General features: G+C 66.4%; 50 protein-coding genes (2 of these 50 only partly in view). 29 read left to right on the plus strand and 21 right to left on the minus strand.

Annotated elements, in window-relative coordinates; genetic code table 11:
* The 3 genes from QZM67_RS20995 to QZM67_RS21005 form a co-directional block, all read right to left on the minus strand.
* Window positions 1-1,320, minus strand: partial view of a DUF3300 domain-containing protein gene (locus QZM67_RS20995; protein ID WP_301806311.1) — the 5' portion only. Its footprint begins 381 nt before the window's first position; only the first 1,320 of its 1,701 coding nucleotides appear in the window; its start codon is at window positions 1,318-1,320; the stop codon falls past the left edge of the window.
* 450 nt (window positions 1,321-1,770) lie between these two features.
* Entirely contained in the window at window positions 1,771-3,603 is a 1,833-nt protein-coding gene (locus tag QZM67_RS21000; protein ID WP_301806314.1) for a protease pro-enzyme activation domain-containing protein, read from the minus strand.
* Between the two features lie 63 nt (window positions 3,604-3,666).
* Entirely contained in the window at window positions 3,667-4,338 is a 672-nt protein-coding gene (locus tag QZM67_RS21005; RefSeq protein WP_301806316.1) for a hypothetical protein, read from the minus strand.
* Between the two features lie 38 nt (window positions 4,339-4,376).
* Between QZM67_RS21005 and QZM67_RS21010 the strand changes: the two genes are divergently transcribed.
* Entirely contained in the window at window positions 4,377-5,171 is a 795-nt protein-coding gene (locus QZM67_RS21010) for an APH(3')-II family aminoglycoside O-phosphotransferase (protein ID WP_301806319.1), read from the plus strand.
* 79 nt (window positions 5,172-5,250) lie between these two features.
* On the opposite strand, the gene QZM67_RS21015 is transcribed toward QZM67_RS21010, so the two are convergent.
* The 5 genes from QZM67_RS21015 to QZM67_RS21035 all read right to left on the minus strand — a co-directional run bounded on the left by QZM67_RS21015 (window position 5,251) and on the right by QZM67_RS21035 (window position 12,004).
* Window positions 5,251-5,862, minus strand: a complete 612-nt coding sequence (locus tag QZM67_RS21015; RefSeq protein WP_301806322.1) for an ankyrin repeat domain-containing protein — start codon at window positions 5,860-5,862, stop codon at window positions 5,251-5,253.
* Window positions 5,863-5,939: 77 nt separating this feature from the next.
* On the minus strand, window positions 5,940-7,475 hold the full coding sequence (locus tag QZM67_RS21020) for a catalase (protein WP_301806327.1): 1,536 nt from the start codon (window positions 7,473-7,475) through the stop codon (window positions 5,940-5,942).
* Window positions 7,476-7,802: 327 nt separating this feature from the next.
* Window positions 7,803-9,290 (minus strand): efflux transporter outer membrane subunit, encoded by a 1,488-nt coding sequence (locus QZM67_RS21025; protein WP_301806328.1) that lies wholly within the window; start codon window positions 9,288-9,290, stop codon window positions 7,803-7,805.
* Window positions 9,291-9,303: 13 nt separating this feature from the next.
* Window positions 9,304-10,890, minus strand: a complete 1,587-nt coding sequence (locus QZM67_RS21030; RefSeq protein ID WP_175023014.1) for an MDR family MFS transporter — start codon at window positions 10,888-10,890, stop codon at window positions 9,304-9,306.
* Window positions 10,883-12,004 (minus strand): HlyD family secretion protein, encoded by a 1,122-nt coding sequence (locus QZM67_RS21035; RefSeq protein ID WP_301806331.1) that lies wholly within the window; start codon window positions 12,002-12,004, stop codon window positions 10,883-10,885. Before QZM67_RS21035 ends, QZM67_RS21030 begins: the two co-directional genes overlap by 8 nt.
* Before the next feature lie 92 nt (window positions 12,005-12,096).
* On the opposite strand from QZM67_RS21035, the gene QZM67_RS21040 reads away from it, so the two are divergent.
* Window positions 12,097-12,930, plus strand: coding sequence for a CerR family C-terminal domain-containing protein (locus QZM67_RS21040; protein WP_301806332.1), 834 nt, complete (start codon window positions 12,097-12,099; stop codon window positions 12,928-12,930).
* Between the two features lie 27 nt (window positions 12,931-12,957).
* Here the strand turns inward: QZM67_RS21040 and QZM67_RS21045 are convergent, their stop codons facing one another.
* Window positions 12,958-15,405: a mechanosensitive ion channel domain-containing protein gene (locus QZM67_RS21045; RefSeq protein WP_301806335.1), complete on the minus strand. Its 2,448-nt coding sequence runs from the start codon at window positions 15,403-15,405 to the stop codon at window positions 12,958-12,960.
* 303 nt (window positions 15,406-15,708) lie between these two features.
* On the minus strand, window positions 15,709-16,668 hold the full coding sequence (locus QZM67_RS21050; RefSeq protein WP_301806339.1) for an LLM class oxidoreductase: 960 nt from the start codon (window positions 16,666-16,668) through the stop codon (window positions 15,709-15,711).
* A 211-nt stretch (window positions 16,669-16,879) separates the two neighbouring features.
* On the opposite strand from QZM67_RS21050, the gene QZM67_RS21055 reads away from it, so the two are divergent.
* On the plus strand, window positions 16,880-17,248 hold the full coding sequence (locus QZM67_RS21055; RefSeq protein WP_301806341.1) for a lysozyme inhibitor LprI family protein: 369 nt from the start codon (window positions 16,880-16,882) through the stop codon (window positions 17,246-17,248).
* A 31-nt stretch (window positions 17,249-17,279) separates the two neighbouring features.
* Here QZM67_RS21055 and QZM67_RS21060 read toward each other — a convergent pair whose 3' ends face one another.
* Window positions 17,280-18,011 (minus strand): GNAT family N-acetyltransferase, encoded by a 732-nt coding sequence (locus QZM67_RS21060; RefSeq protein WP_301806343.1) that lies wholly within the window; start codon window positions 18,009-18,011, stop codon window positions 17,280-17,282.
* Window positions 18,012-19,048: 1,037 nt separating this feature from the next.
* Here QZM67_RS21060 and QZM67_RS21065 point away from each other — a divergent pair.
* From QZM67_RS21065 to QZM67_RS21080, 4 genes are all read left to right on the plus strand, one after another.
* Entirely contained in the window at window positions 19,049-19,945 is an 897-nt protein-coding gene (locus QZM67_RS21065; RefSeq protein WP_175023026.1) for an NAD-dependent protein deacetylase, read from the plus strand.
* The gene (locus QZM67_RS21070; RefSeq protein WP_122949190.1) at window positions 19,942-20,583 is read left to right on the plus strand and encodes a DUF938 domain-containing protein; all 642 of its coding nucleotides are present in this window, start codon (window positions 19,942-19,944) and stop codon (window positions 20,581-20,583) included. Before QZM67_RS21065 ends, QZM67_RS21070 begins: the two co-directional genes overlap by 4 nt.
* 97 nt (window positions 20,584-20,680) lie before the next feature.
* Window positions 20,681-22,093: an NADP-dependent phosphogluconate dehydrogenase gene (gene gndA, locus QZM67_RS21075; protein WP_175023028.1), complete on the plus strand. Its 1,413-nt coding sequence runs from the start codon at window positions 20,681-20,683 to the stop codon at window positions 22,091-22,093.
* A gap of 200 nt (window positions 22,094-22,293) precedes the next feature.
* Window positions 22,294-22,638: a DUF4148 domain-containing protein gene (locus tag QZM67_RS21080; protein ID WP_043177725.1), complete on the plus strand. Its 345-nt coding sequence runs from the start codon at window positions 22,294-22,296 to the stop codon at window positions 22,636-22,638.
* Window positions 22,639-22,756: 118 nt separating this feature from the next.
* Here QZM67_RS21080 and QZM67_RS21085 read toward each other — a convergent pair whose 3' ends face one another.
* Window positions 22,757-23,077 carry a hypothetical protein gene (locus QZM67_RS21085; protein ID WP_043177723.1) on the minus strand — a complete coding sequence of 107 codons (321 nt, stop codon included), beginning with the start codon at window positions 23,075-23,077 and terminating at the stop codon, window positions 22,757-22,759.
* Between the two features lie 425 nt (window positions 23,078-23,502).
* Here QZM67_RS21085 and QZM67_RS21090 point away from each other — a divergent pair, with 425 nt between their 5' ends.
* Window positions 23,503-24,237 (plus strand): peptidoglycan DD-metalloendopeptidase family protein, encoded by a 735-nt coding sequence (locus tag QZM67_RS21090; protein ID WP_043177721.1) that lies wholly within the window; start codon window positions 23,503-23,505, stop codon window positions 24,235-24,237.
* 48 nt (window positions 24,238-24,285) lie between these two features.
* Here QZM67_RS21090 and QZM67_RS21095 read toward each other — a convergent pair whose 3' ends face one another.
* Entirely contained in the window at window positions 24,286-24,924 is a 639-nt protein-coding gene (locus QZM67_RS21095) for a Pr6Pr family membrane protein (RefSeq protein WP_043179140.1), read from the minus strand.
* A 225-nt stretch (window positions 24,925-25,149) separates the two neighbouring features.
* Between QZM67_RS21095 and QZM67_RS21100 the strand changes: the two genes are divergently transcribed.
* The 5 genes from QZM67_RS21100 (at window position 25,150) to QZM67_RS21120 (ending at window position 30,787) form a co-directional block, all read left to right on the plus strand.
* Window positions 25,150-25,686 (plus strand): cytochrome b, encoded by a 537-nt coding sequence (locus QZM67_RS21100; RefSeq protein ID WP_089453395.1) that lies wholly within the window; start codon window positions 25,150-25,152, stop codon window positions 25,684-25,686.
* A gap of 156 nt (window positions 25,687-25,842) precedes the next feature.
* The gene (locus QZM67_RS21105) at window positions 25,843-26,211 is read left to right on the plus strand and encodes a DUF2946 domain-containing protein (RefSeq protein ID WP_301806351.1); all 369 of its coding nucleotides are present in this window, start codon (window positions 25,843-25,845) and stop codon (window positions 26,209-26,211) included.
* Between the two features lie 82 nt (window positions 26,212-26,293).
* A complete protein-coding gene (locus tag QZM67_RS21110) occupies window positions 26,294-28,426 on the plus strand; it encodes a TonB-dependent copper receptor (protein WP_301806354.1) in 2,133 nt (710 codons plus the stop codon).
* Between the two features lie 228 nt (window positions 28,427-28,654).
* Window positions 28,655-29,749, plus strand: a complete 1,095-nt coding sequence (locus tag QZM67_RS21115) for a triacylglycerol lipase (RefSeq protein WP_301806356.1) — start codon at window positions 28,655-28,657, stop codon at window positions 29,747-29,749.
* A 3-nt stretch (window positions 29,750-29,752) separates the two neighbouring features.
* A complete protein-coding gene (locus tag QZM67_RS21120; RefSeq protein WP_301806357.1) occupies window positions 29,753-30,787 on the plus strand; it encodes a lipase secretion chaperone in 1,035 nt (344 codons plus the stop codon).
* A gap of 45 nt (window positions 30,788-30,832) precedes the next feature.
* Here the strand turns inward: QZM67_RS21120 and QZM67_RS21125 are convergent, their stop codons facing one another.
* On the minus strand, window positions 30,833-32,356 hold the full coding sequence (locus QZM67_RS21125; protein WP_301806360.1) for a PLP-dependent aminotransferase family protein: 1,524 nt from the start codon (window positions 32,354-32,356) through the stop codon (window positions 30,833-30,835).
* Window positions 32,357-32,464: 108 nt separating this feature from the next.
* On the opposite strand from QZM67_RS21125, the gene QZM67_RS21130 reads away from it, so the two are divergent.
* The 6 genes from QZM67_RS21130 (at window position 32,465) to QZM67_RS21155 (ending at window position 39,583) form a co-directional block, all read left to right on the plus strand.
* Window positions 32,465-33,571: an ABC transporter ATP-binding protein gene (locus QZM67_RS21130; protein ID WP_175023039.1), complete on the plus strand. Its 1,107-nt coding sequence runs from the start codon at window positions 32,465-32,467 to the stop codon at window positions 33,569-33,571.
* Window positions 33,572-33,648: 77 nt separating this feature from the next.
* On the plus strand, window positions 33,649-34,695 hold the full coding sequence (locus QZM67_RS21135) for an ABC transporter substrate-binding protein (protein WP_122949200.1): 1,047 nt from the start codon (window positions 33,649-33,651) through the stop codon (window positions 34,693-34,695).
* Between the two features lie 99 nt (window positions 34,696-34,794).
* Window positions 34,795-36,051, plus strand: a complete 1,257-nt coding sequence (locus QZM67_RS21140) for an ABC transporter permease (RefSeq protein ID WP_301806450.1) — start codon at window positions 34,795-34,797, stop codon at window positions 36,049-36,051.
* A 37-nt stretch (window positions 36,052-36,088) separates the two neighbouring features.
* Window positions 36,089-36,925, plus strand: a complete 837-nt coding sequence (locus QZM67_RS21145) for an ABC transporter permease (protein ID WP_043177698.1) — start codon at window positions 36,089-36,091, stop codon at window positions 36,923-36,925.
* Between the two features lie 221 nt (window positions 36,926-37,146).
* Entirely contained in the window at window positions 37,147-38,565 is a 1,419-nt protein-coding gene (locus tag QZM67_RS21150) for an MFS transporter (RefSeq protein ID WP_301806372.1), read from the plus strand.
* Window positions 38,566-38,650: 85 nt separating this feature from the next.
* Window positions 38,651-39,583 (plus strand): LysR family transcriptional regulator, encoded by a 933-nt coding sequence (locus QZM67_RS21155; RefSeq protein WP_301806374.1) that lies wholly within the window; start codon window positions 38,651-38,653, stop codon window positions 39,581-39,583.
* 14 nt (window positions 39,584-39,597) lie between these two features.
* On the opposite strand, the gene QZM67_RS21160 is transcribed toward QZM67_RS21155, so the two are convergent.
* Together QZM67_RS21160 and QZM67_RS21165 are read right to left on the minus strand one after the other, a co-directional pair.
* Window positions 39,598-40,989, minus strand: a complete 1,392-nt coding sequence (locus QZM67_RS21160) for an MFS transporter (RefSeq protein WP_301806451.1) — start codon at window positions 40,987-40,989, stop codon at window positions 39,598-39,600.
* 187 nt (window positions 40,990-41,176) lie between these two features.
* The gene (locus tag QZM67_RS21165) at window positions 41,177-42,910 is read right to left on the minus strand and encodes a protease pro-enzyme activation domain-containing protein (protein ID WP_175023047.1); all 1,734 of its coding nucleotides are present in this window, start codon (window positions 42,908-42,910) and stop codon (window positions 41,177-41,179) included.
* Window positions 42,911-43,553: 643 nt separating this feature from the next.
* Here QZM67_RS21165 and QZM67_RS21170 point away from each other — a divergent pair.
* The 3 genes from QZM67_RS21170 to QZM67_RS21180 are packed head-to-tail and all read left to right on the plus strand — an operon-like array spanning window position 43,554 to window position 44,739.
* Window positions 43,554-43,877, plus strand: coding sequence for a helix-turn-helix transcriptional regulator (locus QZM67_RS21170; RefSeq protein WP_175023049.1), 324 nt, complete (start codon window positions 43,554-43,556; stop codon window positions 43,875-43,877).
* A complete protein-coding gene (locus tag QZM67_RS21175; protein WP_175023051.1) occupies window positions 43,877-44,308 on the plus strand; it encodes an SRPBCC domain-containing protein in 432 nt (143 codons plus the stop codon). Before QZM67_RS21170 ends, QZM67_RS21175 begins: the two co-directional genes overlap by 1 nt.
* The gene (locus QZM67_RS21180) at window positions 44,305-44,739 is read left to right on the plus strand and encodes a DUF1801 domain-containing protein (protein WP_301806384.1); all 435 of its coding nucleotides are present in this window, start codon (window positions 44,305-44,307) and stop codon (window positions 44,737-44,739) included. The genes QZM67_RS21175 and QZM67_RS21180 overlap by 4 nt, the downstream gene beginning before the upstream one ends.
* A gap of 104 nt (window positions 44,740-44,843) precedes the next feature.
* On the opposite strand, the gene acnA is transcribed toward QZM67_RS21180, so the two are convergent.
* From acnA to QZM67_RS21205, 5 genes are all read right to left on the minus strand, one after another.
* On the minus strand, window positions 44,844-47,561 hold the full coding sequence (gene acnA / locus QZM67_RS21185) for an aconitate hydratase AcnA (RefSeq protein WP_043177678.1): 2,718 nt from the start codon (window positions 47,559-47,561) through the stop codon (window positions 44,844-44,846).
* 52 nt (window positions 47,562-47,613) lie between these two features.
* Window positions 47,614-49,065, minus strand: coding sequence for a bifunctional 2-methylcitrate dehydratase/aconitate hydratase (locus QZM67_RS21190; protein WP_301806388.1), 1,452 nt, complete (start codon window positions 49,063-49,065; stop codon window positions 47,614-47,616).
* Between the two features lie 22 nt (window positions 49,066-49,087).
* Window positions 49,088-49,603 carry a hypothetical protein gene (locus QZM67_RS21195; RefSeq protein WP_043177672.1) on the minus strand — a complete coding sequence of 172 codons (516 nt, stop codon included), beginning with the start codon at window positions 49,601-49,603 and terminating at the stop codon, window positions 49,088-49,090.
* 230 nt (window positions 49,604-49,833) lie between these two features.
* Window positions 49,834-50,841, minus strand: a complete 1,008-nt coding sequence (locus QZM67_RS21200; protein ID WP_367620449.1) for a CoA ester lyase — start codon at window positions 50,839-50,841, stop codon at window positions 49,834-49,836.
* Window positions 50,842-51,025: 184 nt separating this feature from the next.
* Window positions 51,026-52,012, minus strand: coding sequence for a malate dehydrogenase (locus QZM67_RS21205; protein WP_043177668.1), 987 nt, complete (start codon window positions 52,010-52,012; stop codon window positions 51,026-51,028).
* 288 nt (window positions 52,013-52,300) lie between these two features.
* On the opposite strand from QZM67_RS21205, the gene QZM67_RS21210 reads away from it, so the two are divergent.
* From QZM67_RS21210 to gltA, 7 genes are all read left to right on the plus strand, one after another.
* Window positions 52,301-53,131 carry a GntR family transcriptional regulator gene (locus tag QZM67_RS21210; RefSeq protein ID WP_301806453.1) on the plus strand — a complete coding sequence of 277 codons (831 nt, stop codon included), beginning with the start codon at window positions 52,301-52,303 and terminating at the stop codon, window positions 53,129-53,131.
* 171 nt (window positions 53,132-53,302) lie between these two features.
* Window positions 53,303-53,719 carry a succinate dehydrogenase, cytochrome b556 subunit gene (gene sdhC, locus QZM67_RS21215; RefSeq protein WP_034185792.1) on the plus strand — a complete coding sequence of 139 codons (417 nt, stop codon included), beginning with the start codon at window positions 53,303-53,305 and terminating at the stop codon, window positions 53,717-53,719.
* Between the two features lie 4 nt (window positions 53,720-53,723).
* On the plus strand, window positions 53,724-54,092 hold the full coding sequence (sdhD, locus tag QZM67_RS21220) for a succinate dehydrogenase, hydrophobic membrane anchor protein (protein WP_011355745.1): 369 nt from the start codon (window positions 53,724-53,726) through the stop codon (window positions 54,090-54,092).
* A 3-nt stretch (window positions 54,093-54,095) separates the two neighbouring features.
* Window positions 54,096-55,874: a succinate dehydrogenase flavoprotein subunit gene (sdhA, locus tag QZM67_RS21225; protein ID WP_043177662.1), complete on the plus strand. Its 1,779-nt coding sequence runs from the start codon at window positions 54,096-54,098 to the stop codon at window positions 55,872-55,874.
* Between the two features lie 21 nt (window positions 55,875-55,895).
* Complete coding sequence (locus tag QZM67_RS21230; protein WP_011355743.1) at window positions 55,896-56,597, plus strand: succinate dehydrogenase iron-sulfur subunit; 702 nt, start codon at window positions 55,896-55,898, stop codon at window positions 56,595-56,597.
* Window positions 56,598-56,604: 7 nt separating this feature from the next.
* A complete protein-coding gene (locus QZM67_RS21235) occupies window positions 56,605-56,877 on the plus strand; it encodes a succinate dehydrogenase assembly factor 2 (protein WP_011355742.1) in 273 nt (90 codons plus the stop codon).
* A gap of 53 nt (window positions 56,878-56,930) precedes the next feature.
* On the plus strand, window positions 56,931-57,437 hold the beginning of the coding sequence (gene gltA / locus QZM67_RS21240) for a citrate synthase (RefSeq protein ID WP_301806396.1). 795 nt of this gene lie beyond the right edge of the window; the window shows 507 of its 1,302 coding nt (coding positions 1-507); it begins with the start codon at window positions 56,931-56,933; its stop codon lies beyond the right edge, outside the window.

Raw genomic sequence — 57,437 nt, forward strand, 5'->3', positions numbered from 1 at the left:
TTCCTGCGCGGCGCGCTCCTGCTGCAGCGCTTGCTGATGCTCGTCACGCATCGCGCCGGGCGCATGCGGCGCCGGTGTTTCGGCATGCGGTTCGTTTGCACGGTTCTGCGCGAATGCGTCGGGCGACGGCCGCGCGCCGGGGCGCGTATCGTTCGCGCCGAAGTGCGGCATCGTCATCGGCACGGCGCCCGGGTGCTGCTCCATGGCCTGCCCGCGCATCGGCGTCGCGCCCGGCTGCATCGTGTTGCGTTCGATCGTCGTGTTCGTCGTGTTGTTGGTGACGTTGCCGCCGTAGTTGTTCGTGATGCGCGTGTTGCGGATATTGGTGATGTTGTTGATCACGGTGGTCGACTTCGTCACGTACGTGGTGTGGTTGTACACCACGGCCGGGCGCTGCCAGCCGCCGTTCCAGCCGGGGCCTTCCGGACGCGGCGCGCCCCAGTTCATGCCCCATGCATGCCAGCCCCAGTCGTGGTGCCCGAAGATCGCGGCGCCGACGGCGATGCCGACGCCGAACGTGATCACGCCGGCGGCAACGACTTCACCCGTGCTGTATGAAGGCGGCCGATACACGTAGCCGGGGTAGGACGAGACCGGCTCGCCGTAGACGACCGTCGGGTTGTAAGTCGGGACATAGACGACGTCGGGCTGGGCCGATTCGATCTCGATGGCCTGCGCGGGCGGCGGCACGATCGCCGGCCCGGCGTAGACGACGGGCGCGTCGGTGGCCGGCGTATAGCCGGAGGGTGCGGCCTGCGCGACTTGCGTGACGCGCATCTGGCCGCCCGAGCGGAGATGGCCGGACGTCTGCGCGCGCTGGCGCATCGCCTGGATCGCGTTCATCACGTCGGTCGGATCGTTGTAGTACGCCTGGCCGAGCGACGTGGTCCAGGCCGGGTTCGACGCCATCTGCGACAGCACCGCGGGGAACGCGGTCAAGGCCTTGACGGACGGATCCCACGGCTGCGTATCGGCGGCGGTGGCGAGTGCCTGTCCCTTCAATGACGGATTCTGCGTCACCCAGTTGTTGGCGGCCGTGACCTGGTCCGGGTACGTTGCCCCCGCGAGCACCAGCGCGACGAGCTTGTCGGGGAACAGCGCGATCGGCGCGACCATCTGATAGAGCTGGTCGGCGGTCGGCGGCGTGTAGGCGACGGGCGTCGAAGCGGGCTGGGCCGGCGCGGCCGCGCTCGCGTCGCTGGCCGGCGAAGTGGCGCTGCTGTCGCCGTTCTTGTTGCAGGCCGAGAGGCCGAGCAGCGACACGATGAGGGACGACGCGATCAGCGTTCTGACGGGGCGGTGTGCACGTATGTTGTTCATGTTGTTCGTTCGGTGTTGTGTCGGCGTTGGCAGGCACGCGGGCCGCGCGATCGGCTTGAGCACGGTGCCGCGACCGTCCGCGTCTGCTCCGGGGGTATCGGCCGGTGCAGGTGGCAGGGTCGTGTTCGCATGGTGGTGGTCCCGCGACGAATCGATATATCCAGTTAAACGCGTGACACGCGCGGAAGTTGTCTGGGTGTTGTGTAACAGTGTGTGTGCCTTGCAGTCCGTAAGCAGGCTGGCGCTGCCCGGGTAATGGATCTGAAAGTTGTTCGCGCAACGATTGCAAGGTCGGCGAGTGTGTCGTCGCGCCGGATGCTGCCCCGCGAGATTGCGCGGAACGCAAAAAACCCGCGAGGGCTTGGCAGCCCTCGCGGGTCGTTCAAACGATCACATCCGGTTCGATGCGTGCGCTAGCGCGCACGCGGAACCGGGGCGGTCATCGGTGCATCAGCGCGCGAAATCCGGCGTGCTCTGGATGAACGCGTTCAGCTTCGAGATGTTCACGCTGCCGAAGCCCGTCGTCGCGTCCCAGCCGGCCTTCGCCTTGTAGCCGTAGGTGCCGCTGCCGTTGTTGCCGGACGTGACGTCGTGCAGCAGCGCCGCGTTGGCCGGGAAGTACTTGTAGATGCTCGACGCGGGGAACCCGAGCGCATTGTTGTTCGCGGACTGCAGCCGCGCCCAGATGCCGGTGAAGATCGGCGCGGCAAGGCTCGTGCCGCCTTCGTTGTTCAGGTAGCCCGAGCCCCACAGCGTGTTGGACGTCTGGCCGTTCACGACGAGGATCGCACCGGTGCGCAGGTCCGCATCGAAGCCGACGTCAGGCAGTGCGCGCTTGGTCGATCCGGTGAGGCTCGACGATTGCCACGACGGCGCGGCTTCGTACTTGCTGTACCCGCCGCCCGTCGACCACACGGTGCCCGGCTGCCAGCTCGGATCGTTCCACACGATCTCGCTGTTGTACGCGTGGGTCGACGTATTCGTGAAGAGTGTCGTGCCGCCGACCGCGATCACGTACGGCGCCGTTGCCGGCTCGCTTACCGTGTAGGTCGAGCGCGACGGTGTGCCGCCCGCGCATTCGTACGCACCATGGTCGCCGGCGGATACCGAGAAGGTTTGCCCCTGCGCGATCGCCTGCTTGAAGATGGTGTCGTCGGTGGCCTGCGAGCCGGTGCTGTTCGCGGACGATTCGCACACGCCGAGCGACACGTTGATCACCTTCGCGACGTTGTCGGTCACGGCCTTGTTGTAGGCGGCGGTGATCGCCGTGAGCGTCATCGACGGTGCGACGTAGAACACGACCTGCTTCACGCTGCCGCCGGCCGCGCCGACGATCGACTGGCTGTCGAGGTTCCATTCGACGGTGCCGTCGGTGTCGGTGTACGAGCTGCCGGACGGACCCGTCTGCACGATGCTGCTGCTGATCGTGCCGAGGCTGTTGTTCGCGGCGAACGTATTGAGGTCGCTCACCGTCTGCGACAGGTCGCCTTCGGAGATGATGCCGACGGTGGTCTGCGAGGCCGTCGGCGTGCCGTCGCCGCCGTAGATCGACGAGAATTCGGTCGGGTTGTGCGGCACCGCCGATGCGCCGGCCGGAATCGTCAGGTTGCTGGTGTTGCCTTGCGGCTGGCTGCCCGCGCCCGTGTGCATCAGCTCGACGTTCTGCAGGCCGAGCACCGCGCCCACGACGCCGCCGATCGCGTTCGGCACTTGCGCGGCATCGGTATTCGCATAGACGCTGCGGCCGTTACGCGTGAAACGCTTGAGCGTCGTGCGGAACGCGGACTTGATGGTCGCCGCGGTGCCGGACGCGGATACCAGCAGGCGGTTCGGCGCGACCACGATGTTCACGAAGCCTGCCTTGCGCAGATGCGCGACGACCGAGGCGACCTGCTGGTCGGTCGGCGCATATTGCGCCGCGAACTGCGCCGGCGTGAGGAACTGCCGGTAATGCGGTGAACCAGGCGTATGCAGGTCGTGCAGGTATTGGTCGAGTTGTGCTTCGTTGCGCAGGTTCAACCCGAGCACGATGTCCACCGATTCGCCCGGCGCCAGCTCGACCGCCGCGGCGGCAGCGGCGGCCGTGCTCGCGGCAGGCGCACCGGCCGTGCCGGCTTCGCTCTGCTGCACGAGCGGCAGGAAGCCCTTGGTGCGCGTTTCCGTCCAGCCGGCAGCCGGCGCGGCATGGACCGTCGCCATGCCGAACGATGCGGCAGCAGCGGCGGCGAATGCGAGCTTGACGAAGCGAATGTGCTTTTGTTTCTTGTCTGCAACCTGGTTCATTTGAATTACCCCTCCGGTTGAACATCGAACGGCACGAACAACAACGGTCGACAGCGGTGCGGATCATGCACCGCCGATTTCTGTCGCACGCGTGCGGATGGCGCGGACGCGACAGGGCCTTTCGCCCGATCCGGAAAGGTGTTTTTTCTCCGGAGGCGAAATACGGAAAACGCGGTAACGGGAAGGCTGCGCCGCGAAACGACGCAACTGCGCAGCGAATGGCGCGGGCGGGATTGCTAGAGCAACAGTTTCGGTGTCCTGCTCATTTGATTCGATCCTTAGGCCCGCTGCCGGATGGCAGTTGTCCAATGAGATGCATCGGGATGTTGCATGCACCGGCGCGCGAACGATACGGCCGGCGGCGAGCACTTCGGTGCGGCGGAAGCGAAAAAACGTAGAGCGGAAGCGATTGCGTAGTGAGCAATTCGTCAGATTGCTTGCGTCTGACGGTATCAAGAACGAAAGCGAGGTGTCAAACTTTTTTTGATTATATGAAACTAAATTAAAGCGAATAAGTGCAATGTTTTTGAAAATATTGGCAGTATTTTGTAATATTCGGAGCCAACAAAGAAAGTAATGCTGAATGCGATTTGCCGATCGTTTCTGGTTCGATGCGTAATGGGTGCGATTGACCGATCGTGTTCGACGCGTGCCTCGAATCGTCGGGGCGCGCTGGAGAAAGGCGAGTCCGCGCACGGCAGGAAGCGAGGCATGAAGTCGCGAGGTGTCCGACATGCCGCATGCCGGCCCAGTCAACGAGGATCGAACCTGACGTGATCGATAACGACAAGCTTTGCATCGAAGTGCCCGCGACCTGGAAGGCCGCGCTGGCGGATGCCCGATGGACGCGACAGACGGAAGGGCAGTCGGATGCCGCGGTGTTCCGGCTCGATGCGCGCGATGGATCGCGCCGATTCATCAAGACCGAACCGGCGGGGCCGCTGGGCGAACTGCGCGACGAGGCGGCGCGACTGCACTGGCTGACGACGGCGGGTTTGCCGGGTGCGCAGGTGCTCGACGTGGCGTCGGCGGCGGGGCGCGAGTGGATGCTGCTGAGTGCCGTGCGCGGTGAAAATCTCGAAGTCGCGCAGCTCGCGCCGGCGGCGAAGGTCGCGATCATGGCCGATGCGCTGCGAGAACTACATCGGTTCGATCCGGCAACCTGCCCGTTCGATCACGGCGCCGCCTCTCGCATCGAGCGTGCCCGTGCGCGGATGCACGCGGGGCTCGTTGACGAAGATAACCTCGACGATGCGAATACGGGCGTACCGATCGACGAACTGTTCGCCAGGCTTCATGCGAGCCGGCCGTCGATCGAAGACAAGGTCGTTACGCACGGTGACGCGTGTCTGCCCAACTTCATGGTTGAAGACGGTCGCTTCTCGGGCTTCATCGACTGTGGACGCCTCGGTGTGGCCGATCGCTATCAGGATCTGGCGCTGGCGGCGCGTGATATCGAAGCTGATCTCGGCAGCGAATGGATCGCGCCGTTCTTCGCGCGATACGGGATCGGGCAGCCCGATCCGGATCGGATTGCTTTCTACCGGCTGCTCGACGAATTTTTCTGAGTCCGTTTGATGTTGCGGATGGCGCAGGAGATTGCTGCCTTGTTTCCCGTTTCGCCTGAAATCAGCAGGAATCCTGCTTTTACTGTCGTGCACCAGCATGTCGTAGCGCATCCACAGCTTCCGCGTTGTCGTGCGACTGCGCGAGCTGCAGCAGCGACTGGCCGCGCCGATCGACATGATTCGGATTCGCACCGTGTGCGACCAGGAGCGGGATCAGCTCGAATCGATTGAACAGCGTGGCGAATCCCAGCGCGGTTTCTCCGGCGCCGTTCGTCTGGTCGATCGGGCATGGCGTGTCGATCAGGCGCCGCGCAATATTGGGTTCGTTCTTGAAGAGGGCGCCCATCAGCGCCGTGTTGCCGTGACGGTCGCCCACGCATGCGTTTGCACCGGCCGACAGCAGGTAGTCGAGCGCGGCCGGCTGGCCGTCGTAGGACGCGAGTATCACGGCCGTAAAGCCGTGACTGTCGGTGGCGTCGACGGGATAGCCGGCGTCGTGCAATGCGCGCAGGATGTCGACGCGTCCGACGCGGGCGGCATCGAACCAGTCGCCGTCGTAACGGCGCAGCGCGGCAGGATCGGCTCGCGAATACGCGGGCCGGTCGGGAAGGTGCGCGCAACCGGCGATCGCGGCCAGCGCCAGGGCCGTTGCGGTCGAACGGATCGCGCGCGTCAGGCGTTTGGATTGCATGTGGATGTCCTGATGTGTGGGTCAGGTCGACGCGCGCGGCGCAGCCCCGCACGTCGACAGCGACCGGAGCCGCGGGATCAGTTCTCGCTCAGCTTTGCCGCGAGCGCTTGCACTTGCCGGACGTCGGCATGAACTGCCTGCGCGAGACGCGTGCCGTAGTCGGCATCGGCCTTGTAGAAGTACGACAGCATGGCGTACTGGTTGTGCGCGTTCGTGACCTTGCCGAGATCGCCGGACAGCGCGGTGATCAGGTCGTCCCTGTCCTGCTGCGACAGGCTGCGGTAGTACTCGCCAGCCTGACGGAACCGCAGCTTCTTGTAGATCGCTTCCTGCTGCGTCGTTCCGCCGAGCGCCATGCGCACGGACTTGTACTGCGGATCCGGCGCGAGTTCATGCAGCGTCGACGGTTCGTAGTTCACCTCGCCCTTGCGGTCGCCGGCGTTCATCTTGCCGTCCTGGTTGTTGTTGACCACCGGTACGACGGGCCGGTTGATCGGCAGATCCATGTAGTTCGCGCCGAGCCGGTACATCTGCGTGTCGGCGTACGCGAACAGGCGATCCTGCAGCATCCGGTCTTCGGAAGGCTCGATGCCCGGCACGAGTCGCGACGGCGCGAACGCCGATTCCTCGGTCGACTGGAAGTAGTTGTCGGGCACGCGGTTCAGCGTCATCGTGCCGATCTTGCGCTCGGGGACACCGGTCCACACCTTCGTGTCGTCCAGCGCATCGAAGTCGAACCGATTCAGGTCCTGCGGCGTGAGCACCTGCACGTACAGATCCCACTTCGGGAAGTCGCCTTGCTTCAGTGCGCCGTACAGGTCGTTCGTCATCATGTTCCAGTCGCGCCCGATCGATGCGTCGATATCTTGCGGACGCAGGCCGTGCACGCCTTGCTGGCTTTTCCAGTGGAACTTCACGTAGTGCACGTCGCCCTGCGCATTGACGAACTTGAACGCATGCACCGCGAAGCCGTCCATGTGACGATACGAATCGGGCATGCCCGCATTCGTGTACAGCATCGTCAGCATGTTCGTCGCTTCGGGCGTGTTCGCGAAGAAGTCGAACGCGAGGTTCGGATCCTGCACGCCGGTCACGGCGCTCGGCTTGTTCGCGTGAACGAAGTCGGGGAACTTGATGCCGTCGCGAATGAAGAACACAGGCCAGTTGATGCCGACCATGTCCCAGTTGCCCTGCTGCGTATAGAACTTCACCGCGAAGCCGCGCGGATCGCGCGCCTGTTCGGGCGAGCCGCGATAGCCCATCACGGTGGAGAAGCGCACGAACACCGGTGTGTGGGTGCCCGGTGTGAAGACCTTTGCTTTCGTCAGGCTCGAGATGTCGGCGGTCGGCACGAACTCGCCGAATGCGCCGGTGCCGCGCGCGTGCACGACGCGCTCCGGAATGCGTTCGCGGTCGAAGCGCTGCAGTTTCTCGATGAGTGCGGAGTCTTGCAGGAGCACGGGGCCGGCAGGGCCGGCCGTCTGCGAATTCGCGTTGTCGCCGACGGGGGCGCCCGTGTCTCGAGTGAGTTCGGCGGCATGAGGCGACGCGGAAAGTGCCACGCAGATAGCGGCGACTGCGTGTCTCAGCACACGACTGGAGGATGAAGACATGACGATGGAACTCCTTGAATCCGATCGGTGGTGGGGAAGCCGACTGAATTAGAAGAGATCGTCAGATGATTGGCTAATTGATATTCGATATGTTTCCGATAGCGGCGTCGCCGATGCGGCGCGAGCCCGCTTGTTGTCGGCGCAGACGGTGAATATTGTTGTGCACGCAATGAGTTGTTGCGTCGCGCTTCGCAAAGCGATCCGCGAGCGTCGAACACCGACGCTTGAACGTGCGATGCCTTGCGTGGGTGATGCGATCTGCAGATCGAGCATCGGCACCGCGACAGCCTCGGCGAACCCGGCTGCGCGGCACCGATCAACGCGACGTCAACCCGCGCCAGTTTGCCACCCGAGCCCGAGGCTCTTCTGCACCGACACGTAGTCCTTGATCAGTTCCGCCTGCCCGGCGATTACGTTCTGCTGGGCGGACAGCGCTTCGCGTTGCGTATCGAGCAGGTCGATCATCGATGCGACGCCCGCGCGATAGCGCTCGTCCATCAGCGATCGGGAATGCACGGCCGACGTCTGCACCTTGGTGAGCGCAACGACGTGCTCGCGCTGGTGCCCGTAGCGCTGCAATGCCGTGTTTGCATCCTGCAACGCACCGAGCACCGCCTTCTGATAATTCGCTTCCGCTTCGTCGCGCGATGCTTCGGCCGCGCGCACTGCGCCGCGCGTCCGCCCGAAGTCGAGAATGTTCCATTGCAGATAGGGCGCGCCGACCCACGTGAAGTTCTGCTTGCGGAACAGGTGGCCCGGGTCGGTCGCGCTGAAGCCGAGATCGCCGAGCAGCGTCACCTTCGGGAAATAGTCGGCGACGTGCTCGCCGATCTGCGCATTGCTCGATGCGAGCCGTCGCTCGGCCGCGCGAATGTCGGGGCGCTGTTTCAGCAGCGTGGCCGGATCGCCGATCGCGACGTTGCCGGGTAGCGTCGGCAGCGTCGCATCCGGTGTCGACAAGGTTGCGTCGAGCGCACCGGGCGCGCGGCCCGTCAGGATCGCGAGCCGGTCGAGCGATTCCGTCACCTGCGCGTCGAGCGGGATCAGCGATGCACGCGTGTTTTCGACTTGCGTCGTCAGGCGTTCGATGTCGACATCGGCGGCGACCCCGCGCGCGCGACGCTGCTGCGTGAGTTCGAGCATCGTCTGCTGCAACTCGGCGGTGCGCTGCGACAGCGCCAGCCGCTGCTGCTGGTCGCGCAGGTCGACATACGCGTTCGCGACTTCGGCTGCGATCGACACCTGCGTATCGGCGAGATCGGCGTCGACCGCTTCCGCCTGCGCGGACGCGGCTTCAACTGCGCGGCGCGTGCCGCCGAACAGGTCGATTTCCCAGGTTGCGTCGAAGCCTGCCGAATAGAGCTGCAGCGGGCCTGAGCCGCCCAGCGACGGCGACGTGCCGCCCGACTGGTTCGAGCCGTTCGACGGCAGCAGCGAACCGAGCGCGCTGACGTCCGGCTCGCGCATGCGGATCGCGGCGGCGGTGGCCGACGATTTCGGCAACTGCGCCGCGCGCTGTTGCGACAGCTGCGCGCGCGATGCGCGCAAGCGGGCCTGCGCAGCGTGCAGGTCGGGGTTGTACACGAGTGCGGCGGTGATCAGGTCGTCGAGCTGGCGATCGTTGAGCGCGTGCCACCACGCGCTCGGCGCGGGCGTAGCGGTGTCGATGCCGGAGGCCGGCGCACGCACGAAGGTCGGGGCATCCGGTGCGGCGGGCGCGCCGCGGTAATCGGGGCCGACCGTGCAGCCGGCGAGCAGGCACGCAGCCGCGCACAGCGTGAGTGCAGGGTGGCGGGGCAGAGAGAAGGATTTCATCGCATCAGACGGTTCAGTGGCCGGACGACATCGGCTGCGGCCCGCGCGGCGTTCTCAGCAGCAGCGCGAGCGGCACGCAGGCGAGCAGCGCAAGGCCCAGCAGATAAAAGGTTTCGGAATAGGTCATCACGACGGCCTGGATCTGGATCTGCTGCGCCAATTGCCCGAGCGCGCGCATGTTCGAATACGCGAGGTCGCCGGTGTGCGCGAACCAGTTGGCTGCATAGGCGGACAGCCGGTCCTGCCCGATCAGCGAGTTGGCCGTCACCGATTCGCGGAGCGCGGCCGTATGGAAGGTCGTGCGCCGGTCGATCACGGTGCCGATGATCGCGAGCCCGATCGAGCCGCCCAGATTGCGCGCCATGTTGTAGAGCCCGGCCGCATCGCCCGAGTCTTCGCGCGCGACCGCCGCCATCGATGCCTGGTTCAGCGGCATCATCGCGAGCATCTGTGCGACGCCGCGGATCAGTTGCGACCAGACGAAGTCGTGGCCGACACTTTGCGCGGTCAGGCTGATGTCGAGCATGCAACTCAGGCAGAACAGCAGCAGCCCCGAGATCACGAGGATGCGGAAATCGACCTTGCCGAGCAGGCGCGGCAGGATCGGCATCACGAGAAAGGCGGGCAGCCCCGACAGCAGCATGATCGCGCCCGCCTGTTCCGCGTTGTAGCCGGCGACGATCGCGAGGAACTGCGGCAGCAGATAGGACACGCCGTACAGCCCGGCACCGACCGCGGACACGATCACGATCACGCTCGCATAGCGCGGGTTGCGCATCAGCGACAGCCGCATGATCGGCCGCTTCGCAAAGATCTGCGATAACGCGATCAGGATCATCCCGGCGAGCGACACGAGGCTCAGCGTGACGATCATCTGCGATTCGAACCAGCGTTCGCGCTGGCCTTCCTCGAGCACGACGGTGAGCGAGCTCAGGCCGATTGCGAGGCCGAAGATCCCGAGCCAGTCCGCGTTCAGGAACGAGTGCCATTGCGGGCGGTCCGACGGCAGCCCGAATATCAACAGCGCCATCAGCAACAGGCACACCGGCAGGTTCAGGAAAAAGCACCAGCTCCAGCTGACGTTCTCAGCGAGCCAGCCGCCGAGCACGGGGCCGAACAGCGGCCCGAGCAGCACGATCAGGCCGAACAGCGTCATGCCGACCGGCAACTGCGACAGCGGTAGCCGCGTGCGGATGATGGTCTGCGCGGTCGGGATCAGCGCACCGCCGGTGAAGCCCTGGCCGATCCGGCCGGCGATCATCATCGGCAACGAATGCGACCAGCCGCACATCATCGAGAACGCGATGAACAGCGCGGAGTTCGTCAGCAGGAAATTGCGCAGCCCGAACACGCGCGTGAGCCACGCAGCGAGCGGGATCATCACGATTTCGGACATCAGGTAGCCGGTCGAGATCCACGTGCCTTCGGTGCCGGTCGCGCCGATTTCGCCCTGGATCTGCGGCAGCGCGGAGTTCGTGATCGAGATGTCGAGGGTCGCCATCAGCGCGCCGAGCGCGCCGGCCGCGACTGCGATCCAGTCGGTCATGCTCGCACGGCCTTCGTGCGGCGGCGCGGGCATCGTGGCGGACGGTTCAGCCATGGTGCGTCTCGTCGCGGGTCGAGCGCGTATCGACGTCGACCGTCACCGACAGCCCCGGCAGCAGCATGCGCTGCGCGCGGGCGTTCGCGGCGAGGCGGATGCGCACCGGCACGCGCTGGACGATTTTCGTGAAGTTGCCGGTCGCGTTCTCGGGCGGCAGCAGCGCGAACTGCGCGCCGGTGCCGGGCGCGAAGCTGTCGACGACGCCGGACAACGCGCCGTCCGGCAAGGCGTCGACATGCAGTTCGACGGGCTGGCCGATGCGCATGTTGCCGATCTGCGTTTCCTTGAAGTTCGCGACGAGGTAGATCGCGTCGACGGGCACCACGGTCAGCATGCGCGTGCCGGGCTGCACGTATTGACCGACCCGCACCGTGCGATCGCCGACGCGGCCGGCGAGGGTGCTGCGCACGATCGTGTTGTCAAGGTCGAGCTGCGCCTGCGCGGCGCTGGCCTGCGCGGCTTCGAACTGCGCGCGTGCCTGCTGGAGCTGCGCGGTGAACGATGCGATCTGCGTGCGCGCGGCAGCGATCGACGCATTGTTCGCGGCGAGCGTCGCGGTCGCCTGATCGCGCGTGCTCTTCAGGTCGGCCACATGTTCGTGCGTTTCCGCACCGGTCGCTGCGAGCGGCGCATAGCGCGTGTATTCGTCGCTGGCGTGCTGTGCATTGATCCGCGACACCTTCGCCTGCGCGTCGGCCTGTTCGAGATTCGCGTGCTGCTGGCTGATGTCGGCCTCGGCGCGTGCGATATCCGCGCGGCGCGCGTCGACGGTCGCAAGCGACTGCGCGAGCGCGACCTGGTACTGGCGGACGTCGAGCCGCACGAGCGGATCGCCGGCCTTCACGGCCTGGTTGTCGCGCACATACACGTCGGTCACGTAGCCGGCGACCTTCGGCGCGGCAGTCATGCTGTCCGCCTGCAGGTACGCGTCGTTGGTGCTCTCGATGAAGCGGCCGACCGTCCACCATCGGCCGAGCCAGACGGCGCCGCCGATGGCAGCGAGCACGACGGCGACGAGCAGCACGCGCCGCTTCGAGCCAGTGCCGTTGCGCGACGTTGTTCCGTTTTCCTGACGATTTGCTTTCTGTGGCGGGTCTTGCAGCGTCGACATGCTGGCGTCCAATTTATTCCAAGTGGAAGAATTATTCCAGTTGATAAAATTGTGTCAAGTAGAATGTCGATCGATCGAATGACGAGGAAGGCATGAACGAAGCGAAGAAGCTGCGCCGTACGTCGGCGGGCGGCTACGCCCGCGGCGACGAAACGCGCCAGCGGATCATCGAGGCGGCGATCGAACTGTTCGGCGAGCGCGGGTTCGCGGGTGCATCGACACGCGAGATCGCCGCGATGGCCGGCGTGAACGCGCCGGCGCTCCAGTACTACTTCGAGAACAAGGAGGGCGTGTACCGCGCGTGCGTGGAGACGATCGCGGAGCACGGCTGGGAGGTGTTCGCACCGTCGGTCGGCCATGCGTGGGCGATGCTCGATGCGGACGCGGACGTCGACGTGCTGATCGACGCGTTCGTCGGGCTGCTGCGTGCGCTGTCGGACCGGATGTTCACGGCGCCGAAGACGATGAACCAGCGGATGTTCTTCGCGCGCGAGCAAGGCGGCCAGGAGCCGGCGAGCGCGAGCGAAATCCTGATGACGCGCATGCGCAAGCCGCTCAACGACGTGAGCGCCGAATTGATCGGCCGCATCTCGGGGCGGCCGGCCGACGATCCCGTCACGCGATTGCGCGCGCTGAGCCTGTTCGGGCAGATCACGGTGTTCCACATCGCGCAGCGTTCGGCGCTGCAGCTGCTCGAATGGGAGGCATTCGAGGGCGAGCGCGCGGCGCTGTTGATCGACACGATCGCGGAACAGACGCGCATGCTGCTCGAGCAATGGCACGCGCAGTGCGACGTCGCGGCTGCGGCGCCTGAATCCGGCCCGAAGCGCGGGCAGGGTGCGGCGGCGAAACGCACGGTGAAGGCGAAGGCGCCGGCACCTGCCGCGAAAAGCCCCCGGCGTGTGAACAAACCCGCCGCGCGCTGAACGCGGCGTATCGTCAGCCGCGGCCGGTCAATTCGGCTTGCGCGCGGGTTCGGCCGGCGACGGCGGCCGGGCCGTCGCTTCGACGGCATGGCCGTTGTTGCCGTTGCTGTCGTTTTCGCCATCGACGACCGGCTGCGATCCGTCCGCGTACGCGACGACGCTGCGCTGCGGATTGGCGATCCGGATGCCGCGTTCGCGGAACGTCTCCGCGATCCGCCGGTTGAATTCACGCTGCACGCTCCAGCGCGTCGAGTCCGTGCATTGCATCTGTCCGGCCAGCGCGAGCGTTGCGCCGTCGACCTGATCGATACCCCAGTAGCTGAAGTCCGACAGGATGCCGTCGCGGTATTTCGGATCGTCGCGCAACGCGGCGCCGATCTCCTTCAGCGTCGCGATCGCGCGATCGATATCCTCGCCGTAGGCAATGCTGATCTTGACGGCCGCGTTGCCGAGCCCGCGATTCGTGTTGTTGACGGTGGTCACCGAGCTGAACGGGATCGTGTACAGCGACCCGTCGCCGGCCCGCAGTCGCACGGTGCGGATCGACAGGTACTCGACCGTGCCCGACACGCCGGCGAGCGTGACCCAGTCGCCGACCTGCATCGCGTTTTCCATCAGCAGGAAGATCCCGGTGATGAAATCCTGCACGAGCTTCTGTGAGCCGAAGCCGAGCGCGACGCCGAAGATGCTGGCGCCGGCAAGCAGCGGGCCGACGTTCACGCCGAGCTGGCTGAGGCCCGTCAGCACGACGACGAGCGCGATCATCACGAACAGCAGCGAGCGCAGCATCGGCAGCAGCGTGCGCAGCCGCGCCGCGCGCATGAGATTGCCTTCGCGCGTCCATCGTTGCAGCCGGCGCTCGATCGCGATGTTCGCGGCTTCCCACACGATGAGCGCGACGATGGCCGCAATCGCGATCGTCACCAGTGCCGACGCAAGCCGGTGGCCGATCGTGCCGGTTTCGAACGCGCGGAAGATCGGTACGCCCCAGATCTGCAGCAGCAGCGCGACGGTCACGATGCCGATCGCGCCCGACAGGATCTGGCGTAGCAGCGGGTAGTAGCGGTACGCGTGCGCATGGACGAGCGTGCGGTCTTCGTCGCGGCCCTGGAACAGCCGCGCGAGCGCACCGAACACGACGATCGACACCATCCGCATGCCGATCATCACGGCGATCGAGCGGCCGCCGAGCGTGATCAAAACGCGGTAGCCGTTGTGGACGTCGAGCGCCCACACGAACCACAACGCCATCACGATGAATACCGACACGGGCGCCCATGCGTCGGCGAGCGCGTTGCCGATCATCGCGAACGACGGACGGTCCTCGCCGGCCGCGCGGATCCGCGCGGCGACGGGCCGGCGGCACTGCAGGATCAGCGCCGAGACCATCAGGTGCCCGACGAGTGCGACGGCTTTCAGCAGCGCGAGGTGACCGGCGTCGCTCAGACCGAAGTTCGCGGCGACCTCGACCGCTGCGGTGCAGGCGCCGACGACGATCGCGATTCGCGCGATCGAGCGTTGGGCAAAGTCGGCCCACGCGTCGCTGATATGCAGCAGCCGCAATTGCCGTGCATCGGGCTGGAAGCACAGCCGGCTGACGATCGTGACGAGGCGGCAGATCACGTAGATGTCGATCAGTGCTTCGAGCGCGGATTCGATCGGGCCGCCGGCATCGCCGATCGCCGACATCGTCAGGCTCGCGACGCCGACGAACACGAGCAGCGGCACCGCGCGCAGCGCAAGGCTGACGAGCGCACGCGGCATTCGGTACAGCAGCGTGGTGTGGCGACGTGCGTGGCCACGGCCTTCCGACGAGGCGGGCGCGGCGTCGGGGGTGTCCGGCGGCGCGTCGTCGTCGTCGGGCGTGGCGGATTCGACGGTAACGGACTCGGGCGCGGTGCGGCGCGACGTGTCGGCGCGCCGTGCGGCCACTGCGGCCAGCGCACGTCGCAACAGCCGCTTCGCGAACCATTCGACCAGGAGCGCGGGCACGAGCACGGCGATGATGATCCAGAGCGCGTGCGCGAGATCCGCGCGTGCGTCGGCGCGCACCAGCCGGTCATGCCACCAGCTTCCGACCGAGCCGACATCGAGCAGCGAGCGCAGCGATTCCTTCAGCGCATCGCCGATTTCGGTGGTCCAGCGCGATCCCTGCCGGACCAGCATCGACGCGAGCCCGTTCGACGTGAGCGCGGCCGGGGCCGCGGCAGCCGACGCGCCGCTGGCCGCAGCCGCATCGCTTGCCGGGACCGCGGGCGCGGCAAGCGCGCCGACGGCCGCGATCGCACGCAGTGTCGTTTCGACCTGCGCGCGATCGCGCGGATTCTCGAGCACATTGAGTGCCTGCTGCGCCTGTTGCGGCGTCAGCGCGGGCGCGGTGCCGGAAGCGGCCGACGCGGCGGCCGGGGCGGGCATGGCCGCGTGGGCGGCCGAGACGACGGCGGCAAGCAGCCAGCCGAGGAGGAAATGTCGCATGGAGTTGGCATGCGGGCGCGCATCGGCGCGCGGCCCGCCGGGCTGAACGATGGACGGAAGTTAACATGATCGCGAGCGGAACCGAATAGTTCCGTCGACAATCATTCGAATTGGGCATACACGACGCGCTGCGGGCGATTGCGGCGTATTTGCGCAGTCATGTGTCTGACGTGGACTGTAGGCAGTCAGACGGGTGGGAGCGTTTCAAGTACCGAAATGTAGGGCGTTTGTAATGCCCGCGTGTCGGTAACGGTGAGCGACGCACCCATCGCATCGGAATAATTAATCTGGAATCCTGCTGAATCATGCGTGCCCGTCGTGAAAAGCCGGCAGAACGTGCTCGGCGATTTCTTCGATGACTTCGCGCACGGGCCGGTCCGAACCCGGATTCAGCGTGACGTGATGCGTGCCCGCCGCGCGCATGTCCTGCAGGATGTCGATCAATGCGCGGCGTCCGGTTGCATAGCCGAGCGGCAAGGCGGCGGCCGGCGCATCGGGATCCGCGGCGAGGTCGAGCCGCATCGACACGCCGAATGCGCGAAAGGCCGGCGACGCGAGCCGGTCGACCGCCGCGCGCCACATCGAATAGCGTGCGCGCTGCGTGTCCGGATCGCGGTGGTACGTCATCCAGCCGATCGAGTGACGCGCGATCCAGTCGACGCTTTGCCCGCCCGAGCCGACTGCCAGCATCGGTACCGCGTCGGCGCCGCGCGGCAGCAGCGTGAATTCCGGCGCATCGGGCGGCGCTTCATCGGGGAGGACGCGCGATGGCGCGCCGAGCGCGGCCGCGACGACGTCCCAGTGCGCGCGGTAGCGGTCGCGCCGCGTCTCCGCATCGACGCCGAACGCCGCATATTCGGGCGGCCGATCGCCGGAGCCGAGCCCGAGGATGAAGCGTCCGCCCGACAGCGTCGCGACCGACAGCGCGCCTTTCGCGATATGCAGCGGATGACGCAGCGGCAGCACGATCGCGCCGCTGGCGAGCGCGATCCGGCGCGTGCGTGACGCCAGTGCGCCGAGCAGGACCCACGGGTCGAGGTGGCCGACCGGATCGGGGTAGTCGGCGCTGTTCAGCGGCACGTCGCGAATCCACAGCGCGCGAAAGCCGAGCGTGTCGGCCAGCGCCGCGAGTTCGAGCTGCTCGTCGAAGTCGGCGACCATATGGCCGGTGCGAAGCAATGGAAGCGTGAGGCCGATCGACAACCGTCCGTCCGAAAAGACGCGATGCGCGACATCGGGTTGGGCGGGGGCGGGCGTGGTCATGGGGAATCCTTGGCGGCGGTGCAAAGCGAACGCGTGATGTGGCGTGTCCGAATGCTAGCGTGTTTGCACGCCGGCTGTGCGGCATGGCAGGCTGACCGGTTGGTGTCGAGACGACGGGGGCCATGCGGGCTGCGGGCCGGGCATAATCGGTGCCTTCCGTCATTGAAAACAACGAATCCGGATGAACGTCCTTCAACACACGATGATCGGTTTGGCGGCGAGCGCGATGCTCTTCGCGGTTGCATCCGATGCGCTCGCGGACGACGCGGAGCGCGCCGCTATCTGCAAGACCGCCGAGGAAACGAGCTACACGGCCGATGTCCGCAATTGCCTCCGGCTGAAATACGAAGCGGCCGACAAACGGTTGAATGCCGTCTACAAGACGAAGATGGCGAACCTGGATGAGCCGGGCAAGGCGAGGTTGCGCCACGACGAGCGCCGCTGGCTCAAGGCGCGGGATGCCGCCTGCGCCGAATCGCGGCAGCCCGATGCAGGCGGCACGCTCGGGCTGGTGGAGGTCGACAGCTGCTTCGTCGACGAAACCGAGCGTCGCGTGAAGGCGATCGAAGCCTTTCGTTGAGGTGTGTCGAGGTGGCGCGCCGGCCCCGGCGCTATGCCACCCGCAGCGTCGTGCCGCGCAGCGTGAGGCCAAGGCGCGACGCCACGCGTTGTGACGCGAGGTTGTCGCTGTCGGTGCTGTAGAACAGCGTGCGCGTTTGAAGCGACGGCAGCCGCGACCACGCGGCGGTTACCGCCGCCGCGAGGCCGCGCCCCCGAAACGCGGGGGCCGTCGCAAGACCGAGTTCGGCACCGACGTCAGAGAGCCGCGCGGCGAATGCGATCGATGCGACCTCTCCGTCTACGACGGCGGCGCACCACGGCGCCCACAGATCGGCGACGCTCCGAAACCCCATCGAGCACAGGCCTTCGGGCGTCCCGCGAGTGGACAGCGCATGCAGCAGATGCCGGCCTGCGTCGCTGTCGCCATCGATCAGCGCGACGCGCGCGTCGGTGTCGAAACCGAGTGCGTGCGGCAGCGCGTAGACGAAGCCGATGTTCCAGTGCGAGACAGGCGCGAGCCGCGCGAGATAGCGTTCGAGATGCGCGGGGGGCGTGCGATCCGCCAGCAGCGGTTCGCTGTCGGCCAGGCGCGCGAGTTCGTCCGCGACAGCGGTGGGCACGTCGGCGCGTACGCCGGCCAGGTTGCCATCCGCGCATCGGCCGAGCCAGAAGCGCGGCCCCGGCGAGCAGTCGGGATCGTTCTCGCGTTCGATCCGACGATCCGGATGCAGGCGGAACAGCGTGCGGTAGTTGATATCCAGCCAGTCGTGTGTGTCAGGCATGCGTCGGGTAGGAGGCTCCGGTCAGGTGGCGGCGAGCTGCGCGAGGAATGCCAGGGCGGGCCTGCGCGTCCATTCGTGCGCGCCGCACTGTGGGGCGATTGTAAGCCGATCGACGATCGCGCGCAGATGCAACGCCGTGACGTCGGCACCGGCCGGGCCGGCCCGGCGTGACGGCCTGCCCGGCCGACGGCTGCCGATCCGGCAGGCGTTTCAGTTTCGAAACGTTCGCGCTGCTTGTCGGTGCGCGATTCGCGTCGCTGGCCCCGTTTCGGCCCGCGCGGCCTTGTGGCATGAAGCATGGTGCGCTCCTTGCATATCTGTGCAGGCCGTGAGCGCGGTCGCGGACGCAGTCGGTCCGGCAATCGCTTCAGTGGGTCGGACGTATCGGAGACGGGGACAAGAGAATGAAAACAGACCGAATCGCAACATGTCATGTTGCAAACATGAATCGCCGACCTGCCGGGTTGTTCGCTTCGCCGTTTTTCGAGGCGACGTGAGCGCGCGGCTTTCCGTTCCATCCGAGCAATCGGGTTCGTTCTGAACGACGACGTGCAGGGGTGACGCACGAGGCCGACTGGTGCCGGTCGGCCGTCGGGGATGAACCGTGAATGCCTGTGGATGGCCCGGCCCGGATCCCGGATCGTCATGCAGCCGCGCGCAACGCGAGTCGTCGCGCGGCGTAGGCGTGCGCGCGCCGTGCATCGCGTCGGCGCGACGGGTCCGAACCGGATCGCACCGGAAAGCCGGCAGCGCATCGATGCATTCGGCATCGCGGAACACAGGGTGTCCAGGGGAAGCGTTCGCCGGCCGTAGCAGGGCGGGCGCCGCGAAATTGTGCTGTCAGTTGATCCACTACCCCGATGGATCAATTGTTGAAGCGCCCATCGCCAAGTGGCGGATGGGCGTCTTTTTTTGTGCGCCGGTTTGCGACGCGAGCCATCGGCCCGATCGCGCGGCGTTCTGTATCATGTGCTGGCGTGCCTGGCCGCCCGTGCGGGCGCACGGCTTGCCGGCGCGCCCGATCACGCGTTGCCAACATGAACGACAAAGCCCTGCACGACTCTTCAACCGCCGACGTTGACCCGGCCGCGCTCGATGCGCTGCACACGTTCGTCGAGCGTCATCCGCGCCTGCTGGTGTTGACCGGCGCGGGCATCAGTACCGACTCCGGTATTCCCGGCTATCGCGATCGCAATGGTCAATGGATGCGCTCGCCGCCGATCCAGCTCCACGAATTCCTCGGCTCCGATGCCGCGCGGCGGCGCTACTGGGCCCGCAGCATGATCGGCTGGCCCGTCGTCGGCCGCGCGCAGCCGAACGGGTCGCACGTCGCGCTGGCGCGGCTCGGCGGCGCGGGGCGGATCGAGCGTCTCGTTACGCAGAACGTCGACGGCCTGCACCAGCGCGCGGGCAGTGGCGACGTGATCGAGCTGCACGGCGGCATCGACGGCGTCACGTGCCTCGGCTGCGGCGCGCATCATGCACGCGCGACGATCCAGGTCATGCTCGAGGCCGACAATCCCGATCTGCTGGGCGCGGAAGCCGAGCCGGCCGCGGATGGCGACGCGCACCTCGAATGGGCCGCGCTCGACACGTTCCGCATCCCGGCGTGCCCCGCGTGCGGCGGGCTGCTGAAGCCGGCGGTCGTGTTCTTCGGCGAAAACGTGCCGCGCGAGCGCGTGGCGCTCGCGTCGCAGGCGCTCGACGCGGCCGATGCGCTGCTCGTCGTCGGCTCGTCGCTGATGGTGTATTCCGGCTACCGCTTCTGCGTGTGGGCACAGGCGCAGAACAAGCCGGTCGCCGCGCTCAATCTCGGCCATACGCGTGCCGATCCGATACTGACGCTGAAGGTCGAGGCGCGCTGCGCACCCGCGCTCGACGCGCTGACTGCGCGGCTGGGCCTCGCGGGCCACGCACCGGAGCAGGCATCGTGACCGGCCCGACCGCTTCGCCCGATCCGTCCGCGCGGCTGTCGGCGCCGGCGGCCGAACGCAATCGCGGGCCGATCCTCGACGTGTTGCGCCGCGTGCTGCCGGCGAGCGGCCGCGTGCTCGAAATCGCGAGCGGCACGGGGCAGCACGCAGTCCACTTCGCGCAGGCGCTGCCGGGCCTGCACTGGCAGCCGAGCGATCCCGATGCGCAGGCGCGGCGCTCGATCGCCGCGTGGGTTGCCCATGCGGGCCTCGCCAACGTTGCCGGGCCGCTGGCGTTCGACGTGCGCGACGCGTCGTGGCCGGTCGACGCGCTCGATGCAATCGTCTGCATCAACATGATTCACATCTCGCCGTGGGCCTGCACCGACGCGCTGTTCGCGGGCGCGTCGCGCCTGCTGCGGCCGGGCGGCGTGCTGTTCCTGTACGGGCCGTACCGCCGCGAGGGCCGGCATACGGCGCCGTCGAACGAAGCGTTCGACCTGCAGTTGCGCAGCCGCGACCCGTCGTGGGGCGTGCGCGATCTCGAGACGGTCGTCGCGCTCGGCCTCGATCGCGGGCTCGACTGCATCGAGGTGGTCGAGATGCCGGCGAACAACCTGAGCGTCGTGTTCCGGCGGCTGCCGCACGCGGAGCAATGACACGGAAGCGCGCATCGCTGCCGGGTTTCCACTATCCTTTCGCCTGTGCGCGCGACCCGGCTCGGGTCGCGCCCCGTTTTTTCCGGAGAATTGACTAATGGGCAAACAAGCAATCGGTGTGATCGGGCTCGCGGTGATGGGCCGCAATCTCGCACTCAATATCGAGAGCCGCGGTTACGCGGTGTCGGTGTACAACCGCAGCCGCGAGAAAACCGACGAACTGATCGCCGAATTCCCCGGCCGCAATCTGGTGCCGACCTATACGCTCGAGGAGTTCGTCGCGTCGCTCGAAACGCCGCGCCGGATCCTGATGATGGTGAAGGCTGGCGAGGCGACCGATGCGACGATCGCATCGCTCAAGCCGCTGCTCGAGAAGGGCGACGTGCTGATCGACGGCGGCAACACGCATTTCACCGACACGATCCGCCGTAACCAGGAGCTCGCGCAATCGGGCCTGCACTTCATCGGCACCGGCGTGTCGGGTGGCGAAGAGGGCGCGCTGCGCGGCCCGTCGATCATGCCCGGCGGCCAGCGCGACGCGTACGACCTCGTCGAGCCGATCCTCAAGCAGATCGCCGCGAAGGCGCCGTCGGACGGCGAGCCGTGCGTCGCGTACATGGGCCCGGACGGTGCAGGCCATTACGTGAAGATGGTCCACAACGGCATCGAGTACGGCGACATGCAGCTGATCGCCGAAAGCTATGCGGTGCTGAAGGACGTCGCGGGCCTGACCAACGACGAGCTCGGCGCGGTGTACACCGAGTGGAATCAGGGCGAGCTCGACAGCTACCTGATGGAGATCACGTCGAAGATCTTCAGCAAGAAGGACGAAGAGACCGGCAAGCACCTCGTCGACGTGATCCTCGATCGTGCTGCGCAGAAGGGCACCGGCAAGTGGACGAGCCAGAATGCGCTGGATCTCGGCGTGCCGCTGCCGCTGATCACCGAATCGGTGTTCGCGCGCGTGCTGTCGTCGCTGAAGACCGAGCGTGTCGCGGCCAGCAAGGTCTTGTCGGGCCCGGCCGCCGTGCCGTTCGACGGCGATCGCGCCGCGTTCGTCGAAGCGGTGCGCCGCGCGCTGTACCTGAGCAAGGTGATTTCGTACGCGCAAGGCTTCGCGCAACTGCGCACGGCGTCCGAAGAGTACGGCTGGAACCTCGATCTCGGGACGATCGCGAAGATCTTCCGCGCGGGCTGCATCATCCGCGCACGCTTCCTGCAGAAGATCACCGACGCGTACGCGAAGGATTCGGCGCTCGCGAACCTGCTGCTCGATCCGTACTTCAAGGACATCGCCGCGAATTACCAGGCGTCGCTGCGCGACGTCGTGGTCGCCGCGGTGAAGGCCGGCGTGCCGGTGCCGGCGTTTGCGTCGGCGGTCGCGTACTTCGACAGCTACCGCTCCGAGCGGCTGCCGGCGAACCTCGTGCAGGCGCAGCGAGATTTCTTCGGCGCGCACACGTTCGAGCGTACCGACAAGCCGGGCAGCTTCCACGCGAACTGGTCGTAACCGGCTGGCGGGGACAGCATTGTTGCGAAAATCTATTCTTTGAGTAGGGTTTTTCGATCCCGGATGCCGACATTGTTGGCTCCGGGGAAACAGTGTTTTCGTTGTTTCATGGTTTTCCCTAGGGGACGCCGGGACTAAACTCTGTTCCATCGCTGCAGACATGGTGTGTGCGGCGGAGCAAAAAAATCCCGGAGGTAATCATGAAATCGCTGATCGCAACGTTCGCCGCAGCTGCCGTCCTCGCCGTTCCCGCCGTCTCGTTCGCCCAACAGAATGCACCCGTCACCCGTGCACAGGTGAAGGCCGATCTGGTCGCCGTGCAACAGGCTGGCTACAAGCTGGGCAGCGACCGTACGAACTACCCGGAAGGCATCCAGGCTGCTGAAGCCCGCCTGAACCCGCAACAGAACGTCGCCGCTGCCGACACGACCGGCTACGGCGCCCAACCGGCTGCCGCACAAGAATCCGGTGCGCCGGCCAAGGCCAAGACCGGCTGGCAAGTCAAGCGTATCGCTGACGACGCCCCGATCTACAAGGGTCGTTAATGGTGCGGCCGCATCGGCGGCCTGATCCGACCCTGGAAGATCCAACAGCCCGTCGTTCCGTCATGCGGAACGGCGGGCTGTTTTCATTGGCGGCGCGTGTATCGCGCCAGCGGCCTGTTCAGTGCAGCGGGCGCCGGCCGCGCCCGATATCCCGGAACAGCGCTTCGGCGGGTTCCAGCACCTGCAGCCACGTTTCGTCGTAGCCGCTCAGCGTGTCGAGCGCATCGCGCAGCCGCTCGATCGCGAGGACCGGCAGCTCGACGCTATGGCGCGTGGCGCCCGTCATATGCGCGACGCTCGCCAGCTGGACGAGCGCATCGGCCGCCTCGGCGACATCGGTCGCGAACAGCAGGTGCCGGTTGAGCAGTTCGACCAGGCCGCTGGAACCGGTGAAATCGTCGGCGTTGAGCTGCACGGAAAGAAACGTCGCGTTGTTCATTGTCATGCTCCTCGTTGTCGTTGGATCGCGCAGTGCATCACCGAGTATAGGTGGCGTTCGAAGGGGAGAATGTGACGGGATCGATACGGCGGGCGAGGGCGGCGAGGCAGGCGGCGGATCCGCGACAGGCCCGCCCGGCGGCCCGCGCGGCGCGGCTTGCAGGCCGCCGGCACGCCGCTGCGATGACGCAAGATTGTTGCCGGTCCGGGCACCTGACGCGGCCCTGACCGCGACAAATGGTATCTTTGCCGATTGGGACGACGCGAAAAAGGGGCCGGTGAGCCCGTTCGTGCCGACGTCCCACTGTGGAAACTGACGGCCGCGACAGCGGTCGGATAATGGTTGGTCCGGCCTTTCGGCCGGACATCGTGCGTCGCGCGCCGGGGGGCGGTGGGCGGCGCAGCGACGCAAATCCGGGAGGACCCTTGAGAGAAACTATTCCCATCCACGATGCGCTGACGCGCTGGCTGCCGCAGGCGGCGCTGGTTGCCGCGGCCATCGCGCTGACGGGCTGCACGATGACGCCGTGGACCGATAGCTGGCAGCCGGCGCGCCAGTCGGCACCGACGTCGGCCGCGACGCCGGGCGTGATCGCCGGCTATTACCGCGTGAACCCGGGCGATACGCTCGCGGGCATCGCGAATGCGTACGGGCAGCGCGTGCAGGACGTGGCCAGCTGGAACCACATGGCGCCGACCGATGCCGTGTATCCCGGCCAGGTGCTGCGCGTCGCGCCGCCGTCTGCCGCGACGTCGCTCGGGCAGCCGCCCGCGGCGGCCGCGCAGCCGGGCTCGCTCGCGTGGCCGGCCACCGGTGTCGTGGCGGCGCCGTTCGCGGCCGGCAAGACGCGCGGCGTCGTGATCGCCGCATCCGGGCCCGACCATTCGGTGCGGGCCGCGGCGGCCGGGCGCGTGGTTTATGCCGGGTCCGGCGTCAAGGCTTACGGCCCGCTCGTGATCCTGAAGCATGAGAACGGGCTCATCACGGCCTACGGACACAACGGCAAACTGCTCGTCAACGAAGGCGACGCGGTGCGCCAGGGCCAGCCGGTCGCCGAAATGGGCACCGACGCAAGCGGCCGTTCGACGTTCGAGTTCGAAGTGCGCCAGAACGGCAAGGTCGTCGATCCGATGAACTTCCTGCCGCGCAACGGCGGCTGACGACCCGCCTCAACCCGTGTGCGCCGGGCGGCGCACACGTTCCCGCCTTCATCCTTTCCTGAACGTTATCGCGCCGGACGCTCTCGCGTGATTGCCGAGCCAGCGAATGCCCAGTGCGAGCGCCACTGCGCCGATCGCAATCATCGAACACTGGATCGCGACCGGCAGGTAGCCGTGCGGCCGCGGATCGACGAACGGATAGGGATACCAGTTCTCCAGCGCGCCGCGCACGAGCGTATAGCCGAGATAGACGACCGGAAAGCCGAGCCACGCGACCGCGCTGCGCCACGGGATCGGCAAGCGCGGCTCCACGTACAGCCAGTCGCACAGCATGACGAGCGGCACGATCCGGTGCAGCACCCAGTTGTTGAACGCCGGCGTGACGTGGCGCAGCGCATCGAGCCGGGCGAGCAGGAGTTCGTAGACGATCGCGGTGATCAGGACGTACAGCACCGCGGCGCCGCGCATCGATTCGTAGCGGGCCGAGCCGGGGCGCGCGATGCGCCAGAGCCCGGCGGCGAGCATCACGGCCGCGTAGAGGCTGCTCAGTTGCGTGAAGTAGCTGAGGTAGTTGCCGAGATGGAAGCCCGGCAGGTGCCAGTAGTCGGCGACGCTGTGCAGCGTGGTGGATACCGCGAGCAACGCGGCGGTCAGCCGATAGGCCGCAACGAAGAACGCCTTGCTCATGATGCCCGCGTGCCGTCGCACCAAAGCTCCATCGTGCCACAGCCGTCTGGGCGCGCGATGCGGATTTTCCATATGGCGCGCCGCGCGACGCACGTTGACGATTCGTCGGATATTTGCGCGAGTCGTGCAAAACCGGGCGCACGTGCGGCTACAATCGGGGCAGCTTTGCCGGGCGCAGGCCGGTTGCCGCCTGCACCCATCCCCGCATACAACACGAGACGAAGCATGAGAAACATCCTCGCGAAACAGACGCGCTACAGCTCGCCCGCGATCTTCTTCCACTGGGCCGTCTTCCTGCTGGTGGCGCTGGCCTACCTGGCCATCGAGATCCGCGGGCCGAAAGGCAGCGACAGCCGGGTGTTCTGGATGAACGTGCATCTCACCGCGGGCACGCTCGTGCTCGTGCTGTCGGTGTTGCGCGTGCTGTGGCGAGCCGTCAGCCGCGTGCCGGAGGCCATTCCGCAAGCGGCGCTGCTGCGCTGGCTGTCGAAGCTCGCACATGTCGCGCTCTACGTATTCATCATCGCGCAGCCGCTGCTCGGCATCATGATGATCAACCTGGGCGGCAAGCCGGTGTCGCTCGACTGGCTCGGCCTGTCGTTCACGCTGTTCGGCCCCGACAAGGCGCTGCGGCCGACGATCAAGGAAGCGCACGAGCTGATCGGCAACGCGTTCTACTTCGTGATCGGCCTGCACGCGCTGGCCGCGCTCTATCATCATTTCATCCGGCGCGACGACGTGCTGCGGCGCATGGCGCCCTGAACGACACGCTCCGGAAGCATGCAGCAGGCGGGGGGCGCATGGTTGTGTTGACAACCATGTGCCCCCGGTTCGTTTACCGTCATCCGCGCTGGTCATCACGTTAAACATTCTGTAACATCTCGGCTGTTTTTACATTCCGCTTACTCGTTGCCGAGCATGCTGCCCCGACATCGTCACCTGACCGCCTGGCTTGGCGTGCTCGCGATCTGGTTCGCGATCGCGGCGCCGCTGGTGTCGCAGTGGCGCGTCGCGCAGGCGGCCACGCCTGACGCGATCGTCTGCAGTACAGAGCATGGTGCGCATCAGTCATCCGATGCGGGCCGCATGCACGATCATGCGTTGCATCTCGATGCGTGCGGCTACTGCGGCTTCTTCGCGCACAGCCCCGCGATCGGTGGGCCTGCCGCCGCGGCACTCGCTTCCGTTCCCGCCGTTTCCGTTTCCGCCGTCGCGCCGCCTGCCATCGCGGCGCACGTCGACCGCTACCCGCGCGCGTATCCACGCGCACCGCCCGAGCGCGCCTGACGCGCTGTTTCCGTTCTTTTCACCGCCGATATCCGTGCGGCCCGTCGAGGCCGCGTGGAGGGCGTCACTCGGGCTTTCGATCATGACCATTTTCCAGTTGCGTGCGCCGCGGGCGTCACGCAATGCCTGTGCGCGGCGCATGCCGCGCGTGCTGAAACTCACCGTTCCCGCGCTGGCTGTCGGCGCATTGGCCGCGAGCGCCGCGGCCGCCGAAACGGCGCGCGCACCCGGCGCGCCGACCGACGATACGGCCGCGCCGCTGCCGGCCATCGAAGTCGTCGCATCGCCGCTGAGGACGCCGCTCGTCGTCGTCACGGATCCGAAGACGCCACGCCAGCCGCTGCCCGCCAGCGACGGCGCGGATTACCTGAAAACGATCCCCGGTTTCACGTCGATCCGCAGCGGCGGCACCAACGGCGACCTCGTGCTGCGCGGGATGTTCGGCTCGCGGCTGAACATCCTGGCGAACGGGATGTCGACGCTTGGCGCATGTCCGGGCCGGATGGATGCGCCGACGTCGTATATCGCACCGGAAAGCTATGACAAGGTCACGGTCGTGAAGGGGCCGCAGACCGTGCTGTACGGTCCCGGCGCATCGGCCGGCACCGTGATGTTCGAGCGCGTGACGCCGCGCTTCGACAAGCCCGGCATGCGCTTCGACGGCAGCCTGGTCGGAGGGTCGTTCGGCCGCAACGACCAGAATATCGACGTGACGGCCGGCACGCCGGACGTCTATGGCCGCGTGACCGCGAACCATGCGCATTCGCAGGACTACAAGGACGGTAACGGCAACACCGTGCCGTCGCAGTGGGACAAGTGGAACGCCGATGCGGCGCTGGGCTGGACGCCGGACGACCATACGCGCGTCGAGCTGACCGCCGGCACCGGTGACGGCTATGCGCGCTACGCGGGGCGCGGGATGGACGGCGCGCATTTCCGCCGCGAGACGTTCGGGCTGTCGTTCGACAAGAAGCATCTCGGCGACGTGCTCGACCGGATCGAGGCGCGCGTGTACTACAACGAAGCCGATCACGTGATGGACAACTACACGTTGCGGCAACCGGATCCGACCAGCAGCATGCCGATGCGGATGGCGTCGGAAGTGCGGCGTCGCACGTTCGGCGCGCGCGCGGCCGCGACGTTTCGTTTCGCCGACGACTTCAAGCTCGTGACGGGCGTCGATGCGCAATCGAACCGGCTCGACTCGCGCTCGGCGATGGGGCGGCAGAACTACGGCGACAAGCCGTGGGATGCGCAGGCGACGATGTGGAACGCGGGCGTGTTCGGCGAACTGACGTGGTACGCGAGCGACGTGTCGCGCGTGATCGGCGGCGCGCGTGTCGACTATGCGAGCGCACGCGACAAGCGCGCGACGACGAGCGGCATGATGATGAGCAAGCCGAATCCGACCTTCGACGACGATCGCACGCGCGTGCTGCCGAGCGGCTTCGTGCGCTACGAGCGCGATCTCGCGTCGCTGCCCGTCACGTGGTACGCCGGGATCGGCCATACGGAGCGCTATCCCGACTACTGGGAGCTGTTCTCCGCGAAGCGCGGGCCGGCCGGTTCGATCAACGCGTTTTCGGCGGTGCAGCCGGAGAAGACCACGCAGCTCGACATCGGGGCGCAATACAAGAGCGACCGGCTCGATGCATGGGTGTCGGCCTACGCCGGCTACGTGCAGGACTTCATCCTGTTCAACTACGCGGCCGGCATGATGGGCCCGACCACGCAGGCGACCAACGTCAATGCGCAGATCATGGGCGGTGAAGCGGGCGTGTCGTGGAAACCGGTTGCACCGTTGCGCGTCGACACGTCGCTCGCATATGCGTGGGGGCGTAACGTGGCAACGGGCGATCCGATGCCGCAAATGCCGCCGCTCGAGGCGCGCATCGGGCTCGAATACACGCGTGGCGCGTGGTCGGCGGGTGGCCTGTGGCGCATCGTTGCGCCGCAGCATCGCTATGCACTGAATGAGGGCAACGTGGTCGGCAAGGACTTCGGCCCGAGCGCCGGATTCGGCGTGCTGTCGCTGCATACGCAGTACAACGTCAGCAAGACCGTGCAGATCTCGGTCGGCGTCGACAACGTGCTGAACAAGGCCTACACCGAGCACCTGAACCTCGCCGGCAACGCGGGTTTCGGCTATCCGGCGAACGCGCCGGTGATGGAGCCGGGCCGGACCGCATGGCTGCGCGTCAGCGCGAAGCTGTGACGCATCGCGCGTGTGCGCCGCAGCATGCGCGCGCAGGAACGCGGCCCCGCCTGAACGGGCGGGGCGCGTCAACCGATTAGAGAACCGTATCTAGTCGGGGCGCAAACGTTCGCGACTCGTGATTCACTCCCGCATTCGACGCACACGGTACGCGCGACGTTTGCGACGCATCGTGCGCGTCGATCCGGCTTCATTCGCACCGGCAGCACAATAATCAGGAGAACATGCATGGCCAGAACGATGCGTTCCAGGGTGGTGGCAGGAGCAGTGGCATGCGCGATGAGCATCGCGCCGTTCGCGGGGACGACGGCAGTGATGACGCTCGCGACGACGCACGCGGCGATGGCGGCGACCGCGCCCGCCGACGGCTACGCGGCGACGCGTTATCCGATCATCCTCGTGCACGGGCTCTCGGGTACCGACAAGTACGCCGGCGTGCTCGAGTATTGGTACGGCATTCAGGAAGACCTGCAACAGAACGGTGCGACCGTCTACGTCGCGAACCTGTCGGGTTTCCAGAGCGACGACGGCCCGAACGGGCGCGGCGAACAGTTGCTCGCTTACGTGAAGACGGTGCTCGCCGCGACGGGTGCGACCAAGGTCAATCTCGTCGGACACAGCCAGGGCGGCCTCACGTCGCGCTATGTCGCGGCCGTCGCCCCCGATCTCGTCGCGTCGGTGACGACGATCGGCACGCCGCATCGCGGCTCCGAGTTCGCGGACTTCGTGCAGAACGTGCTCGCGTACGATCCGACCGGGCTGTCGTCATCGGTGATCGCGGCGTTCGTCAATGTGTTCGGAATCCTGACGAGCAGCAGCCATAACACGAACCAGGACGCGCTCGCCGCCCTGCAGACGCTGACGACCGCACGCGCGGCCGCGTACAACCGGAACTATCCGAGTGCGGGCCTGGGGGCGCCGGGCAGTTGCCAGACCGGCGCACCGACGGAAACCGTCGGCGGCAACACGCACCTGCTGTACTCGTGGGCCGGCACGGCGATCCAGCCGACCCTCTCCGCGTTCGGCGTCACGGGTGCGGCGGACACGAGCACCGTCCCGCTCGTCGATCTGGCGAACGCGCTCGACCCGTCGACGCTCGCGCTGTTCGGCACGGGCACGGTGATGATCAACCGCGGCTCCGGGCAGAACGACGGGCTCGTGTCGAAGTGCAGTGCGCTGTACGGCAAGGTGCTGAGCACGAGCTACAAGTGGAACCACCTCGACGAGATCAACCAGCTGCTCGGCGTGCGCGGCGCGTATGCGGAAGATCCGGTGGCGGTGATCCGCACGCATGCGAACCGGCTGAAGCTGGCGGGCGTGTAATCGATGACGGTACGTGAAGGACGCGCGCCGCTGGCGCGGCGCGCCATGATCTATGGTGTCGTGGGGCTGGCGGCGATTGCCGGCGTCGCGATGTGGAGCGGCGCGGGCTGGCACCGCGGAGCGGGCACGGCCGGCGAATCGCCGGATGCGCCGGCGACAGGCGGATTGACTGCCGCACCGCCGCAGGCCGTCGCGCCGACAAGCGCGGGCCTGCCGCCGTCACTCGCCGGCTCCAGCGTGCCCCGGTTGCCGCTCGATGCCGGCGGCCATCTCGCGAAGTCACGTGCGGTGCGCGATTTCTTCGACTACTGCCTGACCGCGCAGAGCGACCTGAGCGTGGCCGCGCTCGATGCGTTCGTCGCGCGCGAGATTGCCGCACAGCTCGACGGCACTGCTGCGCAGGCCGAGGCGCTCGACGTGTGGCACCGGTATCGCGCGTATCTCGACGCACTCGCGAAACTGCGCGATGCCGGCGCGGTCGAGAAGTCCGACCTGGGGGCGCTGCAGCTCGCGCTCGATCAGCGTGCGTCGATTGCGTATCGCACGCTCGGCGACTGGAGCCAGCCGTTCTTCGGCGCGGAGCAGTGGCGGCAGCGCTACGACCTCGCGCGGTTGAAGATCGCACAGGATCCCACGCTGACGGATGCGCAGAAGGCCGAACGACTTGCTGCGCTCGAACAGCAGATGCCGGCCGACGAACGCGCTGCGCAACACCGCATCGACCAGCAGCGTGCGGCGATCGACCAGATCGCGCAATTGCAGAAGAGCGGGGCGACGCCCGATGCGATGCGCGCGCAACTGACGCAGACGCTCGGCCCCGAAGCGGCCGCGCGCGTCGCGCAGATGCAGCAGGACGACGCATCGTGGCAGAGCCGCTACGCGGATTATGCGGCGCAGCGTGCGCAGATCGCGTCGGCGGGCCTGTCGCCGCAGGATCGCGACGCGCAGATCGCTGCACTGCGACAGCGCGTGTTCACGAAGCCCGGCGAAGCGGTGCGTGCGGCCTCGCTCGATCGCGGGGCGGGCAGCGCGCGGTAATGTGGGAAGCGTGAGTCACGCGGGCGGCGCGGCGCAGGATCGCCGCTATGCCGCGCGCGTGAGGTCCCGCGGCAGGTGTTGCTCGAGGGTATTCGCGAGCGTGTCGAATGCGGGCCCGATGCCTTCGTGCGCAACGCACGCATAGCCGAGCAGCAGGCCGCGCCGCGCGGTGTCGAGGCTGCTGTAGTAGCTGGTGAGCGGGCGCACGATCACGCCCGCATCGAACGCGCTCTGCGTGACCGCGCGGTCGTCGCAGGCGTCGGGCAGGCCGAGCACGAGATGCAGGCCGGCCTCGTCGCCCATCACGGGCAGCGCGTCGCCGAAGCGCGCACGGATCGCGTCGATCATCAGTTGCCGGCGTTCGCCGTACAGCGTGCGCATCCGCCTGACGTGCGAAGTCAGGTGGCCGTCCATGATGAATTCGGCGAGCACGGCCTGCTGCATCAGCTGGCCTTCGCGATACAGCTCCGACAGCCCCGTGCGGAACGTGTCGACCAGATGCTCGGGCACGACCATGTAGCCCATCCGCAGCCCCGGGAACAGCATCTTGCCGAGGCTGCCGACGTAGATCACGCGGCCGCCGTCGTCGAGCCCCTGCAGCGACGCGAGCGGGCGGCTGCCATAGCGGAATTCGCTGTCGTAGTCGTCCTCGATGATCCAGCAGCGGTGCTGGCGTGCGTATTCGAGCAGCATCCGGCGCCGCGCGAGGCTCATCACCATCCCGAGCGGGTACTGATGCGAAGGCGTGACCAGCACGAGCCGTGGCGGATGCTGCATGTCGCTGGCGCGCGGGTCGAGCCCTTCCTGGTCGACCGGCACCGGCGTCAGGGTGAGGCCGGCTGCCTGCAGCACGCTGCGCACGCCCCAGTAGCACGGCTCCTCGACCCATGCGCGATCGCCGATGTCGGACAGCAGCCGCACCGCGAGATCGATCGACTGGTGGATGCCCGTCGTGATGATCACCTGGTCCGGCGAGCATTTGACCGAGCGCGCGACGCGCAGGTAATCGGCGAGCGCGCGCCGCAACGGCCGGTAGCCGCCGCCCGGCGCATAGGTCAGCAGCTCGGGGTTCGCTTCCTTCCACAGCCGCGCCTGCAGGCGGCTCCATGTCCGGCTCGGGAATTCCGACACGTCCGGCACGCCCGGCATGAACGCGCCCCATTGGCGTCGCGACACCCCCGCGTGCTCGATCAGTTGCCGGCCGCGCGCCGACAGGCTGCCCTGCGCGTCGGGCTGCGGCGGTTCGTCGGCAGTCGACGGCGGCGGCGCGGCGCCCGGCACGTGGATCGCGGCGGCATCCGGCCGCGTGTCGGCCACATAGGTGCCGCTGCCGGTCGTCGTCAGTACGTAGCCTTCGGCCGTCAGCTGGTCGTACACGTGCAGCACGGTATTGCGCGCGATCGACAGGTCGGCCGCGAGCGTGCGCGAACTCGGCAGTTTGGTGCCTGGCCCCAATTCACCGGTCAGGATGGCTTGCTGCATCAACTGCAGCAACTGGCGGTACATCGGCTCGGGCGAACTACGGTCGAGGCGGGCGGAGAGCCAGTCGGCGACGATCACGGTGTCCAAAGTGGTCCCACGCGGAATATTGAAATGGTTCCCTATTGTAGAACCGTGCGCGCCGTATAGTGGTTCGCATCTCAAAATCAATTGTCGCGAAGCAAGGGGACAGCCACGATGAAGTCCGATGATGTGATCGTCAGCTTTCGCGGCGTGCGGAAGACCTACGACGGCGAGACGCTGGTCGTCAAATCGCTCGACCTCGATATCCACCGCGGGGAATTCCTGACGCTGCTCGGGCCGTCGGGCTCGGGCAAGACGACCTGCCTGATGATGCTCGCCGGCTTCGAATTTCCGACCGGCGGCGAGATCCGCCTCGACGGCGAGCTGCTGAACAACGTGCCGCCGCACAAGCGCAACATCGGCATGGTGTTCCAGAACTACGCGCTGTTTCCACATCTGACGGTCGAGCAGAACGTCGCGTATCCGCTGACCGTACGCAAGCTGCCGGCGGCCGAGCGCGCGGAACGCGTCGCGCACGCGCTGAAGATGGTGCAGATGGAGCGCTTCGCGAAACGCTACCCGGCGCAGCTGTCGGGCGGCCAGCAGCAGCGCATCGCGCTGGCGCGTGCGCTCGTGTTCGAACCGAAGCTGGTGCTGATGGACGAGCCGCTCGGCGCGCTCGACAAGCAGTTGCGCGAACACATGCAGTACGAACTGAAGGCGCTGCACGAAAAGCTCGGCGTGACCTTCGTGTACGTGACGCATGACCAGGGCGAGGCGCTGACGATGTCCGATCGGGTCGCCGTGTTCGACAAGGGCATCGTGCAGCAGCTCGACACCGTCGACCGCCTGTACGAATCGCCGTGCAACGAATTCGTCGCGAACTTCATCGGCGACAGCAACCGGCTGCGCGGCACCATCGCGCGCGTCGACGGCGAATTCTGCGAATTCCGGCTCGACGACGGCACGAAGCTCGTCGGCCGCCGCATCGGCGACGCGGCCGAGGGCGCGCCGGCCGTCGCGTGCATCCGGCCCGAACGCATGAGCCTCGCCGCGCACGGCGCGAACGGGCATGCGAACGGCTCGGCCGCCAACCGGCTGAGCGGCGAGGCGCGCAGCCTCATCTATTTCGGCGATCACGTGCGCATGCGCTGCGCGCTGCCGGGCCAGGACGAATGCTTCGTGAAGGTGCCGCTCGGCACCGGCGCGCTCGACGCGTTCTCGCCCGGCGTACCGGTCGCGCTCGCGTTCGCACCCGAACACCTGCGCGTGTTCGCGTGAGCAGGGTTTCCCCGATTTTCCGTAGCACGTCGTCAACAACAACTGCCCACTTCCACCACGAGAGGAGAGGAACCACCATGAACCGAGCAAGCTTTACCGCGCGGCGCACCGCGCTGGCACTGGCGCTCGCCGTCGTCGGCGCATCGGCATCGGCTGCCGAACTCACGGTCGTCAACTTCGGCGGCGCGAACGGCGACGCGCAGAAGGCCGCGTTCAACCAGCCGTTCGAGAAGGCGACCGGCAACAAGGTTACGGCCGTCGAATACAACGGCGAGCAGGCGAAAGTGAAGGCGATGGTCGAGGCGAAGCACGTCAACTGGGACGTGGTCGAAGTCGAATCGGGCGACCTGAATCGCGGTTGCGACGAAGGGCTGTACGAGAAGCTCGACTGGTCGAAGATCGCGAAGAAGTCCGACCTGATTCCGGAATCGCCGCAGGTATGCGGCGTCGGCTTCTTCGTGTGGTCGACGGCGCTGTCGTACAACGCGGACAAGCTGAAGTCGGCGCCGACCGGCTGGGCCGATTTCTGGAACGTGAAGAAATTCCCCGGCAAGCGCGGCATGCGCAAGGGCGCGCGCTATAACCTCGAATTCGCGCTGATGGCCGACGGCGTCGCGCCGAAGGACGTCTACAAGGTGCTCGGCACGAAGGCCGGCCAGGACCGCGCGTTCAAGAAGCTCGACGAGCTGAAGCCGAACATCCAGTGGTGGGAAGCGGGCGCGCAGCCGCCGCAGTTCCTCGTCGCCGGCGACGTCGTGATGTCGACCGCGTACAACGGCCGCATCGACGCCGCGCAGAAGGAAGGCAAGAACCTGAAGGTCGTGTGGAACGGCAGCATCTACGACCTCGACTACTGGGCGATTCCGAAGGGCTCGCCGAACAAGGCGCTGGCCGAGCAGTACATCGCGTACACGCTGACGCCGAAGCCGCAGCAGGGCTATGCGCAGCACATCGCGTACGGCCCGGCGAACATCGCGGCGATCAAGTCGCTCGACGCGAAGACGCTCGCGAACCTGCCGAACTCGCCGGCGAACGGCAAGAGTGCGGTGCTGGAAGACATCGGCTTCTGGACCGATCACAGCGACGAGCTCGAGCAGCGTTTCGCCGCATGGGCGACCAAGTAACCGGTCAGGTGTCCTGATGCAACCGGCCGCGCGGCACGTCGATCGTGTCGCGCGGCCTTCCGCTGGATCATGCCCGGCCGGAGAGAACCGTTGAATACGATGACGATCGCGCCTTCCTCGCCGTCGGCGGCCGCGCTCAAGCGTGAGCTGAAGGCCGCCGAAGCCCGCAAGCGCACGATGGCGCTGCTGCTGGTCGCGCCGCTCGCGATTTTCCTGCTGCTGATTTTCGTCGTGCCGATCGGCACGCTGCTCACGCGCGCGGTGCAGAACCCGGAGATCGCGACCGCGTTGCCGAATACGGTCGCCGCGCTGTCGGGCTGGGACCGCAAGGCGCCGCCGGCCGACGCCGCGTATGTCGCGCTCGCGGCCGACATGACGAAGGTGGCCGACAGCGAGGCGATGGGTGCGCTCGCACGACGCCTGAACACGGAGATTCCCGGCTATCGCTCGCTCGTCGCGAAGACGGCGCGCGCGATGCCGCTGAAGGGCGACAATGACGCGGCGCTGACACCCGCACAGACGCGCGAGAAAATCGTCGAGCTCGACGCGCGCTGGGGCGACGCCGCGTACTGGCAGTCGATCGCGAAGAACGGCAGCCAGGTGTCGCCGTTCTACCTGCTCGCCGCGCTCGACCACAAGCAGGACGGCTTCGGCCAAATCGTGCAGGCCGATCCCGATCAGTCGATCTATCTCGCGATCTTCGGCCGCACGTTCGTGATCGGCGTTGCGGTCACGCTGTTCGCGCTGCTGCTCGGCTATCCGCTCGCGTACTGGATCTCGACGCTGTCGGAGCGTCGCGCGAACCTCGTGATGATCCTCGTGCTGATTCCGTTCTGGACGTCGGTGCTCGTGCGGGTCGCCGCGTGGATCGTGCTGCTGCAGAGCGAAGGGCTCATCAACACCGCGCTGATCGGCAGCGGGCTGATCTCGCATCCGCTGACGCTGCTGTTCAACCGCGTCGGCGTGTATATCTCGATGACGCACATCCTGCTGCCGTTCATGATCCTGCCGCTGTACAGCGTGATGAAGTCGATCCCGCCGACCTACCAGCGCGCGGCCGTGTCGCTCGGCAGCCACCCGTTCGCCGCGTTCTGGCGCGTGTACGTGCCGCAGACTTATCCGGGCGTCGGCGCGGGCGCGCTGCTCGTGTTCATCCTCGCGATTGGCTACTACATCACGCCGGCGCTGCTCGGCGGGCCGAACGACCAGATGGTCAGCTACTACGTCGCGTACTTCACGAACGTGACGATCAACTGGGGCATGGCGTGCGCGCTCGGCGGGCTGCTGCTGGCGGCGACGCTCGTGCTGTACGCGGTGTACGGGCGCTTCACGCGTACGAACGTGAGCCTCGGCTGAGCGCCGCGCACAACGAAACGGGAAGGGGAATCCGACCATGAAACTCGCCAGGCCACTGTTCGCGCCGCACATGTCGTTCGTCGAGCGCGCGTGGTACGTCGCGCTGCGCGTGCTCGTCGTGCTGACGCTGCTGTACTTGATCCTGCCGGTGCTCGCGATCGTGCCGCTGTCGTTCTCGTCGAGCACGTTCCTCGTCTATCCGATCCCGGGTTTCTCGATGCGCTGGTACGAGAACCTGATCGCGTCGGACGAGTGGCGGATGGCCGCGAAGAACAGCTTCATCGTTGCACCGTCGGCGACCATCGTCGCGACCGTGCTCGGCACGCTCGCCGCGATCGGTCTCACGAAGGCCGACTTCCGCGGCAAGGGGCTGCTGATGGCCGTGCTGCTGTCGCCGATGATCGTGCCGGTCGTCGTGGTCGGCGTCGGCATGTATCTGTTCTTCGCGCCGCTCGGGCTCGCGAACACCTACACGGGGCTGATCGCCGCGCACGCGGCGCTCGGCGTGCCGTTCGTCGTGACGACGGTTGCCGCGACGCTGCAGGGCTTCAACCAGAACCTCGTGCGCGCGAGCCTGTCGCTGGGTGCGAATCCGGTGTCGACGTTCTTCCGCGTGACATTGCCGGTGATCGCGCCGGGCGTGATGTCGGGCGCGCTGTTCGCGTTCGCGACGTCGTTCGACGAAGTCGTCGTCACGCTGTTCCTCGCGGGCGCGGACCAGACGACGCTGCCGCGCCAGATGTTCACGGGCATCCGCGAGAACATCAGCCCGACGATCGCTGCGCTCGCAACGATCCTGATCATTTTCTCGACGAGCCTGTTGCTGGCGCTCGAATGGTTGCGCGGACGCAATGCGCGGCGTGCGGTGAGCTGACGCAGCGAGCCTGCCTGTTGCGCCTGCGTTGCCGCGCGTCCTGCACGGCAACGCGTTTTCTTTCATTTCGCTAACTGACGAGGCGGCCGCCTGCACGTTCGATGCGGCTCTGCAACAATACGGGGCGCGGCGGCGCGCGTTCCATGCAGTGCGACCGGAACGCCGCCGCGAGTCCAATCCGCGACGTGGCGCAACGCGTCGCTCGTCAGCCGAGCCTCATCTTGTCCGAATTCGCTTCCCCCGCCGGCGCGCATGAGCCGGCCGTCAACTGGCGCGCGATGTCCGCCGTGCTGCTGGCCGTCGCGCTCGCGACGCTCGACACCGCGATCGCGAACACCGCGCTGCCCGCGATCGCCACCGACCTGCATGCATCGCCGGCCGCGTCCGTATGGATCATCAACGCGTACCAGCTCGCGATGGTCGCGACGCTGCTGCCGTTCGCATCGCTCGGCGACATCGTCGGCCACAAGCGCGTGTATATCGCCGGGCTCGCGGTGTTCACGCTCGCGTCGCTCGGCTGTTCGCTCGCGTCGACGCTGCCGATGCTGACGGCCGCGCGGATCGTGCAGGGCTTCGGCGCGAGCGCGATCATGAGCGTCAACGTCGCGCTGATCCGCGGCCTGTTCCCCGCGCACCGGCTCGGGCGCGGCGTCGGCTTCAATGCGCTCGTGGTCGGCGTGTCGTTCGCGGTGGGGCCGACCATCGCATCGCTGATCCTGTCGGTCGCCGCGTGGCCGTGGCTGTTCGCGGTGAACGTGCCGCTCGGCGTGTTCGCGCTTGCGGTGGCGATTCCGTCGCTGCCGCAGACGGCGCGCGGCAAGCATGCGTTCGATCCGGTCGCTGCGTTGTTCAACGTGATCACGTTCGCGTCGCTGATCTTCGCGCTCGGCGAATTCGCGCAGCGCGGGCCGCTTGCCGTCGTGTTCGCGATGGCCGCGGTCGCGCTCGTATTCGGCTGGCTGCTGATCCGCCGCCAGGCCGGGCATCCGGCGCCGATGCTGCCGGTCGACCTGTTTCGCCGGCCGGTGTTCACGCTGTCCGCGCTGACCGCCGTGTGCGCGTTCGCCGCGCAGGGGCTCGCGTTCGTGTCGCTGCCGTTCTATTTCGAAACCGTCCTGCATCGCAACGCGGTCGAGACAGGGTTCCTGATGACGCCGTGGTCGGTGATCGTCGCGCTCGCCGCGCCGATCGCGGGCCGGTTGTCGGATCGCTATCCGCCGGGCCTGCTCGGCGCGATCGGTCTTGCGTTGCTGAGCGCGGGCATGGTGTCGCTCGCCGCGTTGCCGGCAGCGCCGGGCGTCATCGACATCGGCTGGCGGATGATGCTGTGCGGCGCGGGCTTCGGCTTCTTCCAGTCGCCGAACCTGAAGGCGCTGATGTCGAGCGCACCGCCCGAGCGCAGCGGCGGCGCGAGCGGGATCATCGCGACCGCGCGGCTGATCGGGCAGGCGACGGGCGCCGCGCTCGTCGCGCTGTCGTTCGGCATCGCGGGGCGCCACGGGCCGACGCTCGCGCTGATGCTCGGCGCGGGCTTCGCCGGGGCCGCGAGCGTCGCGAGCGGGTTGCGGCTCTTTGCGCCGTCGCATCGGGCCGGCGTGCCGGCCGCGTCGGCGCGCGTGAGCGAGCGTGCGACGGAGTAGCGGGTGGCGCGCGGCAGGCCGGTGTGATTGACCGAACGCACGGCCGGGTGCAACGTAGCATGTCACGTCGAAATCGCGAGCACCTATGAATTTGCGCAGCGTTGATCTGAATCTGTTGGTCGCACTCGATGCGTTGCTGACCGAGAAGCATGTGACGCGTGCCGCGACGAAGGTAGGGTTGAGCCAATCGGCGATGAGCAGCGCGCTGGGGCGTCTGCGAATCCTGATGCACGACGAGTTGCTGATACGCAATGCAACGGGCATGGAGCCGACGCCGCGTGCGCTGGAACTGGAAGCGCCGCTGAGGCAACTGCTTCGCCAGGCAGAGCGGCTCCTCGTGTCGGATGACGCGTTCGATCCGGCAACGACGACCCGGCACTTCCGGCTACGGATGTCCGACGTGCTCGAATATCTGCTGATGCCGTCGTTGCTCGCGCAGCTCGAACAGGAGGCGCCGGGCGTGACGCTCGATGTGGTGCACCTGTCGCCGGGGCAGACCGTGACCGCGCTCGATGCCGACGATATCGACGTCGCGGTGAGCATGGATCTGGAGCATGCGGGCGCGGTGCAGGCGACGCCGCTGTTCGACGACCGCATGGTCTGCGTGATGGCGCGGGACCATCCGTGTGCCGCTGAAGCGTTGACGCTCGACCGGTTCCTTGCTCTGCCGCATCTCAAGGTGTCCATCAGCGCGACCGACGGGCGCTATGTGGATGCCACGCTCGCCGGGATGGGCCGCGCCCGGAACGTGGTGCTCAATGTCCCGCACTGGCTGGTCGTGCCGCATCTGTTGCGCCATTCGTCGATGGTTGCGGTGATGTCCGCGCGCCTGGCCGAACGTTTTGAGGAAGACGGGCTGGTGCTCAAGGCGTTGCCGTTCGAGTCAGCGGGTTTCCAGTGGTCGATGTACTGGCATCGGCGCCACGACGGCGTCCCCGCACAAATCTGGCTGAGGGAGAAGATTCGCGAGGCGGCGAAGCCGATGCGGTTGCCCGGTGCGCAGCGCGCGGCGGGCTGAACGCAGCCGATGCGTCATGAGCGTGCCCAGCGCGGCAATTGCCGGAGGCAGCTGATGACCGTACCCGCCAGTGCGAAGGCGCTGCCGGCCCACAACGCGACGATCGGGCCGCCGGCCCCGGAGACGTGAAAACACAGGGCGACCAGCGCCGCACCGAGCGTCTGTCCGAGCAGGCGGGCCGTTGCGACGATGCCGCTGGCGCCGCCGCTGCGCTCGGCCGGCGCGCTGCCCATCAGCGCCTTGAGGTTCGGTGCCTGGAAGAAGCCGAATCCGGCGCCGCACATCATCATGCGCCACACGATATCGAGTGTCGACGGTGCGGGCGGCAGCATGGCCAGCGACGCCATGCCGATGCACAGGAGCAGGAGGCCGATGGTGCCGAGAATGCCCGCCGGGTATCGGTCGGCCAGACGTCCGGCAACGGGCGCCATGATGGCCACCACGACGGGCCACGGCGTCATGAGGAAGCCGGTGTCGACCTGACTGTGGCCGAGGCCGGCTTGCAGGAAGAACGGCAGCGACACGAACGCGAGGCCTTGCGTCGCAAACGAGCAAACCGACGTGGCGGCGGAAAGGGAGAAGACCGGCCGCCGAAACAGGTCGGCGGCGAGCAGTGGAGCGGGGTGATGTGCCTGGCGCTTCAGCAGCGCGTAGCCGAATACCGCCGCGACGATCCATTCAGCCCTGACCGTCGGCGACAAGCCATCATGCGCAACCGTCCCTAATCCGAGTATCAGTAATGCGAAGCAACCGGCGCATAACAGCGCAGCGACGACATCGAAGTCATGCCGGGCGCGATCGGTGATCGGCAGCGTGCGGACCGCCAATGCGACGGAAAGCAGGCCGATGGGAACGTTGATCAGAAACAGCCAGTGCCACGACGTGACCGACAGGATGGCCGACGCAACGGTCGGCCCCACGGTGAACGACACGGCGACGACGAGCGCATTCAACCCGACGCCGCGGCCGAGCAGCCTGGCCGGGTACGCAAAACGAATCAGCGCGGTGTTGACGCTCATGATCGCGGCCGCGCCGATGCCCTGCAACGCACGCGCGGCGGCGAGCGCGGGAAGCGACCCTGCGATGCCGCACGCGAGCGAGCTTGCGGTGAACAGGATCAGCCCGGCGATGTAAATGCGCCGATGGCCGAGTATCTCGCCGAGCGATGCAAACGGCAGCAAGGTCGCGACCATCGCGAGCTGATACGCATTGACGACCCAGATCACCGAGGCCGGATCGGCGCCGATGCTGCTGCCAATGGTCGGCAGCGCGGTATTGGTAATCGCCGTATCGAGGTTGGCCATCGCGACCGCGAGCGAGAGGGCGATCAATGCCGCGATTCGCTGTCGCGTCGGCAGGCCATCGTGAAGGGGCGGGCTGAGGGGAGGCAGGTGGGTTGTCGACATCGCGGGCAGCGCAGGTTGGATGAATGCCCACTGTCGCATCGGCCTGGCAATTGATCCAACGGATGTTTGTGATGTCGATATTGATGCGGTGGATAGTGGTGTTGCCGTGAATCGATCCGTGTTCATGCGGCCTTCCGCCGGCCGGCGCGCAACCCACCATCGCCGCGCGCCGGCCTTCACGCTTCGCTTAGAACCCGCCCGACTTGATCAGCTGGTTGAGGTTCGCGATGTTCAGGCTGCCGAAGCCGGTCGTGTAATCCCAGCCGGTGCCTGCGTTATAGCCATACCCCTGATAGCCGTTGTTCCCCGATACCACGTCGTAGCGCACGAGCGACGGGTTCGACGGAATGTCGGCGTAGAACTTTCCGGCCGGGAAACCGAGGCCGGTGCCGTTCGCTGCGAGCAGGCGCGCCCAGAGGCCCGTGAAGATCGGTGCGGCGAGGCTCGTGCCGCCGATCTGCTGCAACTGGCCGTAGTTGTAGATGTACGCGCCGGTGCTTTGCGCGGCGTCGAACGCGACGTCCGGCAACTGGCGGTTGCTGCCCGACTGCCACGACGGCGCGGGCAGGATCGTGCTGACACCGCCGCCCGTCGCCCACAGCTTGCCGTTCGCATCGAGCCCTTCGTTCCACACCGTCTCGCTCGAGAACGCGCCCGCCGACGTCGTATAGAGCGTCGTGCCGCCGATCGCGAGCACGTGCGGCGATGACGCCGGCCACGACACCGTGTAGTTCGAGCCGTTCGGATAGCCGCGGTTGTTGCACTCGTACACGCCTTCGTCGCCCGACGAAACCGAGAACGTCTGGCCTTGTGCCGCGGCGGTCGTGAAGATCTGTTCCTCGGCGTCGATCGTGCCGTCCGCGTTCGCGTCGGTCTCGCACCAGCCGAGCGACACGTTGATCACCTTCGCGGTGTTGTCCGACACCGCCTGGTTGAACGCCTGCGTGAGCCCGGTGTTGCCGGAGGCGTTGAGGTCGGCCATGTAGAACACGAGTTTTCCGACCTGGCCGCCGGCCGAGCCGACGATCGACTGGCTGTCGAGATCCCACTCGCCCTGGCCGTCCTGGTCGTCGGTGTAGCTGCCGCCCGAGCCGTTGGTCTGGACGGTCTGCGTCGACACCGTGCCGTAGCCGTTGCTCGACGTGAACTGCTTTAGGTCCTGCAGCGTCTGCGACACGCCGCCGATCGTGATGATGCCGACGGTCACCCCGGCCGCGGTCGGCACACCGGTTGCGTTGTAGAGGCCCGGAAATTCCTTCGGATAATGGCCGGTTGCGGTGCCGGCCGCGAGCGCCTGCGGCTTCGACACGTTGCCGATGCGCAGCAGCGGCCGCGCGTGTGCGACGCTCTGCAGCCCGAGCACCGAGCCGACGACGTCGCCGAGCGCGCGCGGCACCTGCGCGGTCGACGTGTTGGCGAAGCCCGAGCGGCCCGCGTAGTCGAAGTGCACGAGCGACGTGTTGAAGGCGGTCTTTACCGTGCCGGCCGTGCCGCGTGCGGATACCAGCAACCGGTTCGGTGCGACCTCGACGTTCACGAAGCCGCTCTTGTGCAGATAGTCGACGACCGACTTCACCTGCGCGTCGGTCGGCGCGTAGCTGGCGAGGAACTGCGCATGCGTGAGGTACTGGCGGTAATGCGCGCTGCCCGGCCGGTTCACGTCGCGCGCCAGTTGCTTGAGCTGCGCGGCATTGCGCAGCTTCAGGCTGACGACGACGTTGGTCGTTTCACCGGACGCGAGTTCGAGCGACGGCGCCGCGCTGCGCGCCATCAACTGCGGGCCGGTCAGAAAGGCCTTCGTATGGGTGTCGACCCAGTCCGTTGCCGCATGCGCCGCAGCGGCGGCGAACACGAGCGGTGCCACGCACGCAAGGCGGCGGGGCGACGGCAGGGGCAGGGCAAACCAGGCGTTCCTTTTCATCGGGAGTCCTTTTTAGGAGAGACGACGTTGCTGGAGCCCCCGACCCTTGTGGGGTCGCGAGCGGTGACGAGCGTAGGGCGTCGCTGCGGTTCGGGTAGCTGCCAGTTTCCATAGCTGTCAGTTCTGACATCGGCGCGGGTGCGCGCATGGTCTGCGTCGGACGTGCCGGCGATCGTGCCCGCGCCGAACGGAACCGGTTCGCGACCCGAGGGCGCGGCAAGGCGCGACGTTCGCACGCATGAGTCGTTCGTCGCGGCGCCGGAACGTGCGTGATCGCGGAGCGGATCGACCCGTGAACGCATGGCGCGTGACCGGTCGTTGTCGGATGCCGCGTCGCACTATGTGGTCAAACGAAGCGGCACGGCCGGAACGGATTCGCGCGTGCACAAAAAAGGGGCCGGTCCAGCGCAAACGTTTCCCGAATTGTGGAACGGTGCTTCCGGCAGTCTTGCAGGCGACTTTCGGATCGCATGCGGCGATGGCGAATTAGAGGGAATGCTCGAATTCGGAGGCGGGTACGCGCCGGAGCGGCGGACAGCAGACCCGAGCAAGATCGCGCGGCATCGTTCGTGAAATTCCGCCTTGACGCGCGTCGATCAGCGGATATGCTTCGATTCATAACCATCGGGTTATGGATTTGGACATGCAGAACGCACACGACATGCTTTTCAGGACGCTTGCCGATCCCACCCGCCGCGCGCTCTTCGAGCGGCTGTGTGCGGACGGCGAGTTGACGGTTGCCGCGCTGACGGTCCATGCGGGCGTCTCGCAGCCCGCCGTCTCGAAGCATCTCGGCGTCCTGAAGCAGGCCGGGCTCGTGATCGACCGTCACGAAGGCCGGCAGACGCACTACAGCGCGCAGCCTCAAGCGCTGGCCCCATTGATCGACTGGACGAGCCAGATGGCCGGCTTCTGGCAGAACCGGTTCGATGCCCTCGAAGATCTTCTGAAAAGGATGGATCAGTAATGAACCAGGCCACCACCGAAACGCGCTCCGTCGTCGTCGACCGGGAGCTGCCTCATCCGCCGGAGAAGATCTGGCGCGCGCTCACTCAACCGCACCTGATCGAGGCGTGGCTGATGAAGAGCGACTTCGAGCCCGTCGCGGGCCGCGCCTTCAGCTTCCGCGCGGACTGGGGTTCGGTCGACTGCACGGTCCTGACGATCGAGCCGCCGCACGCGTTGTCCTATACGTGGGCCGCTTACGGTCTCGAAAGCGTCGTCACGTGGACGCTCACGCCGACGCCGGGCGGCACGCATCTGAGGATGGAGCAGGTCGGCTTCCGCACCGACCAGGAGCAGGCGTACCGCGGCGCGCAGCACGGCTGGGTCCGGTTCTTCGACGCGCTCGAACAGGTGCTGGCCCGCCCCGACGAAGGGTCGGAGGCGCACGCATGAGCACCACGGACCTCACGCCGTCGGCGCGTATCGACGCGCTGATCGCCGGCATCGCCGACTGGCGCAGCAAGACGTTCGCCGATCTCCGCCAGACGATCCTCGCGTCCGACGACGGCATCGTCGAGGAATGGAAATGGATGGGCAGCCCCGTGTGGGAATGCGACGGAATGATCGCGGTCGCGAACGCGCACAAGGGCAAGGTGAAGCTGACCTTCATGCACGGCGCGAAGCTGCCCGATCCCGACCAGCTGTTCAACGACGGCCTCGACGGCAATGCGCGGCGCGCGATCGATTTCTTCGAAGGCGACAAGCTCGACAAGCGGGCGCTGAAGAACCTCGTACGCGCGGCGATTGACTACAACCGCACGCATCTGAAGAAGAATGCGCGGGCGGGTGCGGCCGCGAAGCCACGCAGCAGCAAGGCGGCATGACGCCCGCCTGAACCGCAGGCAAAAAAAAGCCCGACACGAGGTCGGGCTTCCAAATCGGCCGCAACCGCCGCGAGGCGGCTGCGGCACCTGCAAAAGCAGGGCGCTTACGCTGCGAGCAGCGAGCGCAGCACGAACGGCAGGATACCGCCGTGCTTGTAGTAGTCGACTTCGATCGGCGTATCGATGCGCAGCAGCACCTGCACGCGCTGCGATTCGCCGTTCTTGCGGTTGATCACGAGCGTAACATCCTGCTGCGGCTTGAAGTCGTCGCCGAGGCCTTCGATGTCGTACGTTTCGTCGCCGGTGATGCCGAGCGACTGGATGCTGTCCGCGCCCTTGAACTGCAGCGGCAGCACGCCCATGCCGACCAGGTTCGAGCGGTGGATGCGCTCGAAGCTGCGTGCGATCACGGCCTTCACGCCGAGCAGTTGCGTGCCCTTGGCGGCCCAGTCGCGCGACGAGCCCGTGCCGTACTCTTCGCCCGCGAACACGACCGTCGGCGTATCCGCGCCGACGTACTGCATGGCCGCGTCGTAGATCGACTGCTGTTCGCCGCTCGGCTGGTGGATCGTCAGGCCGCCTTCGACGCGCGTGCCGTCTGCCTTGGCCGGGATCATCAGGTTCTTGATCCGGACGTTTGCGAACGTGCCGCGCATCATCACGTCGTGGTTGCCGCGGCGCGAGCCGTAGCTGTTGAAGTCGGCCTTCTGCACGCCGTTTTCCTTCAGCCACTTGCCTGCCGGCGAGTCTTCCTTGATCGAGCCTGCCGGGCTGATGTGGTCGGTCGTGACCGAGTCACCGAAGATGCCGAGTGCGCGCGCGCCCTTGACCGTCGGGATCGACGCAGCCGGTTCCATCGAGAAGTTGTTGCCGAAGAACGGCGGCTCGGCGATGTAGGTCGACTTCGGCCAGTCGTAGACCTGGCCCGTTTCGCCCTCGATCTTGCTCCAGAGGTCGCCCTTCTTGGTCAGGTGCGCGTAGTTCTTCTCGAACTTTTCCGGATCGAGCGCGTACTTGAGCAGCGCATGGATTTCCTCGCTCGACGGCCAGATGTCGCCGAGGTAGATGTCGCGGCCACCCTTGCCCTTGCCGACCGGCTCGGTCATCAGGTCGCGCGTGATGTTGCCGGCGATCGCGTACGCGACGACCAGCGGCGGCGACGCGAGGAAGTTTGCGCGGATGTTCGGGTGGATGCGCGCCTCGAAGTTGCGGTTGCCCGACAGCACGGCGGCCGCGACGATGTCGTTCTTCGTGATCGCTTCGTTCAGCTCCGGCGTCAGGTCGCCCGCGTTGCCGATACAGGTCGTGCAGCCGTAGGCGGCGAGTTCGAAGCCGAGCTTCGACAGGTAGGGCAGCAGGCCCGTCTTCGTCAGGTACTCAGTGACGATGCGCGATCCCGGCGCGAGCGAGGTCTTGATCTTCGGATCGACCGTGAGGCCGGCCTCGACCGCCTTCTTTGCGAGCAGGCCGGCGGCCAGCAGCACGCTCGGGTTCGACGTGTTCGTGCACGACGTGATCGCGGCGATCAGCACGTCGCCGTTCTTCACGTCGACGCCGTTGCTCGTCGTGTATTGCGTGGCCAGATCGTCCGCCTTCTTCGCGAAGCCGTTGTCCGCCACCGGCTTCGAGAACAGGTCGGTGAACGTCGACTTGACGTTGCCGATCTCGATGCGGTCCTGCGGGCGCTTCGGGCCGGCCAGCGACGGGGCGACCGTTGCCAGATCCAGCGTTACGACCTTCGTGTAGTCGATGTCGCCGGCCTTCGGGATGCCGAACAGCTTCTGCGCCTTGAAGTAGTTTTCGAACGCGGCGATTTCCGCCTTCGTGCGGCCCGTGCCTTCGAAGTAGTCGATCGTCTTTTCGTCGACCGGGAAGAAGCCCATCGTCGCGCCGTATTCCGGCGCCATGTTGCCGATCGTTGCGCGGTCCGGCAGCGACAGCGACTTCGTGCCTTCGCCGAAGAATTCGACGAACTTGCCGACGACCTTCTCCTTGCGCAGCATTTCGGTGATGGTCAGCACCAGGTCGGTGGCCGTCACGCCTTCGATCAGCTTGCCCTTCAGCTCGACGCCGACGACGTCCGGCGTCAGGAAGTACACCGGCTGGCCGAGCATGCCGGCTTCAGCCTCGATGCCGCCCACGCCCCAGCCGACCACGCCGATGCCGTTGATCATCGTCGTGTGGCTGTCCGTGCCGACGAGGGTATCCGGGTAGTACACGGTGTCGCCGCCGTCCGCCTTCTTGTGGACGCCGCGCGCGAGGTATTCGAGGTTCACCTGGTGGACGATGCCGACGCCCGGCGGCACGACCTTGAACGTGTCGAATGCCTGCATGCCCCACTTCATGAACTGGTAGCGCTCGTTGTTGCGCTGGAATTCCAGTTTCATGTTCAGGTCGAGCGCATCCTTCTGGCGGAAGTAGTCGATCTGGACCGAGTGGTCGACGACGAGATCGACTGGGACCAGCGGCTCGATCTTCTTCGGGTTCTTGCCCGTGCGCTCCGCGACGCCGCGCATGGCCGCGATGTCGGCGAGCAGCGGCACGCCCGTGAAGTCCTGCAGCACGACGCGCGACACCACGAACGGGATCTCGTCGACGCGCTTGGCCGTCGGCTTCCAGTTCGCCAGCTGCTCGATGTGCTCTTCGGTGATCTTCTTGCCGTCGTAGTTGCGCAGCACGGACTCGAGCACGATACGGATCGACACCGGCAGGCGTTCGATCTTCGTCTTCAGTTCCTTGCCGAGCTGCGGCAGCGAGTAGAACTTGCCTTTGCCGGAACCGCTGTCGAATTCCTTGAGGGTCTTGTGGAGATTGTGGGCCATGGTGATTTTCCTGGGTTTAAGGCTAGGAAACAACGTGTCCTGTAGATGACGGCTATATCACATACAAGTCGACGTACTCATCGACCGGCATCGCTTCGAGCTTTGCCTGGTCCAGCGACACGTCGAGAATCGCTTGTTGCTGCTTTGCCGGGAAGCGGCGGGCGAGGTTGGTTCTGAATTTCTCGACCAGGAGCGGGATGCCTTCGGTGCGGCGTCGCTGATGACCGAGCGGGTATTCGACCGCCACTTCGGCAAGCTTCGATCCGTCCGCGAACTCGATCGTCAGTGCATTCGCGATCGAGCGCTTGTCCGGGTCGTGGTAATCCTTCGTGAACTGCGGATCCTCGACGCACACGGTCTTTGCGCGCAGCGCGTCGATGCGGGGATCGGCGGCGGCCGAATCTTCATAGTCGGCCGCGGTCAGCCGGCCGAACAGCAGCGGCACGGCGACCATGTACTGGATGCAGTGGTCGCGGTCGGCCGGATTGGCGAGCGGGCCCTGCTTGTCGATGATGCGGATCGCGGCCGCGTGCGTGCGGATCGTGATCCGGCTGATCTCGTCGGTCGTGCGGCCCGCGGCGGCGAGCTGCGCGTGCAGCTGCAGCGCGGCCTCAGCGGCCGTTTGCGCGTGGAATTCGGCGGGGAACGCGATCTTGAACAGCACGTTTTCCATCACGTACGTGCCGTACGGGCGCTGGAAGCGGAACGGCTTGCCGTCGAACAGCACGTCGTAGAAGCCCCAGGTCTTGGCGGTGAGCGCCGACGGGTAGCCCATTTCACCCGTTTTCGCGATCAGCGCGAGGCGCACCGCGCGGGACGTGGCGTCGCCGGCCGCCCATGACTTGCGCGAGCCGGTGTTCGGTGCGTGGCGGTAAGTGCGCAGCGCCTGGCCGTCGAGGAACGCGTTGGATACCGCGTTGATCAGCTCGTCGCGCGTGAGCCCGAGCAGCCGGCCGACGACGGCGGTCGACGCGACCTTCACGAGCAGCACATGGTCGAGCCCGACTGCGTTGAACGAATTCTCGAGGGCGAGGCAGCCTTGGATCTCGTGGGCCTGGATCATCGCGACCAGTACGTCGCGCATCAGGAGCGGCTTCCGGCCGGCCGCGACAGCCGTGCGGGAGAGCCAGTCGGCCGTCGCCAGGATCCCGCCGAGGTTGTCGGACGGATGACCCCATTCGGCGGCGAGCCAGGTGTCGTTGAAGTCCAGCCAGCGGATCATCGTGCCGATGCCGAACGCGGCCTGGACGGGATCGAGCTGGAAGGACGTGCCGGGCACCTTCGCGCCGTTCGGCACGATCGTGCCGGGCACGACGGGGCCGAGCAGCTTGGTGCAGGCAGGGTAGGACAGCGCCTCGAGTCCGCACCCGAGCGTGTCGATCAGGCAATGACGCGCCGTCTCCAGCGCGAGCGCGCTGTCGATACCGGTGTTCAGCACGTAGTCGACGATATCGACGAGTACCGTATCCGGAGCAGGGCGGACGTTGGAGACCGGGGCGGACATCGAGGGGCCGATGGGAACGCGCTTAGTTCGTTGCCGGCTTCAGCTCGTTCGATTGCGTCGGCGCAGCCGTGCCTTGTGCCATTTCCGGCGTCACGCATTCGTCCGCGAGGCGCTCGCCGCCGTTTGCGTCCGAGAACAGCATTGCCTTGGTCGGGATCACGATCAGCTTGAAGCCTGCTGCCGGATCGTAGAACGTGTCGGCGCCCGTCGTCGTGGCTTGACGCGGCAGCTTGTAGTTCTTCTTCGCCCAGTGAACCGTAACGACCTGGTCGCGCTTCATGTCGCCGGCGAGGTCGAACGACAGGCCTTCCTTACAGGACCACTTGACCGCGCCGTCCGGTACCGGATCGACCTTGGCGGCTGCGCGTGCCTGCGCCTTCTTGCTGCGCGGGATGATGCGCTTGGCCGGCGCCGGGCGCTTGGCCGTGGCCTTCTTCGCCGTCGTCGTGGCCGTACCCTGGGCAAACGCGCTCGGAGCCGACACCAGCATCGTGGCGGACAACGCGCCGATGGCGGTAGCGATCAGGAGTTTCTTCATGGAGTCAGAACCTTTCGATAATCAGTTGACAAGGGCCGGCAATCGAAGCGGCCGGCCGGTTTGAAACTGCACGCGCCCCGAAAGCGCGCAGCGGCCGCTATTTTCACCTATTTGGCCGCGTATATATCAGGTTTTCGGGCTCCGTTACGTTTTTTGTCGTTTCGCAAAACTCTATCCGGTTCGCGCGTCGTCGAATGCATGAATCTCGTGTCTCGGCCGGCGGCGCGCGCTTACGGCACGCTGCCCGCGGTGGCCGGCCCGAACAGCGGCGCGGCCTCGGCCGGTACGGGCTGGCCGGTGGCCCGCGCGCGGCGCAGCACCGACCAGTAATACCGGTAGCTCGCGCGATCGTGCAGCGTATCACCGTGGCGCGTCGGCCCCCAGTCGGCGGCCTGCGCGGCCAGCAGGATCTCGGCGGCCAGCGCGACCTCGTCGATGCGCGGCGCGAATGCGTCGACGATCGGGCGGATCTGCGCGGGGTGGATGCTCCACATCCGCGTGAATGCGAATTCGTCGCGCGCGCGGCGTGCATCGCCGGCGACGATGCCCATGTCGCGCACCTCGGTCGTCACGTTGTGCGACGGCGTCTTGCCGTGCGCGTGGCAGGCCGCGGCGATTTCCAGCTTCGCGCGGCGCACGAGCGGATGCTCGAACTGGCCCGGCGAGCGCATCGCGGAATCGGGAATCGCACCATGGTGCGCGGACACGAAATCCATCAGCCCGAAGCTCAGCGTGCCGACCGTCGGCAGCGCGGCGAGGGCGGCCGCCTGCGCGAGCGCGCCGTGCGTCTCGACCAGCACGTCGACCGGGATCGGCTGCGCGATGCCGAGCTCGCGGCGCGTGCCTTCGATGAACGCGGTCATTTCGGCTGCGTCGGCGGCACTCGCGATCTTCGGGAGCGTGATGTAGGCGGGGGCGCGCGCCGCACGCAGCACGATGCGCACGTCGTCGCGCCAGTGCGGGCGGGAAAAGTCGTGGATACGGACGCCGACGCGGCCGAAGCGGTTCTCGGCGCTGCCGAGCAGTTCGGCGACGAGTGCCGCGTGCGCGGCCTCCTGGCCGACGGCCGCGCCGTCTTCGCAGTCGAGCGTGATGTCGAAAACGGGGCCCGTTTCGGCCTGCAGCGCGAGCGACTTGCGCATCAGCTTTTCGCTGCCCGCGTAGTGATCGCAGCAGGGCAGGATCGCGGGCGGGGACGCCCCGTCGTACAGCACTTGTGCAGGAGTGAGCGCGGCCATCTCGTCTACGTCAGGGAAGCGGGTCAACGTGGAGAAAATCGGATTCGGGCGCGTTCTGGGCCAGGGCGCGGCGGGCGCGGGCGGCAAAACGTGCGCGGATCGGATCGGTCGGCCCGCGCCGGCGGCATGCCGGCCCGGGCCGAGACCGGGCTGCCCGAGGGCAGCCCGGCAAGATGCGTGATGCTTAGTTCTTCAGCAGGTGGGCGACGCCATCGCGCTCTTCGAGCAGCTCGGCCAGCGTGCCGTCCATCTTCTCGCGCGAGAACGCGTCGATTTCCAGGCCTTCGATGCGCTTGTACTCGCCGTTTTCGCAAACGACCGGCACGCCGTAGATGATGTCTTCGGGGATGCCGTACGAGCCGTCCGACGGGATGCCCATCGTGACCCACTTGCCGTTCGTGCCGAGGACCCAGTCACGCACGTGGTCGATCGCCGCATTGGCAGCCGACGCTGCCGACGACAGGCCGCGCGCTTCGATGATCGCCGCGCCGCGCTTGCCGACGGTCGGGATGAACGTGTCGCGGTTCCACACGTCGTCGTTGATCAGCTTCAGCATCGACTCGCCTTCGGCGGTCGCGAAGCGGAAGTCGGGGTACATCGTCGGCGAGTGGTTGCCCCACACGGCGAGCTTCTCGATCGATGCGACCGGCTTGCCCGACTTCGCTGCGAGCTGCGACAGCGCGCGGTTGTGGTCGAGGCGCAGCATCGCCGTGAAGTTCTTCTTCGGCAGATCCGGTGCCGACTTCATCGCGATGTACGCGTTGGTGTTCGCCGGGTTGCCGACGACCAGCACCTTCACGTCGCGGCTTGCGACTTCGTTCAGCGCAGCACCCTGAACCGTGAAGATTTCGGCGTTTGCCGACAGCAGGTCCTTGCGCTCCATGCCCTTCGAGCGCGGACGTGCGCCGACCAGCAGTGCAACATCGGCATCCTTGAATGCGACCTTCGGATCATCGGTGATCACGACGCCCGACAGCAGCGGGAACGCGCAATCGTCGAGTTCCATCACGACGCCTTTGACGGCGCCTTGGGCTTGCGGGAGGTCGAGCAGTTGCAGGATGACCGGCTGGTCCTTGCCGAGCAGATCGCCGTTCGCGATGCGGAACAGCAGGGAGTAAGCGATTTGACCTGCGGCGCCGGTGACGGCAACACGCTTTGCGGGCTTAGCCATTGAAAATCTCCAGGACGGGTGAAGCGTTGGACACTCGCGAAAACGCCATTCTATGCGCGTTGTGCTGAGTGTTGCATTGAGGCAGGGCGGAGGACTCGCGATGGCAGACGCGGTGAACCTGGAGACGGCCGTGGCACGTAGCCGGGGACGCGCTTTTGCACCCGCGAACCCTTGCTCGACCCGGAGTGTAGGAGCCGTCCGGCTCAAAGTCAAACGGTATCATATGTCTTATATAAGACAGATGTTTTGCGGAAATTGAGTGGACTTAAAAGTGCGGTTTGTGATGAAATGCGCGCCATGACATCGAACCAGGCGAATACCGCGAATCAGACCGGCGCAGGCGGCCCAGGGCAGCCGGGCGCGAGCGATCCCGCACCTTCGCCTGCGGCGGCGCCGCCGTCGTCGCCGACGTTCAGCCCGTTATACCAGCAGATTAAGTCATTGATCACGCAAAGTCTCGAATCCGGTGAATGGAAGCCGGGCGAGATCATCCCGAGCGAGGTGGAGCTCGCGGCCCGCTACAAGGTCAGCCAGGGCACCGTCCGCAAGGCGATCGACGAACTGGCCGCGGAAAACCTCGTGGTCCGGCGGCAGGGCAAGGGTACTTTTGTTGCGACGCACAATGAGGATCGCGCGCAGTTCCGCTTCCTCCGCCTGCTGGCCGACGACGGTGCCGAGCATCCGCACGTGAGCCGCCTGCTCGAATGCCGGCGCCTGCGCGCGCCGGCCGAGATCGCGCGGCAGCTCGACCTGAAGCCGGCCGATCCCGTCGTGCAGGTGCGCCGTCTGCTGGAGTTCGAGAAGGAAGTGACGGTGCTCGACGAGATCTGGCTGCCAGGAGCGATGTTCCGCGGCCTGACGTTCGAGCGGCTGAGCGAGTACAAGGGGCCGCTCTACGCGATGTTCGAGACGGAGTTCGGCACGCGGATGATCCGCGCGACGGAAAAGATCCGCGCGGTCGCGGCGGAGCCGGCGGTGGCCGACCTGCTGCACGTGCCAGCGGGTTTTCCTTTGCTGTCGGTCGAGCGCGTGTCCTATACATACGGAGACCGGCCGGTGGAAGTGCGTCGCGGCTGGTATGTCACAACCGGGTACTACTATCAGAATGACTTGAGTTGACGGTGTATCGGCTCAAGCCGAGTGCGTTCGCGTTCCCCACGTTCGCGAAGCACGTTTCGGGCCGCCTTTTGTTCTTGTTCGCGCAACTATCCAGAGCAGACTTTCGCTGCAGCGCGATATAAAAAGGCGCTAAAATCGCGGATTAGTGTGACAACATAGTAGGGGTCTAGCATGACTGATGCAGTAAGAAAGCCGAGGCCGGAATACCGGAACATCGGATTCGGCGATATCACGATGAAATATCGCATGCCGCTGGCAGCGATATTGTCGATTCTCCATCGAGTCAGCGGCGCGCTGCTGTTCTTGTTCCTGCCGTTCCTGCTGTTCCTCTTCGACCAGAGCCTCACGTCCGAGCTCAGCTTCGAAGTCTTCAAGGCTTTCCTCTCCAACATCATCGTCAAGCTGATCGTCCTCGCACTGTCGTGGGCCTTCTTCCACCATTTCTGCGCCGGCATTCGCCACCTGCTGATGGACGTCAATCACGACGCCGTCACGAAGGAAGGCGGCAAGCGGACGGCAGTCGTCGTCTTTGTCGTCTCGATCGCCCTGACGATCGCCATGGCACTCAAACTGTTCGGAGCATTCTAAGAAAATGGCAGCCAATAACCGAATCGGCTCGAAGCGCCTCGTCGTCGGCGCGCACTACGGCCTGCGCGACTGGCTCGCGCAACGCATCACCGCCACGATCATGGCGGTCTACACGGTCATCCTGCTCGTCCTGTTCTTCGGCGCGCACGATTTTTCGTACGAAGGCTGGGCCTCGATCTTCGCCGCGCAATGGATGAAGCTCGCGACCTTCGTGATGCTGCTTTCCCTCTTCTACCACGCATGGGTCGGCGTGCGCGACATCTGGATGGACTACGTGAAGCCCGTCGGTGTGCGCCTGCTGCTGCAATCGCTGACCATCGTCTGGCTGCTCGCATGTGCGGGCTACGCCGCGCAGATTCTCTGGAGAGTGTAAAGAATGGCTGCAATCAAATCTAACCTCCCGCGTCGCAAGTTTGACGTGGTGATCGTCGGCGCGGGCGGCTCCGGCTTGCGCGCAGCGCTGCAACTGTCGCGCGCGGGCCTGTCGGTCGGTGTGCTGTCGAAGGTGTTCCCGACCCGTTCGCACACGGTCGCCGCGCAGGGCGGTATCGGCGCGTCGCTCGGCAACATGAGCGAAGACAACTGGCACTTCCACTTCTACGACACGATCAAGGGCTCCGACTGGCTCGGCGACCAGGACGCGATCGAATTCATGTGCCGTGAAGCGCCGAACGTCGTGTACGAACTCGAGCACTTCGGCATGCCGTTCGACCGTAACGCGGACGGCACGATCTACCAGCGCCCGTTCGGCGGCCACACCGCGAACTACGGCGAGAAGCCGGTCCAGCGCGCTTGCGCGGCCGCCGACCGTACCGGTCACGCGCTGCTGCACACGCTGTACCAGCAGAACGTCGAAGCGAAGACGCAGTTCTTCGTCGAATGGATGGCGCTCGACCTGATCCGCGACGCGGAAGGCGACGTGCTCGGCGTGACGGCCCTCGAGATGGAGACGGGTGACGTCTACATCATGGAAGGCAAGACCACGCTGTTCGCGACGGGCGGCGCAGGCCGGATCTTCGCGGCATCGACCAACGCGTTCATCAACACCGGCGACGGCCTCGGCATGGCTGCGCGTTCGGGCATCGCGCTGCAGGACATGGAGTTCTGGCAGTTCCACCCGACCGGCGTGGCCGGCGCGGGCGTGCTGATCACCGAAGGCGTGCGCGGCGAAGGCGGTATCCTGCGCAACGCGAACGGCGAGCGTTTCATGGAGCGCTACGCGCCGACGCTGAAGGATCTGGCGCCGCGTGACTTCGTGTCGCGTTCGATGGACCAGGAAATCAAGGAAGGCCGTGGCGTGGGTCCGAACAAGGATCACGTGCTGCTCGACCTGTCGCACATCGGCGCCGAGACGATCATGAAGCGTCTGCCGTCGATCCGCGAAATCGCGCTGAAGTTCGCGAACGTCGACGCGATCAAGGAACCGATCCCGGTCGTCCCGACGATCCACTACCAGATGGGCGGCATCCCGACCAACATCCACGGTCAGGTCGTCGGCACGTCGCGCGGCGGTCACAAGGATCCGGTCAACGGCTTCTACGCAGTGGGCGAATGCTCGTGCGTGTCCGTGCACGGCGCGAACCGCCTCGGCACGAACTCGCTGCTGGACCTCGTGGTGTTCGGCCGTGCGGCCGGCAACCACATCGTCGAGCACGTGAAGAACCAGAAGGAACACAAGCCGCTGCCGGCCGATGCAGGCGAATTCTCGCTGGCGCGCCTGGCGAAGCTCGACAAGTCGACCTCGGGCGAATACACGCAGGACGTCGCGAACGACATCCGCTCGACGATGCAGAAGCACGCAGGCGTGTTCCGCACGTCGAAACTGCTGAAGGAAGGCGTCGACGAGATGGCCGGCCTGAAGGCACGTGTGGAAAACATCCACCTGAAGGACAAGTCGAAGGTGTTCAACACCGCGCGCGTCGAAGCGCTCGAGCTGGAGAACCTGATCGAAGTTGCTCGCGCAACGATGGTGTCGGCGGAAGCACGTAAGGAAAGCCGTGGCGCACACGCTCACAGCGACTACGAACACCGCGACGACGACAACTGGCTGCGCCACACGCTGTGGTATAGCGAAGGCGATCGCCTCGACTACAAGCCGGTTCAAATGAAGCCGCTGACGGTCGAATCCGTGCCGCCGAAGCCGCGCACGTTCTAAGCCGAGTCAAAGGAATCCGAAATGGCAAAACGCATTTTTGAAGTCTACCGCTACGATCCGGACAAGGACGCAGCGCCGCGCATGCAGACGTACGAGCTGGAGCTCGAGCACGAGCGCATGCTGCTCGACGCACTGGTCAAGCTGAAGGCCGTTGACGAGACGCTGTCGTTCCGCCGTTCGTGCCGCGAAGGCGTGTGCGGTTCGGACGCGATGAACATCAACGGCAAGAACGGTCTCGCGTGCCTGACGAACCTGAACGACCTGCCGCAGAAGATCGTGCTGCGTCCGCTGCCGGGCCTGCCCGTCGTGCGCGACCTGATCGTCGACATGACGCACTTCTTCAACCAGTACCACTCGATCAAGCCGTACCTGATCAACGACGCGCCGCCGCCGGAGAAGGAACGTCTCCAGTCGCCGGAAGAGCGCGACGAGCTCGACGGCGTGTACGAGTGCATTCTGTGTGCGAGCTGCTCGACGTCGTGCCCGAGCTTCTGGTGGAACCCGGACAAGTTCGTCGGCCCGGCCGGCCTGCTGCAGGCTTACCGCTTCATCGCGGACAGCCGTGACACGGCCACCGGCGAGCGTCTCGACAACCTGGAAGACCCGTATCGTCTGTTCCGTTGCCATACGATCATGAACTGCGTCGACGTTTGCCCGAAGGGCCTGAACCCGACGAAGGCGATCGGCAAGATCAAGGAACTGATGGTCCGCCGCGCGGTTTAAGGTCGAGATGAGCGACGATTCGCATCAATCCGACCCGCACCGTCGCGCACGCCTCCGCTGGCGTGCGCGGCGGGGTCTGCTGGAAAACGACATCATCTTCGAGCGTTTCTTCAGCAGATACGAGCATGACCTCACCGATGCAGACGTAGGCGCGTTGTCGCGCCTGCTCGATCTGAGCGACAACGACCTGATGGACTTGCTCCTCGCGCGCAAGGAACCAGAAGGCGACCTAGACAGCCCGGATATTCACCGGCTGTTGGAGATGCTGCGCAACGTGTAACGCGTTACGCCCGTTATCGAATCCCGTTTCTATATTTCGATTGAGGATGTGCCATGACTCCGTCTGATGTAAAAGCCACGCTATCGTTCAGCGACAACTCGCCGAGCGTCGAAATGCCGATCTACAAGGGCACGATGGGCCCGGACGTGATCGACATCCGCAAGCTGTACGGCCAGACCGGCAAGTTCACGTACGACCCGGGCTTCATGTCGACGGCAGCTTGTAATTCGGCGATCACGTACATCGACGGCGACAAGGGCGAGCTGCTGTACCGCGGCTACCCGATCGACAACCTCGCGCAAAACGCGGACTTCCTCGAAAGCTGCTACCTGCTGCTGAAGGGCGAGCTGCCGAACGCAGCGCAGAAGAAGGAATTCGTCGACACCGTCACGAAGCACACGATGGTGCACGAGCAGATGCACTTCTTCTTCCGTGGCTTCCGTCGCGATGCGCACCCGATGGCAGTGCTGGTGGCGGCCGTCGGCGCGCTGTCGGCGTTCTACCACGACTCGCTCGACATCAACGACCCGCGTCACCGCGAAGTGTCGGCGATCCGCATG

The organism is Burkholderia sp. AU45251 (genome assembly GCF_030482905.1).
GTDB lineage: Bacteria > Pseudomonadota > Gammaproteobacteria > Burkholderiales > Burkholderiaceae > Burkholderia > Burkholderia aenigmatica.

Excerpts from the sequence above, each read along its gene's own strand:
- QZM67_RS21135 (WP_122949200.1), top strand. The coding sequence starts at position 33,649 with ATGAACCGAGCAAGCTTTACCGCGCGGCGCACCGCGCTGGCACTGGCG.
- QZM67_RS21230 (WP_011355743.1), top strand. The coding sequence starts at position 55,896 with ATGGCAAAACGCATTTTTGAAGTCTACCGCTACGATCCGGACAAGGAC.
- QZM67_RS21005 (WP_301806316.1), bottom strand. The coding sequence starts at position 4,338 with ATGTCGGACACCTCGCGACTTCATGCCTCGCTTCCTGCCGTGCGCGGA.
- QZM67_RS21045 (WP_301806335.1), bottom strand. The coding sequence starts at position 15,405 with ATGCGACATTTCCTCCTCGGCTGGCTGCTTGCCGCCGTCGTCTCGGCC.
- QZM67_RS21180 (WP_301806384.1), top strand. The coding sequence starts at position 44,305 with ATGAGCACCACGGACCTCACGCCGTCGGCGCGTATCGACGCGCTGATC.
- QZM67_RS21065 (WP_175023026.1), top strand. The coding sequence starts at position 19,049 with ATGAACGACAAAGCCCTGCACGACTCTTCAACCGCCGACGTTGACCCG.
- QZM67_RS21130 (WP_175023039.1), top strand. The coding sequence starts at position 32,465 with ATGAAGTCCGATGATGTGATCGTCAGCTTTCGCGGCGTGCGGAAGACC.
- QZM67_RS21110 (WP_301806354.1), top strand. The coding sequence starts at position 26,294 with ATGACCATTTTCCAGTTGCGTGCGCCGCGGGCGTCACGCAATGCCTGT.
- QZM67_RS21170 (WP_175023049.1), top strand. The coding sequence starts at position 43,554 with ATGCAGAACGCACACGACATGCTTTTCAGGACGCTTGCCGATCCCACC.
- QZM67_RS21030 (WP_175023014.1), bottom strand. The coding sequence starts at position 10,890 with ATGGCTGAACCGTCCGCCACGATGCCCGCGCCGCCGCACGAAGGCCGT.
- QZM67_RS21100 (WP_089453395.1), top strand. The coding sequence starts at position 25,150 with ATGAGAAACATCCTCGCGAAACAGACGCGCTACAGCTCGCCCGCGATC.
- gndA (WP_175023028.1), top strand. The coding sequence starts at position 20,681 with ATGGGCAAACAAGCAATCGGTGTGATCGGGCTCGCGGTGATGGGCCGC.
- QZM67_RS21155 (WP_301806374.1), top strand. The coding sequence starts at position 38,651 with ATGAATTTGCGCAGCGTTGATCTGAATCTGTTGGTCGCACTCGATGCG.
- QZM67_RS21140 (WP_301806450.1), top strand. The coding sequence starts at position 34,795 with ATGACGATCGCGCCTTCCTCGCCGTCGGCGGCCGCGCTCAAGCGTGAG.
- QZM67_RS21210 (WP_301806453.1), top strand. The coding sequence starts at position 52,301 with ATGCGCGCCATGACATCGAACCAGGCGAATACCGCGAATCAGACCGGC.
- QZM67_RS21040 (WP_301806332.1), top strand. The coding sequence starts at position 12,097 with ATGAACGAAGCGAAGAAGCTGCGCCGTACGTCGGCGGGCGGCTACGCC.
- QZM67_RS21095 (WP_043179140.1), bottom strand. The coding sequence starts at position 24,924 with ATGAGCAAGGCGTTCTTCGTTGCGGCCTATCGGCTGACCGCCGCGTTG.
- QZM67_RS21165 (WP_175023047.1), bottom strand. The coding sequence starts at position 42,910 with ATGAAAAGGAACGCCTGGTTTGCCCTGCCCCTGCCGTCGCCCCGCCGC.
- QZM67_RS21200 (WP_367620449.1), bottom strand. The coding sequence starts at position 50,841 with ATGGCCGCGCTCACTCCTGCACAAGTGCTGTACGACGGGGCGTCCCCG.
- QZM67_RS21145 (WP_043177698.1), top strand. The coding sequence starts at position 36,089 with ATGAAACTCGCCAGGCCACTGTTCGCGCCGCACATGTCGTTCGTCGAG.
- QZM67_RS21060 (WP_301806343.1), bottom strand. The coding sequence starts at position 18,011 with ATGCCTGACACACACGACTGGCTGGATATCAACTACCGCACGCTGTTC.
- QZM67_RS21120 (WP_301806357.1), top strand. The coding sequence starts at position 29,753 with ATGACGGTACGTGAAGGACGCGCGCCGCTGGCGCGGCGCGCCATGATC.
- sdhA (WP_043177662.1), top strand. The coding sequence starts at position 54,096 with ATGGCTGCAATCAAATCTAACCTCCCGCGTCGCAAGTTTGACGTGGTG.
- acnA (WP_043177678.1), bottom strand. The coding sequence starts at position 47,561 with ATGGCCCACAATCTCCACAAGACCCTCAAGGAATTCGACAGCGGTTCC.
- QZM67_RS21235 (WP_011355742.1), top strand. The coding sequence starts at position 56,605 with ATGAGCGACGATTCGCATCAATCCGACCCGCACCGTCGCGCACGCCTC.
- sdhD (WP_011355745.1), top strand. The coding sequence starts at position 53,724 with ATGGCAGCCAATAACCGAATCGGCTCGAAGCGCCTCGTCGTCGGCGCG.
- QZM67_RS21025 (WP_301806328.1), bottom strand. The coding sequence starts at position 9,290 with ATGAAATCCTTCTCTCTGCCCCGCCACCCTGCACTCACGCTGTGCGCG.
- QZM67_RS21085 (WP_043177723.1), bottom strand. The coding sequence starts at position 23,077 with ATGAACAACGCGACGTTTCTTTCCGTGCAGCTCAACGCCGACGATTTC.
- QZM67_RS21020 (WP_301806327.1), bottom strand. The coding sequence starts at position 7,475 with ATGTCTTCATCCTCCAGTCGTGTGCTGAGACACGCAGTCGCCGCTATC.
- QZM67_RS21195 (WP_043177672.1), bottom strand. The coding sequence starts at position 49,603 with ATGAAGAAACTCCTGATCGCTACCGCCATCGGCGCGTTGTCCGCCACG.
- QZM67_RS21000 (WP_301806314.1), bottom strand. The coding sequence starts at position 3,603 with ATGAACCAGGTTGCAGACAAGAAACAAAAGCACATTCGCTTCGTCAAG.
- QZM67_RS21050 (WP_301806339.1), bottom strand. The coding sequence starts at position 16,668 with ATGACCACGCCCGCCCCCGCCCAACCCGATGTCGCGCATCGCGTCTTT.
- QZM67_RS21190 (WP_301806388.1), bottom strand. The coding sequence starts at position 49,065 with ATGTCCGCCCCGGTCTCCAACGTCCGCCCTGCTCCGGATACGGTACTC.
- sdhC (WP_034185792.1), top strand. The coding sequence starts at position 53,303 with ATGACTGATGCAGTAAGAAAGCCGAGGCCGGAATACCGGAACATCGGA.
- QZM67_RS21115 (WP_301806356.1), top strand. The coding sequence starts at position 28,655 with ATGGCCAGAACGATGCGTTCCAGGGTGGTGGCAGGAGCAGTGGCATGC.
- QZM67_RS21015 (WP_301806322.1), bottom strand. The coding sequence starts at position 5,862 with ATGCAATCCAAACGCCTGACGCGCGCGATCCGTTCGACCGCAACGGCC.
- QZM67_RS21160 (WP_301806451.1), bottom strand. The coding sequence starts at position 40,989 with ATGTCGACAACCCACCTGCCTCCCCTCAGCCCGCCCCTTCACGATGGC.
- QZM67_RS21080 (WP_043177725.1), top strand. The coding sequence starts at position 22,294 with ATGAAATCGCTGATCGCAACGTTCGCCGCAGCTGCCGTCCTCGCCGTT.
- QZM67_RS21175 (WP_175023051.1), top strand. The coding sequence starts at position 43,877 with ATGAACCAGGCCACCACCGAAACGCGCTCCGTCGTCGTCGACCGGGAG.
- QZM67_RS21105 (WP_301806351.1), top strand. The coding sequence starts at position 25,843 with ATGCTGCCCCGACATCGTCACCTGACCGCCTGGCTTGGCGTGCTCGCG.
- QZM67_RS21035 (WP_301806331.1), bottom strand. The coding sequence starts at position 12,004 with ATGTCGACGCTGCAAGACCCGCCACAGAAAGCAAATCGTCAGGAAAAC.
- QZM67_RS21205 (WP_043177668.1), bottom strand. The coding sequence starts at position 52,012 with ATGGCTAAGCCCGCAAAGCGTGTTGCCGTCACCGGCGCCGCAGGTCAA.